The sequence below is a fragment of the Chryseobacterium sp. Bi04 genome, from assembly GCF_918698085.1.
In the GTDB taxonomy this organism is placed as follows: domain Bacteria; phylum Bacteroidota; class Bacteroidia; order Flavobacteriales; family Weeksellaceae; genus Chryseobacterium.
This window is the reverse complement of record NZ_CAKKLP010000015.1, coordinates 57,672-115,342: the sequence shown is the minus strand read 5'-3', so window position 1 is coordinate 115,342 and position 57,671 is coordinate 57,672. Positions and strand designations below refer to the sequence as shown.

The 57,671-nt window shown below is 35.2% G+C and carries 58 protein-coding genes and 1 other RNA gene (2 of these 59 cut by a window edge); 23 read left to right on the top strand and 36 right to left on the bottom strand.

Annotated features, from left to right (window positions below; translation table 11 throughout):
• Positions 1-524 carry the 3' end of a serine/threonine-protein kinase gene (locus tag LQV47_RS19435; protein ID WP_230040565.1) on the top strand. The gene continues 988 nt to the left of window position 1, outside the view, so the window shows 524 of its 1,512 coding nt (coding positions 989-1,512); its start codon lies beyond the left edge, outside the window; its stop codon occupies positions 522-524.
• Between the two features lie 103 nt (positions 525-627).
• On the opposite strand, the gene LQV47_RS19430 is transcribed toward LQV47_RS19435, so the two are convergent.
• The 7 genes from LQV47_RS19430 to LQV47_RS19400 all read right to left on the bottom strand — a co-directional run bounded on the left by LQV47_RS19430 (position 628) and on the right by LQV47_RS19400 (position 6,407).
• Positions 628-1,065 (bottom strand): GNAT family N-acetyltransferase, encoded by a 438-nt coding sequence (locus LQV47_RS19430; protein ID WP_230040563.1) that lies wholly within the window; start codon positions 1,063-1,065, stop codon positions 628-630.
• A gap of 130 nt (positions 1,066-1,195) precedes the next feature.
• Positions 1,196-1,960, bottom strand: a complete 765-nt coding sequence (locus LQV47_RS19425; protein WP_230040561.1) for a hypothetical protein — start codon at positions 1,958-1,960, stop codon at positions 1,196-1,198.
• A 317-nt stretch (positions 1,961-2,277) separates the two neighbouring features.
• A complete protein-coding gene (gene tyrS / locus LQV47_RS19420) occupies positions 2,278-3,480 on the bottom strand; it encodes a tyrosine--tRNA ligase (RefSeq protein WP_230040559.1) in 1,203 nt (400 codons plus the stop codon).
• Positions 3,481-3,816: 336 nt separating this feature from the next.
• Positions 3,817-4,407, bottom strand: coding sequence for an NAD(P)H-dependent oxidoreductase (locus LQV47_RS19415; RefSeq protein ID WP_230040557.1), 591 nt, complete (start codon positions 4,405-4,407; stop codon positions 3,817-3,819).
• Between the two features lie 78 nt (positions 4,408-4,485).
• Entirely contained in the window at positions 4,486-5,307 is an 822-nt protein-coding gene (locus LQV47_RS19410; RefSeq protein ID WP_230040555.1) for an AraC family transcriptional regulator, read from the bottom strand.
• A 6-nt stretch (positions 5,308-5,313) separates the two neighbouring features.
• The gene (locus LQV47_RS19405) at positions 5,314-5,781 is read right to left on the bottom strand and encodes a GNAT family N-acetyltransferase (RefSeq protein ID WP_230040554.1); all 468 of its coding nucleotides are present in this window, start codon (positions 5,779-5,781) and stop codon (positions 5,314-5,316) included.
• Complete coding sequence (locus LQV47_RS19400) at positions 5,778-6,407, bottom strand: TetR/AcrR family transcriptional regulator (RefSeq protein WP_230040552.1); 630 nt, start codon at positions 6,405-6,407, stop codon at positions 5,778-5,780. The genes LQV47_RS19405 and LQV47_RS19400 overlap by 4 nt, the downstream gene beginning before the upstream one ends.
• Before the next feature lie 103 nt (positions 6,408-6,510).
• Between LQV47_RS19400 and LQV47_RS22525 the strand changes: the two genes are divergently transcribed.
• From LQV47_RS22525 to LQV47_RS19385, 4 genes are all read left to right on the top strand, one after another.
• Positions 6,511-6,645 carry a hypothetical protein gene (locus tag LQV47_RS22525; protein ID WP_257190803.1) on the top strand — a complete coding sequence of 45 codons (135 nt, stop codon included), beginning with the start codon at positions 6,511-6,513 and terminating at the stop codon, positions 6,643-6,645.
• Positions 6,645-7,010: a hypothetical protein gene (locus LQV47_RS19395; protein ID WP_230040550.1), complete on the top strand. Its 366-nt coding sequence runs from the start codon at positions 6,645-6,647 to the stop codon at positions 7,008-7,010. Before LQV47_RS22525 ends, LQV47_RS19395 begins: the two co-directional genes overlap by 1 nt.
• Before the next feature lie 119 nt (positions 7,011-7,129).
• The gene (locus tag LQV47_RS19390; RefSeq protein ID WP_230040548.1) at positions 7,130-7,705 is read left to right on the top strand and encodes a Crp/Fnr family transcriptional regulator; all 576 of its coding nucleotides are present in this window, start codon (positions 7,130-7,132) and stop codon (positions 7,703-7,705) included.
• Between the two features lie 59 nt (positions 7,706-7,764).
• Complete coding sequence (locus LQV47_RS19385; RefSeq protein ID WP_230040546.1) at positions 7,765-8,784, top strand: NAD-dependent epimerase/dehydratase family protein; 1,020 nt, start codon at positions 7,765-7,767, stop codon at positions 8,782-8,784.
• A 22-nt stretch (positions 8,785-8,806) separates the two neighbouring features.
• Here LQV47_RS19385 and LQV47_RS19380 read toward each other — a convergent pair whose 3' ends face one another.
• Positions 8,807-9,415 carry a hypothetical protein gene (locus LQV47_RS19380; RefSeq protein WP_230040544.1) on the bottom strand — a complete coding sequence of 203 codons (609 nt, stop codon included), beginning with the start codon at positions 9,413-9,415 and terminating at the stop codon, positions 8,807-8,809.
• Between the two features lie 294 nt (positions 9,416-9,709).
• Here LQV47_RS19380 and LQV47_RS19375 point away from each other — a divergent pair, with 294 nt between their 5' ends.
• Both LQV47_RS19375 and LQV47_RS19370 read left to right on the top strand, forming a co-directional pair.
• Positions 9,710-10,261 carry a TetR/AcrR family transcriptional regulator gene (locus LQV47_RS19375; protein WP_230040542.1) on the top strand — a complete coding sequence of 184 codons (552 nt, stop codon included), beginning with the start codon at positions 9,710-9,712 and terminating at the stop codon, positions 10,259-10,261.
• 39 nt (positions 10,262-10,300) lie between these two features.
• Positions 10,301-11,713, top strand: a complete 1,413-nt coding sequence (locus LQV47_RS19370; RefSeq protein ID WP_230040540.1) for an MFS transporter — start codon at positions 10,301-10,303, stop codon at positions 11,711-11,713.
• Between the two features lie 3 nt (positions 11,714-11,716).
• Here the strand turns inward: LQV47_RS19370 and LQV47_RS19365 are convergent, their stop codons facing one another.
• The 7 genes from LQV47_RS19365 to LQV47_RS19335 all read right to left on the bottom strand — a co-directional run bounded on the left by LQV47_RS19365 (position 11,717) and on the right by LQV47_RS19335 (position 17,521).
• The gene (locus tag LQV47_RS19365) at positions 11,717-12,802 is read right to left on the bottom strand and encodes a serine hydrolase domain-containing protein (RefSeq protein ID WP_230040538.1); all 1,086 of its coding nucleotides are present in this window, start codon (positions 12,800-12,802) and stop codon (positions 11,717-11,719) included.
• A 125-nt stretch (positions 12,803-12,927) separates the two neighbouring features.
• On the bottom strand, positions 12,928-13,659 hold the full coding sequence (locus LQV47_RS19360; protein ID WP_230040536.1) for a class I SAM-dependent methyltransferase: 732 nt from the start codon (positions 13,657-13,659) through the stop codon (positions 12,928-12,930).
• Between the two features lie 81 nt (positions 13,660-13,740).
• Entirely contained in the window at positions 13,741-13,941 is a 201-nt protein-coding gene (locus LQV47_RS19355; protein ID WP_230040535.1) for a YqaE/Pmp3 family membrane protein, read from the bottom strand.
• A gap of 29 nt (positions 13,942-13,970) precedes the next feature.
• Positions 13,971-14,354, bottom strand: a complete 384-nt coding sequence (locus tag LQV47_RS19350; protein ID WP_230040533.1) for a tetratricopeptide repeat protein — start codon at positions 14,352-14,354, stop codon at positions 13,971-13,973.
• A 172-nt stretch (positions 14,355-14,526) separates the two neighbouring features.
• Positions 14,527-15,060 carry a hypothetical protein gene (locus LQV47_RS19345; protein WP_230040531.1) on the bottom strand — a complete coding sequence of 178 codons (534 nt, stop codon included), beginning with the start codon at positions 15,058-15,060 and terminating at the stop codon, positions 14,527-14,529.
• The gene (locus LQV47_RS19340) at positions 15,047-15,487 is read right to left on the bottom strand and encodes a hypothetical protein (protein WP_230040529.1); all 441 of its coding nucleotides are present in this window, start codon (positions 15,485-15,487) and stop codon (positions 15,047-15,049) included. The genes LQV47_RS19345 and LQV47_RS19340 overlap by 14 nt, the downstream gene beginning before the upstream one ends.
• Positions 15,488-15,502: 15 nt before the next feature.
• Positions 15,503-17,521, bottom strand: coding sequence for a M3 family metallopeptidase (locus LQV47_RS19335; RefSeq protein WP_230040527.1), 2,019 nt, complete (start codon positions 17,519-17,521; stop codon positions 15,503-15,505).
• Positions 17,522-17,704: 183 nt separating this feature from the next.
• Here LQV47_RS19335 and LQV47_RS19330 point away from each other — a divergent pair, with 183 nt between their 5' ends.
• The 7 genes from LQV47_RS19330 (at position 17,705) to rimM (ending at position 22,961) form a co-directional block, all read left to right on the top strand.
• Positions 17,705-19,159 (top strand): alpha-L-fucosidase, encoded by a 1,455-nt coding sequence (locus LQV47_RS19330; RefSeq protein WP_230040525.1) that lies wholly within the window; start codon positions 17,705-17,707, stop codon positions 19,157-19,159.
• 166 nt (positions 19,160-19,325) lie between these two features.
• Entirely contained in the window at positions 19,326-19,856 is a 531-nt protein-coding gene (locus tag LQV47_RS19325; RefSeq protein WP_230040523.1) for an SRPBCC family protein, read from the top strand.
• A 149-nt stretch (positions 19,857-20,005) separates the two neighbouring features.
• Positions 20,006-20,455: a GreA/GreB family elongation factor gene (locus LQV47_RS19320; protein WP_230040521.1), complete on the top strand. Its 450-nt coding sequence runs from the start codon at positions 20,006-20,008 to the stop codon at positions 20,453-20,455.
• Positions 20,456-20,497: 42 nt separating this feature from the next.
• Positions 20,498-21,133 (top strand): DoxX family protein, encoded by a 636-nt coding sequence (locus LQV47_RS19315; protein WP_230040519.1) that lies wholly within the window; start codon positions 20,498-20,500, stop codon positions 21,131-21,133.
• Positions 21,134-21,179: 46 nt separating this feature from the next.
• Entirely contained in the window at positions 21,180-21,692 is a 513-nt protein-coding gene (locus tag LQV47_RS19310) for a nitroreductase (protein ID WP_230040517.1), read from the top strand.
• Between the two features lie 144 nt (positions 21,693-21,836).
• Entirely contained in the window at positions 21,837-22,403 is a 567-nt protein-coding gene (locus tag LQV47_RS19305; protein ID WP_230040515.1) for a 30S ribosomal protein S16, read from the top strand.
• Between the two features lie 15 nt (positions 22,404-22,418).
• Positions 22,419-22,961: a ribosome maturation factor RimM gene (gene rimM / locus LQV47_RS19300; RefSeq protein ID WP_230040513.1), complete on the top strand. Its 543-nt coding sequence runs from the start codon at positions 22,419-22,421 to the stop codon at positions 22,959-22,961.
• A gap of 205 nt (positions 22,962-23,166) precedes the next feature.
• On the opposite strand, the gene LQV47_RS19295 is transcribed toward rimM, so the two are convergent.
• Positions 23,167-24,081: a response regulator transcription factor gene (locus tag LQV47_RS19295; RefSeq protein ID WP_230040511.1), complete on the bottom strand. Its 915-nt coding sequence runs from the start codon at positions 24,079-24,081 to the stop codon at positions 23,167-23,169.
• Between the two features lie 120 nt (positions 24,082-24,201).
• Entirely contained in the window at positions 24,202-25,041 is an 840-nt protein-coding gene (locus LQV47_RS19290) for an SDR family NAD(P)-dependent oxidoreductase (protein ID WP_230040509.1), read from the bottom strand.
• Positions 25,042-26,028: 987 nt separating this feature from the next.
• Between LQV47_RS19290 and asnS the strand changes: the two genes are divergently transcribed.
• Both asnS and rpoN read left to right on the top strand, forming a co-directional pair.
• A complete protein-coding gene (gene asnS / locus LQV47_RS19285; protein WP_230040506.1) occupies positions 26,029-27,477 on the top strand; it encodes an asparagine--tRNA ligase in 1,449 nt (482 codons plus the stop codon).
• Between the two features lie 159 nt (positions 27,478-27,636).
• Positions 27,637-29,100: an RNA polymerase factor sigma-54 gene (gene rpoN, locus LQV47_RS19280; RefSeq protein ID WP_230040504.1), complete on the top strand. Its 1,464-nt coding sequence runs from the start codon at positions 27,637-27,639 to the stop codon at positions 29,098-29,100.
• A 329-nt stretch (positions 29,101-29,429) separates the two neighbouring features.
• On the opposite strand, the gene LQV47_RS19275 is transcribed toward rpoN, so the two are convergent.
• The 10 genes from LQV47_RS19275 to LQV47_RS19235 all read right to left on the bottom strand — a co-directional run bounded on the left by LQV47_RS19275 (position 29,430) and on the right by LQV47_RS19235 (position 40,731).
• Positions 29,430-29,798, bottom strand: coding sequence for a cysteine peptidase family C39 domain-containing protein (locus LQV47_RS19275; RefSeq protein WP_230040502.1), 369 nt, complete (start codon positions 29,796-29,798; stop codon positions 29,430-29,432).
• Between the two features lie 15 nt (positions 29,799-29,813).
• Positions 29,814-31,049, bottom strand: a complete 1,236-nt coding sequence (locus tag LQV47_RS19270; protein WP_230040500.1) for a DUF6625 family protein — start codon at positions 31,047-31,049, stop codon at positions 29,814-29,816.
• A gap of 1 nt (position 31,050) precedes the next feature.
• On the bottom strand, positions 31,051-34,101 hold the full coding sequence (locus LQV47_RS19265; protein ID WP_230040498.1) for a lantibiotic dehydratase: 3,051 nt from the start codon (positions 34,099-34,101) through the stop codon (positions 31,051-31,053).
• Positions 34,098-35,252: a lanthionine synthetase LanC family protein gene (locus tag LQV47_RS19260; RefSeq protein WP_230040496.1), complete on the bottom strand. Its 1,155-nt coding sequence runs from the start codon at positions 35,250-35,252 to the stop codon at positions 34,098-34,100. Before LQV47_RS19260 ends, LQV47_RS19265 begins: the two co-directional genes overlap by 4 nt.
• Positions 35,245-36,162: an LLM class flavin-dependent oxidoreductase gene (locus tag LQV47_RS19255; RefSeq protein ID WP_230040494.1), complete on the bottom strand. Its 918-nt coding sequence runs from the start codon at positions 36,160-36,162 to the stop codon at positions 35,245-35,247. The genes LQV47_RS19260 and LQV47_RS19255 overlap by 8 nt, the downstream gene beginning before the upstream one ends.
• 59 nt (positions 36,163-36,221) lie before the next feature.
• A complete protein-coding gene (locus tag LQV47_RS22620) occupies positions 36,222-36,407 on the bottom strand; it encodes a class I lanthipeptide (protein ID WP_354961270.1) in 186 nt (61 codons plus the stop codon).
• A 202-nt stretch (positions 36,408-36,609) separates the two neighbouring features.
• Positions 36,610-37,500 (bottom strand): carboxypeptidase-like regulatory domain-containing protein, encoded by an 891-nt coding sequence (locus LQV47_RS19250; protein ID WP_230040492.1) that lies wholly within the window; start codon positions 37,498-37,500, stop codon positions 36,610-36,612.
• Between the two features lie 387 nt (positions 37,501-37,887).
• Positions 37,888-39,513, bottom strand: coding sequence for an AMP-binding protein (locus LQV47_RS19245; RefSeq protein ID WP_230040490.1), 1,626 nt, complete (start codon positions 39,511-39,513; stop codon positions 37,888-37,890).
• A gap of 59 nt (positions 39,514-39,572) precedes the next feature.
• Complete coding sequence (locus LQV47_RS19240; RefSeq protein WP_230040488.1) at positions 39,573-40,247, bottom strand: beta-carotene 15,15'-monooxygenase; 675 nt, start codon at positions 40,245-40,247, stop codon at positions 39,573-39,575.
• Positions 40,240-40,731 (bottom strand): sigma-70 family RNA polymerase sigma factor, encoded by a 492-nt coding sequence (locus LQV47_RS19235; protein ID WP_115970156.1) that lies wholly within the window; start codon positions 40,729-40,731, stop codon positions 40,240-40,242. Before LQV47_RS19235 ends, LQV47_RS19240 begins: the two co-directional genes overlap by 8 nt.
• A gap of 138 nt (positions 40,732-40,869) precedes the next feature.
• On the opposite strand from LQV47_RS19235, the gene rnpB reads away from it, so the two are divergent.
• An RNA gene (gene rnpB, locus LQV47_RS19230) (RNase P RNA component class A) lies at positions 40,870-41,193 on the top strand.
• Between the two features lie 302 nt (positions 41,194-41,495).
• On the opposite strand, the gene LQV47_RS19225 is transcribed toward rnpB, so the two are convergent.
• Positions 41,496-42,365, bottom strand: a complete 870-nt coding sequence (locus LQV47_RS19225; RefSeq protein ID WP_230040486.1) for a polyphosphate kinase 2 family protein — start codon at positions 42,363-42,365, stop codon at positions 41,496-41,498.
• A 298-nt stretch (positions 42,366-42,663) separates the two neighbouring features.
• Complete coding sequence (locus LQV47_RS19220; RefSeq protein ID WP_230040484.1) at positions 42,664-43,128, bottom strand: DUF1573 domain-containing protein; 465 nt, start codon at positions 43,126-43,128, stop codon at positions 42,664-42,666.
• 128 nt (positions 43,129-43,256) lie between these two features.
• Between LQV47_RS19220 and LQV47_RS19215 the strand changes: the two genes are divergently transcribed.
• From LQV47_RS19215 to LQV47_RS19190, 6 genes are all read left to right on the top strand, one after another.
• Positions 43,257-45,872 carry a valine--tRNA ligase gene (locus tag LQV47_RS19215; RefSeq protein WP_230040482.1) on the top strand — a complete coding sequence of 872 codons (2,616 nt, stop codon included), beginning with the start codon at positions 43,257-43,259 and terminating at the stop codon, positions 45,870-45,872.
• Positions 45,873-46,092: 220 nt separating this feature from the next.
• On the top strand, positions 46,093-46,728 hold the full coding sequence (locus tag LQV47_RS19210; protein WP_230040474.1) for a DUF4241 domain-containing protein: 636 nt from the start codon (positions 46,093-46,095) through the stop codon (positions 46,726-46,728).
• 67 nt (positions 46,729-46,795) lie between these two features.
• Positions 46,796-47,686, top strand: coding sequence for a ribokinase (locus LQV47_RS19205; protein ID WP_047488274.1), 891 nt, complete (start codon positions 46,796-46,798; stop codon positions 47,684-47,686).
• An 89-nt stretch (positions 47,687-47,775) separates the two neighbouring features.
• Positions 47,776-48,621 (top strand): alpha/beta hydrolase, encoded by an 846-nt coding sequence (locus tag LQV47_RS19200; RefSeq protein ID WP_230040472.1) that lies wholly within the window; start codon positions 47,776-47,778, stop codon positions 48,619-48,621.
• Positions 48,618-49,262: an HD domain-containing protein gene (locus LQV47_RS19195; RefSeq protein WP_230040470.1), complete on the top strand. Its 645-nt coding sequence runs from the start codon at positions 48,618-48,620 to the stop codon at positions 49,260-49,262. Before LQV47_RS19200 ends, LQV47_RS19195 begins: the two co-directional genes overlap by 4 nt.
• A 38-nt stretch (positions 49,263-49,300) precedes the next feature.
• Positions 49,301-49,900, top strand: a complete 600-nt coding sequence (locus LQV47_RS19190) for a hypothetical protein (RefSeq protein ID WP_230040468.1) — start codon at positions 49,301-49,303, stop codon at positions 49,898-49,900.
• 50 nt (positions 49,901-49,950) lie between these two features.
• On the opposite strand, the gene LQV47_RS19185 is transcribed toward LQV47_RS19190, so the two are convergent.
• From LQV47_RS19185 to LQV47_RS19155, 7 genes are all read right to left on the bottom strand, one after another.
• The gene (locus tag LQV47_RS19185) at positions 49,951-50,181 is read right to left on the bottom strand and encodes a hypothetical protein (RefSeq protein ID WP_230040466.1); all 231 of its coding nucleotides are present in this window, start codon (positions 50,179-50,181) and stop codon (positions 49,951-49,953) included.
• Between the two features lie 179 nt (positions 50,182-50,360).
• The gene (locus LQV47_RS19180) at positions 50,361-51,251 is read right to left on the bottom strand and encodes a DUF72 domain-containing protein (protein ID WP_230040464.1); all 891 of its coding nucleotides are present in this window, start codon (positions 51,249-51,251) and stop codon (positions 50,361-50,363) included.
• Between the two features lie 101 nt (positions 51,252-51,352).
• Complete coding sequence (locus tag LQV47_RS19175; RefSeq protein ID WP_230040462.1) at positions 51,353-53,512, bottom strand: T9SS type A sorting domain-containing protein; 2,160 nt, start codon at positions 53,510-53,512, stop codon at positions 51,353-51,355.
• 222 nt (positions 53,513-53,734) lie between these two features.
• Positions 53,735-54,451 carry a hypothetical protein gene (locus LQV47_RS19170; RefSeq protein ID WP_230040460.1) on the bottom strand — a complete coding sequence of 239 codons (717 nt, stop codon included), beginning with the start codon at positions 54,449-54,451 and terminating at the stop codon, positions 53,735-53,737.
• A 177-nt stretch (positions 54,452-54,628) separates the two neighbouring features.
• Positions 54,629-56,296, bottom strand: a complete 1,668-nt coding sequence (locus tag LQV47_RS19165; RefSeq protein ID WP_257190949.1) for a ribonucleoside-diphosphate reductase subunit alpha — start codon at positions 56,294-56,296, stop codon at positions 54,629-54,631.
• A gap of 47 nt (positions 56,297-56,343) precedes the next feature.
• The gene (locus tag LQV47_RS19160) at positions 56,344-56,634 is read right to left on the bottom strand and encodes a hypothetical protein (RefSeq protein WP_230040456.1); all 291 of its coding nucleotides are present in this window, start codon (positions 56,632-56,634) and stop codon (positions 56,344-56,346) included.
• 103 nt (positions 56,635-56,737) lie between these two features.
• A protein-coding gene (locus LQV47_RS19155; RefSeq protein ID WP_230040454.1) for a ribonucleotide-diphosphate reductase subunit beta crosses the window boundary here: on the bottom strand, positions 56,738-57,671 show its 3' portion. Its footprint extends 41 nt past the window's final position; only the last 934 of its 975 coding nucleotides appear in the window; its start codon lies beyond the right edge, outside the window; its stop codon occupies positions 56,738-56,740.

Genomic DNA, 57,671 nt, shown 5'->3' with positions numbered 1-57,671 from the left:
TGGATGGATTACACGATCCTATCAGACGTCCTACAGCTAATGAATGGGAAACAGCTTTACTGAAAACAGTAGATTTAATACAGCCTTGTCATAATCCTGTCTGTACAGAAAAATGGTATGTCTTTGATAATACGAGTGTTCCTAGGTGCCCATTCTGTGGAACCCCTCATCAGGGAAGCCTGCCTGTTTTAGATTTGTATTTTAAGTTTGATGATGAGGTTTGGAAGCCCGAAAACCACAGACTGATGGTTTATCACAACCAGTACTTATTCAAATGGCATGTTTCCAGAAAGGTCATCCGAAATGAAAACCTTACCATGCAGGATAAAATGCCTGCAGGATATTTTACTTTCCATCAGGGGAAATGGGTATTGGTAAATCAAAGTTTACCCGGTATGAAAGATATCTCAGAACAGAAAGAGATTCCGCCGGGTTCTATGGTGGAACTTACGGATGGAAAAAAAATACTGTTGTCTGCTGATGAAGGGGGACGGTTGATGTATGTAACGATGGCCAATCAGTAATGCAAACAAAATGAAGCAATCTTAATACATAGAATCATACACGATTTCCCATGCCTACGTTAAAGTTTTTTTGTTTTTGATTGCTTCCCGGTAATTTCATCTCTTAATTTCCAACTTCCATGAAATAGGAATGCTCATCTTCCCCTACTGTTTTAAAGCCTAAACTGGAATAAAGATGCTGAGCCTTATTGGTCTTTAAAACACTTAATGAGACCGTTTTTCCTGTTTCCGAAGCTTCATCAAGAATATTTTTTAAAATTCTTCTTCCCAATCCACGGCCTTGCAATTCGGGATCAATCTGAAGCTGGAGAACTTCTGTTTTCTCAGCTGCCCTGTTGATTTTTAAGAGCCCAACGGGATGTTGATCCAGAAAAATGATATAAGCTTTATCAAACTCATAAAGAATCCTTTTAAGAGCAGATTCCCGGTCTGTGGGAAGACCCGAATCTGCATAATGGGGAACCATTGTTTTTATTCTAAGGTCAAGCAGATAATCAAGATCGTTTTCCGTAGCTTTTTGATAAGTAAATGGAGTATTCATAGTTTGTGAATTCTAATGTTGAACCGGATTAATTTTATAGAGCCTAAAGTTTGGCTGTCTTATTTTATTTCAAACAAATGACTGAGAAGTGAACGGCCGGATAATGTTTCCAGGTCTTACTCTTCCAGTGTTAATAATAAGAATCTGAAATGATAATTCTTGGATTTTTTTGTATGTTGATTTTTGATCTCATTTCTATAGATTGTTTTAAGAAAGCATAAGCATGGTATACTGTCTGGGTATAAGGACTTCTGTCATTGGGATAAAATACTTTTGTAAGAAATTCCAGTTCCTGCCCGATGATCTCAGATAGGAGAGCATTGTCCTGGTTTTCAGTTTTAATTGTGTTGATGATTATTTCCTCTTCTTTGGTTATGTCCTCATTACACAGTCTACTTTCAATGATTCTTTTTGCTATCAGAATCAGATAATCATTAAAATGCAGAAAATCTTCGGACCGGATATTTGCACCCCAATTTCCATCTCCCACCTTATCGATTGGAAAAAAATCAGTATAGTTTTCATACTGATATACATAGGCTGTAGATGCTTTTGTACCAGGAAGCTGATAAAGCCGGGTAATTCCCAAATGATGATATAAAGTTTTAAAATATTCATCTCTTGCTTCCGAAGGATCATTGGAGAACATCGGATATATTTGATGATTTAGGAACAGGATGATTTCAAGCAGCTCATGGGGCATAATGCTGTTAATATCATTTCTTACGGTCTTCAGGATCCTGTCATAGCTGATCTTATCATCATTCAGTTCTTTTTTTCTGTCTTCAATATATTCTCCGAATGTTTGGGTATGGTATAACCTCTGAAGATCTTCATAAAGATTTGTGGCCGCTTTTGCCTTATTAAATAGGTAAATTGCAGTATGTCTTTCCATGTATCAGCTTATAATAGTAAAACTTATTTCAATCCCGTCTCTTTTTTTCATACATAATGAATCTTCCCCTTAGCTTACAGGATTATGAATGTATTCTGTTTTGTGGGGCAATTTCATTGGGCGAGGTTTGATGATTGCCTTTAATGGACTAAGATATTGAATAAACCTGAAGCTGAAACATAAAAAAATTATTTAACACTGAAGATGAGAAAGAAGAAGGCTGGAATAAGTAATGCTGTTATTTATTTATACAAAGGATTTGAGTTATTTTTAAATTTTTATAAAGTCTTTGCTCTCCCAGTCTCCGGCTTCCATTCTTATACAAGTTCAAAAAAGCTTCTCTTGCCTATTTTTATCTTAAATCCCTTTGAAAGTTCAATTTCCTGATCCGGTTCTATGATTTTGACAGAATTGATCTGAACACCTCCGCTTTGGATGAGCCTCCGCACAGCAGATTTACTCAGACTGTTTTTTAGATGATGACTGAGTTCAAGAATAGTCGTCTTATTTTGAAGATGGTTCAGCACAATAGCAATTGAAACAGGCTCAAAACTTTTCTCCTCAAAATTCTTATTCTGAAATTGCTGATTAAAGAACAGTTCTGCATTTTCGGCAGAAGCTTTATTGTGGTATTGACTGATGATGTTTCTGGCAATCAGCTTTTTTATATTCATTGGGTTTTCTCCGTTTTCTATCTTTGATGTTAATACAGCTTTTTCTTCCGGTGAGAAATCTGTGGTGAGTTCAATAAATTCATTAATCAAAGAATCTGGAATAGACATGGTTTTCCCAAACATTTCATTAGGTTCATCTGTAAGTCCAATCGTATTATTCAGAGATTTACTCATCTTTTCTTTTCCATCAAGACCTTTTAGCAGGGGCATACAGATGATAATTTGTGCAGGTAACTGATGAACTTCCTGGAGCTGCCTTCCCATAGTACAGTTGAAAAGCTGATCCGTTCCTCCCATTTCAATGTCACATTCAATTTTTACAGAATCAAAGCCCTGAAGAATGGGATATACCAGTTCATGCATAGCAATAGGGGTGTTTTCTGTGAATCTTTTACTGAAATCGTTTCTATGCATGAGCTGGGCAACCGTTACTTTTGACATCAGCTGAATAACTTCTGAAAAATCAAGGGCGTCCAGCCAGTCAGAATTGAAGACAATTTTTGTTTTTTCAACGTCAATAACTTTGGATAGCTGATTGATATAGGTTTGCGCGTTATGTTCTACTTCCTCAGAACTTAAAGGTTTTCTTGCCTTATTTTTCCCCGTAGGGTCACCAATTCTTGCTGTAAAACTTCCTACAACAATCACAATCTGATGCCCCAGGTCCTGGAACTGTTTCAGTTTTTTTAGCACCACCGCATGACCCAAATGCAAATCAGGGGCTGTTGGGTCAAAACCTAATTTTACAGTTAATTTTCTGTTTTCCTCTTTGGCGAGTTTCAATTTTTCCTCCAACCCGTTTTCAGGCAGGGTAATGGCCACATTTTCTTGTAATGTACTGATCATAATGAATAATTTTAAAATTAAAAAGCCCGGACAGATACTGTCCGGGCTCTATATAAGTGTAGATTATTTTACTGAATAATAGTTATAGAAAGTCTTCCCGAACAATAGATCGGGGAGTAATACTCACTGAAAAAAGGAAGACGCAATATGCTGTTTAAGTGTTTCATGAAATACAAATATAGAAACTTTTCAATTGAAGACCAGTATTTAAACCATTAAGAAATATAGTGATGTTAAAAATTAACTAATTACTAATCTTAATGGTTTAAAATAATGGTTCAAAACAATTTTACTTGTCAATTCTTAAGCGAATACCATGCCATAGTAAATTTTTTTTCAGTGATTAAAAACAGGTTGAGAATAAGCTGCTGTGATCTGCTTTTTCCATATTTCAAGATCTTCCGCAGATGTCCGGTCAGCTTTGTCAAAAAATAAATGTTGAATGATTTCAAAACCGCAATAGGCAAAAATTCCCTGATCAGAAGTAAGAGAAAGGGCCGTATTCATCCCTGTTTTTGCATATTCCTCATGAGACTTTCCATGAGTATTGATAATCAAGGCTTTTTTTCCTTTTAAAAGTCCTTTTTGTACTCCCTGGTCATACCGATAGGCAAAGCCATAACTGAAAACACGGTCTATATATCCCTTCATGATGGCAGGCAGTCCCGTCCACCAGATAGGATAAATAAAAGTAATTTGATCTGCCCATGAAATAAAGTCCTGCTCCAGTAATATATCCTCAGATACTTTTCCGGCACGCTGTTCCTGCATGTCTGTTAAAGATAAAACAGGGTCAAAATTCATCTGATAAAGATCCCTGATTCTAATTTCGTGATGCCCGGATTGAAGAGTTGCTATGACTTGCTGTAAAAGATTATGATTTAAACTGTTTTCGTTGGGGTGTGCATAAATTAGTAAGTGTTTCATTGTGCTGCTTTTAAAATTAATAAGACAAATGTAGAGCAGCAGCTGTGGTAAAAATTGTAAGAAAACGAAATCTGATGATCAGGATTTAGGATTGCAGATGTCCTGTTGAAATTTTAAATATTGGGCAGGCGAAATATTCAGGAAATGTTTGAAATCATGAATAAGCTGGCTTTGATCATAATAGCCGCATTCATCGATGATATGAAACCACTGAACTTTTTCCTGTTTTACAGTCTGTTTTTCGATGGTTTTTATGGCCTTTAAAAAGCGGGTGTAACGGTTAATTTCCTTGATAGAATATCCAAATTGTTCCTTCTGCTTGCGCTGAATATTTCTTTCGGTCTGATGAGTCTGTTCAGCAACGATTTTTATAGGATTTAAATAATCATTTTCAATACTACTCAAAAGCCTGCTGGTATGATCCTGATCCTGTAAATACGGAATACAGAATTCTAAAATATGGTTCACCTGTTCTATAGCAGACTGAAGATAGGAAAGCTCATACCATAAATTGGTGAAGCAATTTTCATCCAGAAGTTGATCAGGATGTTGGGCTGTCTTATGTACAAAAGAAAGTTTTCCAAAAAATCTGAAGAATGCATCATCTTTAAAATTGGCCACGAGAATGGAAGATCCTGCCGGAAGCGTATACTCTAAAGCTTGTCTTACAGGCCCGAAAACAATACATTTATCAACACCAATGATTGTTTTTTCACGCGTAGACATCGATGCCTGTCTCCCAAAGCAGAACAATAACAGGGTTTGATAAGTAGGGAGCAAAGTCTTAGCCACAGCGTCAGCAGAAGTATTTTCAGCAAAATAAAAATGAGTGAATACATTTTCAAATTCCTGGGGAACAGGAATTCTCAATTCATGATATTCAGGTTGCTGTTTCTGCATAATTTTTTATTTGATCAGACTTTTACTCATCTTATAGTTGATGAGGTCAATTCCTTTTACAGTAACGGTCTGTTCAGCATTCACCTTAAACCCCATTTTTTCAAAAAAAGGTTTTGCTGTTTTGCTGACATCAGCACTCAGTTTTGACTCCTCCTGTTGTATTGCTTCCTGCTCTATCTGAGTATACAATGCCTGTGCAATTCCCCGATGCTGATAATCCTTATGTACAAAGAGCAAATCAATATAATTTCCCTGATTCAGAGTACAGAAACCAACTGTTTTATCTCCATGTAGAGCAACTAAAATAAGCTGTTCTTCCATTACTTTTTGCCATCTTTCCTCATTTTCAACACCTGATTTCCAAACTTCCAGCTGCTCGTTAGTATAGTCATCTTTACACACATAAGTAATGGTTTCTGCAAAAAGCAGCTTCATATCAGTAAGATCACCTGTATTTCCTTTTCTGATGATCATACTTTAGGAATGATATATTGTTTTTCATATAATTTCTGCTGTTCTTTATTCAGAAAAGGATAAAAGAGATTCATTTGCAGCAAGGTATAATGGGATATAGCGGCCTCCCGGTCCAATTTTAAAATTAACCTGTTGTGGGTAAGCCAATTATCTGCAATAATGAAAATCTGCTGGATAAGACTGTCCATCATAAATAAAGGAACATCTTTTTTAAAAATATTATTCTTTTGCAAGCCTGAAAATATCATCTGAAATTCTTCCTTTCTACTGGTATGGATTTCTTCATACTGTGATCTTATTTCAGGAATTTCTTTTAGGATATCTACAAAATTCACGAAAATAAACCGGAAAGAATAAAAAATTTCACAGGTTGAAAAAGTAAACTGATAAAGATTTTCCAAAGTATTATCCTCCATCTTTTTCATCCTGTCCAAAAGTTCATCCATTTTCAAAACCAGTTCCTGAAAAAGCAGTTTAATGATATCTTCCGAATGTTTGAAGTGATAATGCAAATTTCCCGGACTGATATTGAGATCCGCTGCGATATGCCTTGTTGTAATAGTAGTATAACCTTTCTCATTAAAGAGTTCTAAGGCTTTCAATAAAATTTTTTCTTTGGTTTTCATCTTGTAACAAATATAAGAATATAAGATTTTCCTTAATACTGTTTTTAAAATTAGAACATTTGTTCTAATTTTGAGGTATATTTGTAAAGAAAATCCAATCAGTATGGAAGGGAAAAAAATATTTGATTACGAAGAAGCCGGAAAAAAAGAAAATAAAAACGGAATTGATATTCAGGATACTATGGCGAAAGTCCTGCAGATAATCATTGGTTTAATAATGGCCATACTCCATATGTGATGGGAAAAAGAATTTCGTATTGGTTTTTCGTGGGGTTGGCAGTCTGGATATTCATCATTGTATTGAGGAAAAAAGGAATGTATATTCCAGTGATCAATGACTATTTTACTGACTGTATTAGCGTTCCTATGTATTGTTACCTGATAGAATATATAATGAACGGCTTATTGGGCTTCCACTGGAAACCGGATTTAAAATTTGTTCTCACCTCAGTGCTGTATTTATCTTTTTTATTTGAAGTACTTTGTCCGGGAATATCACATCGGTTTACCGGAGATATTTTTGATGCATTGGCATATGCTGCCGGCGGAACGGCTTATTATTTTTTAAGCTTAAAATATAGATTATCCCCGGCATCAGAGTGACTGTTTTCTTCTATGAGAAAAGCTGTATCTGGGTTTGGGAAAAATCTTTTTTAACTGAAAGAGGGACTGAAGTTTTCTTTTGGCTATTTTTGTGGCAGATTCATCAATATTCACCCTCAATGCATGATAAACTTTTGCAATATATACGTTCAGGACATGAGATAACTCCCGAAGAAACGGAGGCTGTAAAAACCTGTTTTGAACCGGTGCTATTTTCCAGAAATACTGTGATAGAAGAGGAAGGTAAAATACCAGGCTATCTTTATTATATTATTTCAGGATACCTCAGGCTATTTTATATGGATCATAATGGAAATCAAGTAACCACTCATATCAATTGTCCACCCGGTTTTTTTACTTCTTATACTCATTTTATCAACCAAACAAAGTCTGATGATTGTGTAGAATGTATTACAGATTGTGAACTTTTAAGGATTTCCAAAGAAAATCTGGATCATCTGGTTGCTCATAGCCGGATGATGAAAGACTTCAGTATTTCTGTTTTCCAACAGTCTATTGCCTACAATGAAAACCGGTCCAGAGAATTATCTGCTTTGAGTGCAGAGCAGCGGTACCTTAAGCTTCTGAAGGAATTTCCGGATATCATCCGGCATGTTCCCATTCAACATATTGCTTCATTTTTAGGGATGAAACCGGAAAGTCTCAGCAGGATCAGGAGAAAAATAATTAACTAACAAATGTCAAGTGGTTCCGGAAGCAGGAAGGTGAACTTTGTAGCATTAAAATTAATGTAATGACAGAGAATACTTTAAGCCTGGTTTCAGGAGCAAACGGGCACTTGGGAAATAATTTGGTGCGTTTTTTATTGCAGCAGGGAATTCCGGTACGGGCGACAGTACGGAATATAAGAAATAAAAAGCCCTTTGAAGGACTGGATTGTGAGGTAGTTCATGCGGATATAACTGATAAAGCATCATTTGTAAAAGCATTACAGGGTGTAGAGACATTTTATGCTGTAGGCGCTTCATTTAAATTATGGGCCCAGGATCCCCAAAAAGAAATCTATGATGTCAATATCAACGGAACACGAAATACCATTGAAGCAGCTGCAGAAGCAGGGGTAAAAAGAATAATCTATGTAAGCTCTATTGCCGCATTGAATTATACAAAACTCCCAGCTAAAGAAAGCAACGGCTACAATCCGGACAGAAGGGATATGTACTATAATTCTAAAAATGATGGTGAAAAACTTGCTTTTGAACTGGCTGCCAAGCTGGGAATAGAGCTTGTTTCTGTGATGCCTGCCGCTATGATAGGGAGTGAGGCATTTTCACCGTTGAATGTTTCATATGGAGTTTTGAAACTTATTCTGAATAAAAAAATCCCTGTAGATACCAAAATAACCTTAAACTGGGTGGATGTAAAGGACGTTGCAGAAGGATGCTATCTTGCTGCCAAAAAGGGAAAACCCGGGGAACGTTATATTCTTGCTAATGAAAAATGCATGAGTATTACAGATACCACCATTCTAGCAAACAGACTTTATCCTGAACTTGAACTTAAAATACCGGGTTCAGTTCCAAAAGGAGTTTTGTTGGGCATCGCTGCCATCATGGAGTTTACAGCCTGGCTGGGTGGAAAGGCTCCGTTACTGACCAGAAAAGATATTGCCATGTTTTCAGGATTACAGCAGGATTTTGATATTTCCAAAGCAAGGAATGAATTAGGATTTAATCCCAAAAAACCAGAACAAGCCGTAAAAGATGCATTAATTTACCTGATGGAAAATCCCCAAATAGTAAAAGAGGCCTGAAACCTCTTTTATGACCATCATTTTAAAGCTGGATAACAGACCCTTTATAAAATTTTGTCATATCATACAGGTCATTGAAATAAAGCTGAAGATTAGTGCTGTTTTGGATGTCAGGTTCTTTTAAATATAATTGGTTTTCGGCCAAAACATATAAATCCTGATGGTCAGCTTTTAAATAATCAGAAAGAATATTTTCCTGATCTTTATGAAGTAATGCGGTAACAAATATTCCGTAAATCAAAAACTTATTAAAATTCTGAGAGTTAACAATATAACCCATAGGCTGCTGGGCATATTTTTCATAATCTGAAAGAATCTGCTGAAAACTTTGTACTTTATGGTTAGATGGTATTTCGTAAAAAAGATCTATACCATGGATAAAAAGCTGTGTTTTGGTTTCTTCAGGATCTGAAGGATATCTATGACTGAACCATGAAAAGATGTTCATCATTTCTTCCCGGGTAAGCTCATCTACGGATTCTTTTACCTTTTCTTTAATCGTTTCAAGCTGGGCAGTACCGGTTGTTTGCAGGAAATTCATAATGCTCTCTTCTTCCTGACAGAGCTTATTGTATAAATTAATTTTAGCAATATTAGGGTTGGTTTTTATAAAATGAAGTTGTTCTGCCATATTTTTTACCCAATATTTTTATGAATTTGGTAATTAAAGATACAAAATATGCAGATATTTCAATGAAAAAATAATATGTATTAAATTGTATTAATCAATCGTCTGATATAATGCTATTCTGTTTCCTTCGGAGTTTTCAAATTCTGCGGGAGTGAAGTCCTGTCTTAATCATCTCCAGTGAATACAGCAGGTTTGCCAGTACATTGACCAGACATTTTTACTGATTAAAAAAGAAAAGTTTAAAAAATAGATAGACCTATCTATTTTTTAATTAGCTTTGTAAAAATTTTCAGGATGAAAAAAGAAAAAGTTAGAGACAGGATCATCAGGGTAGCTTCGGATCTTTTCTATAAACAAGGTTATAATTCGACCGGGATTAATCAGATTATTGCAGATGCTGATATTGCAATTGGTTCTCTGTATAATCATTTTTCATCCAAGAATGAGCTCTTACATGCCTATCTTATTAAAGAAGAGCTGACCTGGTTTGAAGGTGTTGAAAAATGTGTTGAAGGAATTTCCCATCCTAAAGAAAAAATAGAGGCTTTAATAGATTACAGGATAAAGCTTCAAAAATCTTCCAGGTTTTCCGGATGTCATTTTATTAAAATTATCTCCGAAATAGGCGACACTAATCCCATTGTGTCTGATTTTGTAAAGAAACACAAAGAAAAACAAAAAGAGCTTATTAAAACATTGGTGGAACAAAGTGAGCTACCGGATACTGATCTTGTGGCAGAAACTATTTTTCTACTTATTGAGGGCGCTGTTGTTACCTCAACAATCCATAAAAATACGGACTCTTTCGATCATACTAAAAAAATTATTCAGGGAATTCTTGACTAATTTTTTTGGCATTTAAAAAATAGATATATCTATATAATTATGAATTCTAAATACTTGAAATTGTTGATTGTACTTTCGGGGCAATTACTAACCATTATGGATATTTTTATTATTAATGTATCCATTCCTTCTATCCAGCGGGATATTCATGCCTCCAATGGAGAAATGCAGCTGATGATCTCCTCTTATCTTATTGGGTTTGCTTCTTTTCTTATTACAGGAGGAAGAATGGGGGATCTATATGGCAGGAAAAAGGTCTTCATATTAGGGTTGATGTTTTTTATGCTGAGCTCTGTAGGCTGTGGGATTTCAGGCAGTTCCGGACAACTCATCACCGCCCGTTTTATACAGGGAGTAAGCGCTGCTTTGATGGCTCCTCAGGTTCTGTCTATGATACAGATCCTGTTCCCGGGTCATGAAGAAAGAACAGAAGCGATGGGATGGTACGGAATAACCATTGGTATCGGAACGATTGCAGGACAGTTTTTCGGAGGCTATTTTTCATCATTATCCTTTATGCAGGAGCCCTGGAGGCTGATCTTTTTGATGAATGTGCCCATCTGCATTTTATCTGTTTTTTTAAGCATAAAAATATTGGATGAATCTAAAACCCCGGTAAAAAATACCTTTGATATTTGGGGTGTTACAGCTCTTTCTGCCGGCCTTTTTTGTTCTACATACGCTTTAACGATGTCTGAACACGAGGGAGTTACTGTCAGAAGTATGGTCCTTCTTCTTATCTCAGGCTGTATTCTTACTTATTTTATTAAAAATCAGAAAGGAAAAATGAAAAAAGAACGTCCTTACCTGATTGATTTTCAACTGTTCAGGTATAAGAATTTCAACCTGGGAATCTGGGCGGTGGTCTTTTTTTTTATCATGCTTGATTCCTATTTTTATATTGTCTCCCTTTTTTTTCAGGATGGATTAGGAATCAGTCCGCTGAATGCCGGTGAGATTATTGTTTTTCAAGGGTTAGGTTTTATTTTGGCTTCTCTTTTTTCTGCAAAATTGGTTTTAAAATACGGAAAGAATATATTACTTGGGGGCTTGGGGCTGATCATCAGTATTCTTATTGTACAGACTTTTTTATTCAATACACAAACACCTTTTTATCTTTTTTATTTCCTGTTGTTTTTACATGGAGTAGGAGTAGGATCTGTTATTCCTTCCCTTGCCAATATGGCATTGTCAGGAATTTCTGAAACCCTTGTGGGAAATGCATCCGGGGTGTACAATACTTTTCAGCAGGTGGCAGCGATCATCGGAATTATTGCAGTGGGCGGTGTTTTTTATTATTTTCTGGGAGAGCAGCCGTCACAGCAGGATTATCATGATGCTTTTTTAATGGCTATTGTCATCAATATTGTATGTCTGGTTTTTGTGGCAGCCTCTATTTTTATGCTTCCTGAGCATATCCTCCCGAAAAATAAGATGATAAAGAATCATTAAGCACTATTTTGAATGGTCTGAAGCAATTTTAGCCATATTTCGGGTGATTTCAGTCGGTGAATGGCAGTCACAGTTGCTGAAACCGATCACATACATATCTTTACCCGGAATGTAAATACCCATACTTTTGAATCCAAAAATGCTTCCGCCGTGCTCCCGGTCCGGAATACCATTGATATCTTTCAGATGCCATCCATATCCATAAGTAAATTCTTCACCGGAATTGAGTTTGTACTTTTGAAATGCCTTTTGGGTTTCTTTACTGTTTAATAGAATATTCTGGTTTAAAGCCTGCTGCCATTTCAGCATATCATCCACAGTGGACATTAATGAGCCCGAAGAAAAAGGAACACTAAAGCTGATTATTGTTTTGTTGACAAATCCAGATTCTTTCTTATGATATCCATAAGCCCTTTTGGGAATAACTTTTCTATCAGAAGCATAATAGGAATTCGACATTCCTGTCTTGTCAAAAATATTTTTCTTGATGAAATTTTCATAAGTATCTCCTGAAATAAGTTCTATAATATATCCTAAAATCACATAACCGGAGTTATTGTATTCAAATTTTTCTCCCGGAGTAAAATCAACAGGTTCATTTTTGAAAAAATCTACCATTTCTGAAGGCTTCATTTCTTTCTGGGCAATGCCTGAAAGAGATTTCATTTTTGTAAAATCCTTAATTCCTGAAGTATGGGTCAGAAGATGATGGATATTTATTTTATCTCCCGAAGGATAATCTTTGATATATTTTGAAACAGGATCATTTACAGAAAGTTTCCCCTCTTGTTCCAACATCAGAATGGCTACTGCTGTAAACTGCTTGGTCATTGATCCGATTTGAAAAACCTGGTCCGGGGACATATTGACATTAAGCTCCAGATTGGCTTTTCCAAAAGCTTTCCGATAAAGGGAGTTTCCATGTTGGGTGATCATAAATACACCTCCCGGCTCATTTTTATTTCCAAATTCAGTTTGAATCAGGCTGTCAATTTTCTTTTCAACCTTTTTTTCAAGGGCTTGAGCACCCATCTGACTGCTAAAGAATACAAGTAGTATAAGAGCGGTTATAAGTTTTTTGATAATCATATTGATTTGTATTATGTTATACAAAGATATAAATTATTTTTATTACCATGTTATACAAAATAGTAATTTGTGTTTTTTAATGATTTAAAATAAGATAATGATTTTCAAAGGTATTGAAGAGAGGATTATTTTTCTACAGATATTAATAGCATCATTGGTCTGCGAAGTTCCTCTTTCATTTCTGGAATTTCCTTCAGCATGGTGTGACTAGGCTCAGGTTCAATGATTTCTCTGATCTTAAAACCGTGCTTTAGTAAAGTATTGAGATAAGAGGTTAAAGTCCTGTGGTATTTGATGACATTTTCTCCTAAAAAGGTGGTGTTTCTTTTCCCTTCGATAAAATACCGGTCAACGGGCCAGCAGACTTTTTCCCCATCTTTATCGTATACCCAATCCTGGCCTCCTTCAGCAGTAAAAACAGGATGTTCTACTGAAAACACAAAACGGCCTCCTGAAACCAGCCAATGATAAATATTTTGAGCAAGAGCCTCAAATGATTCCACATAATGAAGGGTCAGCGAACTTAAAATAAGGTCAAATTTTTCAGCAGGGTATTCCACATCTTCCAATGCTTTTCTTTCATAGTGAATACCTTCCAGGTTGTTGATCTCTTTAGCTTTAGCAAGCATTTTCTCCGAAAGGTCAATCCCAATAACAGATTTTGCCCCATTTTCCATAGCATAGCGGCAGTGCCATCCGAATCCACAACCCAGATCGAGGACCTTTTTTTCTTTACAATCTGGTAGCATATTTTTCAGAGCATGCCATTCTCCTGCTCCTTCTAAGCCTAATTGTGACCGTAGCATCTGTTCATACTGGTCAAAAAAAGCCGGGTTGTCGTATTTATTTTCTTTCATAAGGATAGAATTGGGTTTTATTGTGAGCAGATGCCTGAAGTCAAATTACAGTAATTATTTAAAAAATTATATGAAATGACTTTACTTTTGATTGCTGCGCATGGCTTTAATGAGCCTGTCTGTTCTCTTATCTGCTCTGGCATTATTTAAAGAAACAACCGCCCATATAGCAGCGGGAAGCCAGCCGATTAAGGTAATCTGTAAAATCAGGCAGATCACTCCGGTGATGATTTTTCCACGAACCATAAAGGATAAGAAGGGAAGTAAAATGGCTAGTAACATGGTGTAAGGTTTTAATTAATAATAAATTTCTAATGAGACTGAGGATCAAAATAGGCTTTAAAAGTAAGTGGGTCTTCAATCTTATCTTCCACTTCTTCAAGATATTCTAAATATTCTTCCTGATGTTTTTCCATATAAATAAGTACAACGGCAAGATTCACATATAAATTTTTGTCGTTTGAACCTAAATCTAATGCCTTCTTTAAATAGTGCAAAGCCGTTTCATTTTCTCCCATATCAGAATAAATAGCTCCAATATTGATTAAAGCGGATGTGTTTTCTGGCTCAATAAGTAAAATTTCATCCAGTTCTTTGATTAATAAATCATTTAAAGTATCCCAATGGTCTTCATTCTCCCATCTTTTAGCCTGGAGTTTTTTTACATTTTCTAATCTTGATGTTATATTGCTCATTATTTAAAATTACAGAATGAATACTTATGTTGTCATCTACAAATTTAGCTTTCTTAAAATAAATCTTTTAATTCTGATGACTGAAAGATTTGTTGATCCACATGCATCCTCCTAACCAACAACCTTTTTCTTCTTTCTAGCTCCCAAGTTTCTTATCCGAACTCAGTTTCATTTATGCAACTCTTACAAAGTCACTCTCTGTTGCGGTAATACAAAGTTTAAGTCCGCAATCTGAAAACTTTTGAGCCACATTATAAAAAGCAATGGTTGTTCTAAACATTAAAAGAATGCAAACCGCTGAACTTATTTTATTGGCGAAAAAAGCTGATTCTGCAGTATTTTTATAGATTTCTGAGAAGCCTCTTGTTTTTCCGAGATCAATCCAGCTTCTGCTTTCAGAGATCCAGGAAGTGTTTTCCGTGCTATAATCTTTACAGATATACATTGTACTGTCCCAACCATTGTCCATACTATAATACAAACAAAGTGCTTCAGCATTCTCTTCTTTTGCCTTTTTCAGGCAACCATTCATTTTCTCTTCAATTTTTTTTTCAAAACCCTTTAAAGAAACAGCCATGATTTTTTCCACTACTTCTTTAGAAAGTCCAAGCTTTAAAGTGATTTCCAGAGCGTAATTTGTTGCCTCTTCAATCTTTCCGCTCTCTATCAAATCAGCACAGGATCTCCAATATTTATAATTTCTCATCGTTGAAGTGATAGGAATTAATTAATTCTTTTATTGTTTGATCTGTTTTCATAAGCTCGCCGTGGGGAATCTGATGAGTAAGGTAAGTGTAAAGTAAATCGGTCACCCATTTATTCTCAATGTTATGAATGTAATAGGCGCAAATAAGGCCCACATCGTCGGAGATATAGGCTGATAGATCGGATGATCCTGTGCTTCTGAAAACGAATACAAAAATATCCTTTCGGAGGTCATTGATTTTGTCCTCTGTTTCCGTAGTTATCTCCTTTCCTTCTACTGGCTGATAGGCTTTCATCCATACATCCGAAAATTCAGGAAGGTCTCTTTTATCCAGAAGATCATCAATGTATTCAGTATCTACATGAATGAAAGCTGTTTTTAAGGCATCCTTAAAAACAGCTTCAAATATATTAAGTTCTTGTATCATATTCAAGAATAGAGATTATCCGAAAGCTCTTTTCAATAAGCTCTCTACTTTTGGTTCACTACCTCTGAAATCTTTATACAGTTCCATGGGATCTTTCGTTCCGCCGGAAGAAAGAAGGATTTTGTACTGAGCTGCAATCTCCGGATTGAAAATTCCGTTTTCTTTAAAATACTGGAAAGCATCAGCATCCAGTACTTCTGCCCATTTGTAAGAGTAATATCCCGCAGAATATCCACCCTGAAAAATATGGGAGAAACTTGGGCTCATTGCTGTTTCAGAATTCGTAGGGTAAAGTGTAGTTGCTTGGGTATATTTATCTTCAAACTCCTTTATCGTCTCATGTGCTAATTCTCCAACTTTAGTATGGTAATTCATATCCAGAAGTCCGAACCCAATCTGTCTCAGCGTTTGATATCCTTCCATAAAGTTTTTAGACTGTTCAATCTTTTCAATTTTTTCATCAGGAAGAACTTCACCCGTTTTGTAATGTTTTGCAAAAGTCTTCAAGAACTCAGGTTCATAGCAGAAGTTTTCCAGGAATTGGGATGGAAGCTCCACGAAGTCCCATTTTACAGAAGTCCCCGAAAGAGAAGGGTATTGCGTATTGGCCATCATTCCGTGAAGAGCATGTCCAAATTCATGGAATAAAGTAGTCACCTCCTGGAATGTTAATAGACTAGGAGTGTCCTTTGTTGGTTTACTGAAATTGCAGACAATAGAAATATGCGGACGTGAATTTTCCCCGTTCTGTTGATATTGATTTTTGTAGCTTGTCATCCATGCACCTGCTCTTTTACCCTTTCTTGGGAAATAGTCAACGTAAAGCAGAGATTTATAAGTGCCATTTTCTTTTACTTCATACACCTTTACTTCTTCATGGTATTTCGGAATATCATTTCTTTCCTCAAATGTTAATCCGAAAAGTTTTCCAGCCAATCCAAAAACAGCATCCTGTACCTGATTTAAAGGGAAATAAGGCTTCAGTTCTTCGTCATTCAGGTCAAATTTTTGTTTACGAAGTTTTTCAGCGTAAAAAGCATGGTCATAACCTTGCATATCCTCAATACCATCAGCTTTAGCCAATAGTTTTAATTCTTCGATTTCTTTATCAGCGTAAGGCTTTGCTTTGGTTAAAAGTTCATTTAAGAAATCAAAAACCTTCACCGGTGATTTGGCCATTCTTTCTTCAAGAACAAAATCAGCATAAGCCTTATACCCTAGAAGCTCAGCTTTTTGCTGTTTTAAAGTTAAAAGTTCTTTGATCATATTTTGGTTATCAAACTCACCACCATCAAAAGATTTTTTGCCATTGGCCAATGCCAGTTCCTTTCTCAGTTCACGGTTTTCCGCATAAGTCATGAACGGGATATAGCTTGGATATTGCAGCGTAACAACCCAGCCTTCCAGATTTCTCTCTTTGGCTTCCTCAGCATATTGATCAATAATAGCTTCAGGGATACCTGCCAAATCTTCTTTATGGGTAATGTGCTTGAAATAAGCATTGGTAGAAGCTAATACATTTTGTCCGAACTGCAGGGATTTTAGAGAAAGATCCATGCTGATCTTTTTTAATTTTTCCTTGTCCTCTTCATTTAATAAAGCACCACTTCTTACAAAACCTTTATAGGTTTCATTCAAAAGCATTTTTTGTTCTTCATTGAGGTTATATTTTTCCTTTTCGTCGTATACTTTTTTTATTTTACTGAAAAGAGCTTCGTTTTGAGAAATCTTTGAAGAATATTCCGTTAAAATAGGAGAAACTTCCTGAGCAATCTGCTGGATTTCATCACTTGTTTCTGCCGAATTTAAATTGAAAAATATATTGGAAACAACATCCAGCTGCTCGCCAGAATACGCTAAAGCTTCAATTACATTTTCAAAAGTAGGTGCCTCAGGATTATTAACAATCGCATTGATTTCCTCCTCAGATTTTTGGATTAATTCTTTAAAAGCAGGAAGATAATCTTCATTTTTTATAGAAGTAAACGGTGCAGAATGATATGGAGTGTTAAATTTCTCAGTTAAAATATTCATTTTTTGATTTTTAATTAAAGTTAAATGTAGTCATTCATCAGGAATCACAGCTGAAAAGCTCAAAAATAATGCCTGAATAAAAAGTTATGACAAAAATACTTATCTTTAAAATAATTTTGTCATAGGAAGAGTAGAGATGAAGATGAATGGCTAACCATAAGTTGTAATCTTAATTATTAATTGATGAAAAAAATATTCTTTTGTTGTCTGTTCTTATACAGTTTTATAAATGCACAAAAAGCAATTCAGCCGTATGGAGCTACACCCTCTGAAAGACAATTGGCCTGGCATGATATTGAAGTGTATGGGCTGATCCATTTTACACCTACCACCTTTGAAGATAAGGAATGGGGCTATGGGGATGCTAATCCAGGAATTTTCAATCCCACCGATTTCGATGCCGAACAAATTGTAAAAGCAGCTAAATCAGGAGGATTAAAAGGAGTAATACTGGTGGCTAAGCATCATGATGGATTTGCTTTATGGCCTACCAAAACAACGGCCTACAATGTTTCGAAAAGCCCTTTCAGAAACGGTAAAGGAGATCTGGTAAAAGAAGTGCAGCTTGCAGCTCAAAAATATGGGTTAAAGTTTGGAATATATTGCTCACCTTGGGATCGGAATAATCCTGAATATGGGACATCAAAATACCTTCCTATCTATCAGGCTCAGCTGAAAGAGTTATACAGCAATTATGGAAATCTGTTTATGAGCTGGCATGACGGTGCCAATGGTGGAGATGGCTATTATGGAGGAGCCAGAGAAACAAGGAGTATAGATAATACGGTTTACTATGATTGGAAAAATACCTGGGCTATTACCCGCAAAATGCAATCTATGGCGAATATATTTAGCGATGTTGGTTTGGATATAAGGTGGGTGGGAAATGAAGAAGGGCATGCTTCAGAAACTAGCTGGGCTACCTTTACCCCAACAGGACCAAAAGGTAAAAGTGAAGCTGTTCCTGGACAGGCTAACTACCCGCAAAGCCCAACTGGTATTAGAAACGGGAAATTTTGGATGCCGGCGGAATGTGATGTTCCGCTTAGGAAAGGATGGTTCTTTCATGTTCAGGAAAAACCCAAATCACCGGAAGTCTTATTTGATCTTTACCTGAAAAGTGTTGGCCACGGTGCTGCATTAGATTTAGGGTTGGCTCCGGATACCAGAGGCAGGTTGCATGAAGACGATGTTGCTGCCCTGCAAGCTTTCGGAACTATAATAAAGCAGACTTTTGCCAATAATCTGGCTAAGGGAGCTATGATCAAATCCAGTAATACCAGAGATAAAGTTCATATTCCACTTACCTTGCTGGATGGTGATAAGCAAAGCTTTTGGGCCACTGAAGATAAAGTAAAACAGGCAAGTCTTGAAATAAACCTTCCATCTTCTCAAACATTTGATATCATTAGCTTACAGGAATTCATTCCTTTAGGGCAAAGGATTGAAGCTTATAATATTGAAGTTTTTAAGGATAACGCCTGGGAAAAGATTTATGAAGGTACAAGCATTGGGGCTAAAAGATTGATTAAATTGAGACAGCCGCTTACTGCCAGTAAATTGAGACTAAACATTACACAATCTCCGGTTTGCATTACGTTAAGCGAATTTGGCCTTTATAAGAAAGCGATACTTTAATTATATTGAAGTTCCGGTAAAGCAAATTTGAAATAACTCTAGATTGTCTGGAATTTATTTCCTTAATAATCTTGTCATATGGAAAGTGGGGATGATATTGAAATATCTAATTTTGAGAACAGATGTAAACATTGTCATTGAAATAAACAACCTAAATATATAAACTATGAAAACACTCTTAAAAATTATCGGAATCATCATTCTGTTGATTGTTGTATATGCTGTTATTGCTATGCTGGCATTCAGCAAAGACTATCATTTTGAAAAATCTGTTGTCATTAAAGCTCCAAAAGAAAAAGTATGGTCACATGTAGGTTCTTTAAAAGAATATAATGTATGGGATCCTTTTTCCAAAGCAGATAAAAATATTAAAATTACGTATTCGGGAGAAGGGGATAAAATAGGAGATTCCTATCACTGGAAAGGAGATAAAAATGTGGGCGAGGGAGAACAGGCGATTACTGAAATGGTACCCAATGAAAAAATGGTCACCAAACTCCATTTTATCCAGCCTTTTGAAGGAAATGCCAAAAGTACCTTTGTACTGACACCCGAAGGAAATGGAACAAAAGTAACCTGGATGATTGATAATGAACTCAATACGATGATGAAGATTATGAAGCCTATGATGGATAATAATATGAATAAGATGTTTGGGCAGGGGCTTGATGGTCTGAAACAGATATCAGAAAAATAAAACTGAAGCCTTGTAAATTTTACAGGGCTTTTTTATGCTTTAGGGGTTGGTGCTACGGTATTAGGATTTGGGTCATTTGTTTTTTTATGAAGAAATGAAAATATAAATTATTATAAGAAAAATATTATCTTTATATAAAGATTCGATTTATGGAGAAGATTGTATTTGAAAAAAGTGATATCAGAGACTTCGTAAAAACTACCATTACAGAGAAAATTGAAAAACTTAAAAAATTTATTGAGTTTACTCTGGAAGCAAGCCGTGACATCAAAAAAACTCCGAAATATGACAGCATGAGAGAAGAAATGCAGGAGGAGATTTACCAGATGCAGCGACAATTGGGAGCTTTGAATGATCTTAAAAGAAATATGGCAAAAGTTCTTAACACAAGTACAGAAAGAGCACAGCTGGGATCATTGGTGATTACCAATAAAGCCCGTTTTTATATTTCAGTTTCATTAGGTGAATTCTTTTTTGAAGGAGACCGTTTCTACGCCATTTCCCCCGAAAGTCCAATGGCAAAAAAGATAATGGGGATGAGGGCCGGAGATGAATTTGTACTAAATAAAATTCATCAAAAAATAGTGGAAGTACTCTAAGAAGGGGCCTTAATGATGAAACCATAACTATCCACAATACCCATGAAATTCGGTAATTTAAGAACAAACAGAATCAATCAATGGATCATTATCCATTTGCGTTATCTGGTGGGCTTCGCTTTTTTGCCATCAGGATTAACCAAATTAATAGGGAATAGGTTCACCCGTATTTCAACAGAAAATCCAATAGGTTACTTTTTTGAAGCATTGTACCAATCCGGTTTCTACTGGAACTTTTTAGGATGGGCACAAGTGATCACAGGAGTTTTACTGATGACCCAGCGTTATGCGACTCTTGGGGTCTTAGTATTTTTCGCAATATTAACTAATATCTGGGTGATTACACTTAGTCTTTCATTCTCCGGAACCTGGATAATCATTTCTTTAATGATGCTTGCTGTTTCTATTTTATTGATATGGGACGGGCATAAATTGCTTCCAATTTTTAATTACAACAAATCGGGTATCGTTAAGGAATATCCTGATCCCGGCCCTATCTGGATTATTGCAGGAATGATATATACTTTCAGCTTTATTGTGCTGTATATGCTGGATCCGGTATACGGAGCTGTATATGAAAAATGGCTGGTTAAAGTGTTTGCCGCAGCGATTTTGCTGACCTTCATTATAAGCAATTACAAAGCATACAAAAATCATAGGTTGGTATTAAAAACCTGATCTTTTAAATGCCGGAGATTGGATCTCATATTGTAAATTTGCAGTTATGAACAAAGCAGAAATAGTAAAAGAAATCATAGAACAGAGGAGAAGTACTTTTCCAAAAGATTATACAGACGCAGAAATTTCCCAGGAGGTTATTGATGAAATTCTAAGTTCGGCAACATTTGCACCCAATCACAAACGTACAAAACCTTGGCGTTTCAAAATATTTAAAGGGGAAGAAAAGGCAAATCTGGCTTCAGAAATGCAGGCTATCTATAAAACTACGCAGCCCGAACAGCTTTTCTTAGAGAAAAAATATAATGATATCGGTTTTAAAATCAACAAAGCTGATGTGGTAGTTTCCATTGTTGTTAATTTCAGCGGAATGGTTCCGGAATGGGAAGAGATTGCAGCTACCTCAATGGCTGTTCAGAATATGTATCTTACCTGTACGGCCCATAATATAGGATGCTACTGGAGCTCTCCAACAATTGTTGACCTTCTGAAGGAATCTTTAACCATAGAGGAAAACCAAAAGTGTTTAGGGCTTTTCTATATGGGAAAAGTGGATTAATGAATCATTTTGAAGAGGTGATAATGAATGAGTGAAAAAAAATATCAAATTATCCCATTTTCAAATTACCAAATTGAAAAATTTGTTTTATCTTTGCACTCTTAAATATTTAACTGGGACGAGTTCCCGTAAAATTCAAACATTATGTCAGTAAAAATCAGATTACAAAGACACGGTAAAAAAGGTAAGCCTTTTTTCCACATCGTGGTTGCAGATTCTAGAGCAAGAAGAGATGGTAGATTCATCGAAAAACTAGGAACTTACAACCCAATTACTAACCCTGCAACTATTGAATTAAACGTTGATTCTGCTGTACAGTGGTTAAACAATGGTGCTCAGCCTACTGATACTGCCAGAGCTATCCTTTCTTACAAAGGTGCCCTTTACAAAAAACACTTACAAGGTGGTGTAGCTAAAGGTGCTTTTGACGAAGCTGAAGCTGAAAAAAGATTTGCTGCTTGGGTAGACGCTAAAGATGCTAAAGTACAAGGTAAAGTAGAAGGTTTATCTAAAACTCAGGCTGACGCTAAGAAAGCTGCTTTAGATGCTGAAGTTAAAGTAAACGAAGCTAGAATTGCTGCTGTTGCACAAGCTGATGCTGATGCTAAAGCTGCTGAGGAAGCTGCTAATGCACCTGCTGAAGAAGTTGTTACTGAAGCTACAGAAGGAGAAGCTCCTGCTGCTGAAACTGAAGAAAACACTGAAGCTTAATAAACAAATCCTGTTATGCGTAAAGAAGATTGCTATTTTTTAGGTAAAATCACACGCAGACATGGACTTGCGGGTAACGTTATCCTTAAATTGGATACCGATCAGCCCAAGCTTTACAATAAATTGGAATCAATATTCGTTGAAATCAACGGATTATTGGTTCCATTTTTTATTGAAAAGTCCTCCTGGAGCAAATTAGATGCTTTAAATCTTGCTTTTAAAGGCTCCTCAGAATCTCTGGTAGATCAGGTTTTAGGTAAAAGTGTTTACCTTCCGCTTGCTACCCTTCCTCCACTTTCAGGAAAACAATTCTATTATCACGAAATAATAGGGTACAATATCCTTGATGAAAATGATAACGACTGTGGAGTAATACGATCTGTAAACGATCAGACTGCCCAAAATTATTTCATTCTTGGATTTGAAGGCCGTGAAATTGTGATCCCTCTTATCAAAGACTGGATCCTGGAGGTAAACAGAGAAGAGAGATTTATTAAAATGCAATTGCCGGAAGGCCTGATGGACGTTTTCCTTGTTCCGTCAAAAAAAGATGAATAATCTGTTTTCAGAAATTATATCTGAAACTTATTCTCTTTCGCATTATTTACTAAGAAATATTTCCCATAACTTTTTGTATAGGATGAGAAACCATCGTTTTTGTATGGTCTTCTTTGGTCAATTTTTATGTATATGATCAATGCTGTGCTCCGATGCGGAACCATGACTTTAAAAGGTTAAGGTATCTACTGATTCCCTATAGAATCTAGTTAAATAACTTTCTGAATTCTCCCGGAGACTGATTCGTCTTCTGTTTGAAGAGTTTGCTGAAAGACTGTGGATGTTCAAATCCCAGTTCATAAGCAATTTCACTCACAGATAAACTTGTAGTACTCAAACGTTCTTTAGCAGAATCAATTAATTTATTCTGAATATGCTGCTGTGTGTTTTGCTGAGTATGAAGACGAAGCAATGTCCCAAGATAATTAGGGGAGATATTCATCTGTTCGGCAATACATTTCACAGAGGGAATGCCATTTTCGAGGAGATTTCCGCCTTCAAAATATTGAGAAAGAATATCTTCAAATTTAAATAACAATTCGTGACTTGACTTTTTTCTGGTAAAAAATTGCCGTTCATAAAAACGTTCAGAATAAATCAGTAATAATTCAATCTGAGCAATGATAAGCTCCTGCGTAAATCTATCGGTGTTTGACTGATATTCTCTTTCAATATTTTTAAGAATATTAACAAGGATTTCCTCTTCTTTATCAGAAAGGAAAAGAGCCTCCTTCACCTGATAGCTAAAGAAGTCATAAGTTTTTATTTTTTTGGTTAATGAAGTATTCCACAGAAAATCAGGATGAATAAGCAATAAAAATCCGGTAGGCTCCACTTCAACATCGGGATTGATTTCAAGGCTTAAAAACTGCTGTGGTGAAACAAAACACAGCACTCCGGAATCGAAATCATATTGCTGTTGTCCATAATTGAATTTTGGACTGACATTCTTTTTCAAACCAATTGAATAAAAATTCTGAATCCATTTCAGTTCTTCATGATCTACAGCATAACGCACTTTGCTGTAATCTATTAAACTGATCAGCGGATGTTCAGGATTCGACAGACTACAGAAAGCATGAAAATCTGAAATAGAGTTAAAGCGGACAGGCTGTTTCATAATAGCGAAGTTAATTGTTTTTTGTAAAAAGTATAATCAATGGTTTTAGAAAACCTTCAGCTCCAATCTGACCAACTTTTGTAGGACATCTGAACGGAGCTGAAGGTCATTATTACAAGGTTAAATCGCTGTTGAAACTGTCAGATGTTCCCATTTTTCAGCATCCTTCTTTAAAATATCTATTTTATTATTCAGAAACTCCACCGTTCCTACACCTAATAATAAATGTACCGGAGGATTTTTCTCTTTACTGATCTGGATCAGGACGTCAGCTGCTTTTTCAGGATCATTAGGCTGATTTCCATTGATTTCATTAAGATGAGCCTGTTCTGAATTTCTTGCCGCTTCATAAGCTTGAATAGGATTAGAAGGCGTTTTCACAGAGTCTTTAGTTAAAAAATCTGTACGGAAATATCCAGGATAAACAACGGTAGCATGAACTCCGAAGTCTTTCACTTCTTCAGCCAATGCCTCTGTAAATCCGGCAACAGCAAATTTTGTAGAACAATAGATTCCCCAGCCCGGAAAATTGGCGGAATATCCGCCAACCGAAGATATATTGAAGATATTTCCTGATCTTTGTTTACGAAGATACGGCATGGCATTTCTAATCACATTCAATGTTCCGAAAACATTCACGGCATAATTTTCTCTTGACTCTTCATCAGTAAGCTCTTCAAGGGTTCCGATTTGTCCGTAGCCGGCATTGTTGACAACCACATCGATTCGTCCAAAATGATCAACTGTTTTTTCAATGGCAGATTTTATGTCGTTGTTGTCTGTGATGTTGACGCTCAGTGGAAGGAAATTTTCTGAAGTTTCTCCAATGGTTGAGAAAAGGGATTCAACGGTTCGGCTGGTGGCAGCAACCTGAAATCCTTCGGATAGTAATTTTTTTACCAACTCAAATCCTAAACCTTTTGAAGCTCCTGTTACGAACCATACTTTTTTTGTTTCCATTTTTAAATAATTTCTTTGTTTAAATGATGATACAAAGATGGAAACTTGCGAAAAGGAAAATGTATCCAAATCGGGGAATGATGTATCTAAATCGTGGATGATGATTATATCTGCTTTAAATTTCTAAATTTATTCTGCGGTTAACAGATTATTAATACTTGAGAATTTTGAATATAAAATATCCCACATTATAGAATATTATAGAAAAACGAGGTGAAGAAAATTGATAAATGATAAGTTGAACTGTTAGAAAAAAGAATAGAACTGCTGTTTTTTATGAAGTGGAAATAAAATAGTGAGATAAATGTGAATTGATTTTAAAGCGTTGGTTTTTAGTTGTTTGTTGTTTTTTAATTCATGAATTTAGGTATATAAATTTATGAATCTATAGAGTGTTCACTTGGATCATCACATCGGTTTACGCATCTTTGCTTCAAGGTAAAAACACAGCATTTATATTTTTGTATGTGTACAGTACAAAAATGTAAATATTAAAATCCTACGTGAGTTAATGAATGAATTAAAAAGTTAGAGTAGTGATCACCAAAAGTAATTTATTATGTTGTAAGTAAACAAAGTTTGTTTGAAACCATTAGCGATGTCAGGGAATGAATTCTAAGTGAATAAGACAGAGCTAATGATGAACTTGAGGAATCAGAATTATCATTTAAAAACTAAAAACTAATAACTATTTTCCATACATAAGAGCCCTGTTCTTATGAAAAAACAAGAATAAGTCAGCTTATTCCTCTAAAAAGTGATATGATGTGAGTGTACCAGGTTCAAGTCAGGACAAATTTTATGAAGTTCAGGATATTAAAATTATACTTTAGAAACGAATGCAGAAGAGTGAAAAAGATAATTTTACTGAACAGAAAGTTTAATTACCTGATAAATGATTTTTAAAGACAGCGTAACCATTAAGTTGCGCTGTTTTTTTGTAACTTTGCAAACATTAATTTTTATACAAAAATTTATCATCAACAAATGAAAAAGCAGACGATCAAAGAAATCCTGAAGGATTACAAGAAAGTATTACATCATGACATTACAGTTTACGGATGGGTAAGAACCTTCCGTGCTAATCGCTTTATTGCACTTAATGATGGATCTACTATTAATAATTTGCAGATAGTTGTTGATTTCGAAAATTTTGATGAAGAGGTTATCAAGAAAATCAGTACTGCTTCTTCCCTTAAAGTGGTAGGTGAAGTAGTAGAGAGCCAGGGTGCTGGCCAAAGCGTTGAGATTATTGCTAAAAAGATCATCGTTTTAGGAGATAACTTTACTGAAGAGCTTCAAAGTACGATTCTTCAACCTAAAAAACACAGTTTAGAAAAGCTTCGTGAGCAGGCTCACTTAAGATTCAGGACCAATTTATTCGGGGCTGTTTTCAGAGTGCGTCATGCAGTGAGCTTTGCCGTTCACTCGTTTTTTAATCAGAATCAGTTCTTCTACATCAATACACCTGTAATTACCGGTGCAGATGCAGAAGGAGCCGGAGAAATGTTTGGAGTTACCAACTTTGATCTTGAAAATATGCCAAGAACAGAAGAAGGTGATATTGATTTCTCACAGGATTTCTTTGGTAAAAAAACGAATCTTACGGTTTCAGGACAGCTTGAAGGAGAAACTGCAGCCATGGGATTAGGAAGAATTTATACATTCGGACCTACTTTCCGTGCTGAAAACTCTAATACAACAAGACACCTTGCTGAATTCTGGATGATTGAGCCGGAAGTGGCCTTCAATAACCTGGAAGATAACATTGACCTTGCTGAAGATTTCTTAAAATATGTGATTCAGTATGTGCTGGATAACTGTAAAGATGATCTGGAGTTCCTGGATAAGCGTTTTGAAGAAGAACAGAAAACAAAACCTGAGAAGGAAAGAGCAAAAGAAGGTCTTATTGAAAAACTTCAGAATGTGATTGCTAAGCGTTTCAAGCGTGTAAGCTATACAGAAGCTATTGAGATTTTATTAAACTCAAAAGAAAATAAAAAAGGCAAATTCGCGTATCCCGTTGAAAAATGGGGAACAGATCTTCAATCTGAACACGAGAGATATCTTGTTGAAAAACATTTTGAAAGCCCGGTAGTATTATTTGATTATCCAAAGGAGATCAAAGCTTTCTATATGAAACTGAATGACGACAACAAAACTGTTGCGGCAATGGATGTTCTTTTCCCAGGAATCGGAGAAATCATCGGTGGTTCTGAAAGAGAAGCAAGATTAGATGTACTAAAACAGAAAATGACTGATATGCATGTAGATGAGCATGAGCTTTGGTGGTATCTGGATACCCGTAAGTTTGGTTCTGTTCCCCATGCAGGATTTGGTTTGGGATTAGAAAGATTGGTTCTTTTTGTGACTGGGATGACGAATATCAGAGATGTAATTCCTTTCCCTAGGACACCGAAAAGTGCTGAGTTCTAGAATAATAAAAAAAAGCCTTAATGAAATTTAAGGCTTTTTTTATTTTTTAGTAGTTTATTATGATATTAACTATCATGCAAAAATCGTGCTAAATGTGTTTATTATCAAATAAATTTATTAAATTCGTAGAATATGTTATGTTAAAACGCCAATATTACTATGCTTAAACAACACTTACAACTCAAATTAGGACAGAAGCTGGCCCCTCAGCAGATCCAGTTGATGAAGCTTATTCAGCTTCATACTCTTGAATTTGAAGAGGAGTTGGAGAGAGAGCTGGAAGAGAACCCTGCATTAGAAATTGCAAAGGAAGAGTCTAAGGAAGATGATTATGCTTCTTTGGAAGAAGCCTATCAGGATGAGGGTACCGATAGCATTGAAACAGATTTTGATGTCAATGAATATATTTATGACGACGAACCCAACTATAAAACTGCATCCAGCAACTATTCTCCGGACGACGAAGAATTTGATAATGAAAGTCTTTTAACTGAAGGGCAGTCATTATATGATTATCTGATGGAACAGATTCATTTGGCGAGTATCAATAATGAAGATTTAAAAGTTGCAGAATATCTTATTGGAAATCTGGATACAGATGGATATTTAAGAAGGGAAATCAAGTCTATCGTTGATGATCTGGCTTTTTCACAGGGAATCTATACTACTAAGGAAAAAGTGGAAGATATCCTGGAAAATTATGTTCAGAAGCTGGATCCATCAGGAGTAGGGGCAAGAGGACTTCAGGAATGTTTATTACTTCAGATCGAAAAGAAAGTAAGCTCGGATAAAGCAGTTTCTCTGGCCGCGAGCATTTTGAGGCATCAGTTTGATGCATTGACGAATAAGCACTATAACAAGATTATTCAGAAATATGATATTGAAGAGGAGGATCTGAAAGATGCTTTGGATGAAATATCAAAATTATCCCCTAAAGTGGGAGGGAACTTTGATACCCAGACCATCACTATCAATCAGGAAATTATCCCTGACTTTGTAATCCAGGTGAAAGATGGATTGGTAATTCCCATGCTTAACAGCAAAAATGCGCCTACGTTAAGGGTTTCAGAAGAATATAAAGATATTCTTACCACGTATTCTCATGATAAAAATTCATCTGAGCATAAACAGGCCGCTTTATTCATCAAACAAAAACTTGATGCTGCCAAATGGTATATTGATGCCATTAATCAGCGTCAGAATACCCTTTTACAGACCATTACGGCCATTGTAAAGTTCCAGAAGGATTACTTTATCACAGGCGATGAAAAGTCGCTGAAACCGATGATTCTAAAAGATATAGCAGATATTACAGGATTTGATATTTCTACCATTTCAAGGGTAGTAAAAAGTAAATATGCTGATACGCCTAATGGTATTGTATACCTTAAAGATCTGTTCTCGGATAGTTTAACTAATGATGACGGGGAGGAAGTTTCTACAAAAGAGATTAAAACCCATCTTCAGGAAGTAATCAGTAAGGAGAATAAGAGAAAACCGCTTACTGATGATGCTTTGGTAGTGATCTTAAAAGAACAGGGTTATAATATTGCCAGAAGAACGATTGCAAAATACCGTGAGCAGCTGAATATTCCTGTAGCAAGGTTAAGAAAAGAGCTATAGTTTTAGATACTGTACTTTACATATATAAAAAGGTGAACGTTGGCGTTCACCTTTTTTATTGAATTTGTTTACATTTTTTATTTTAGCCACAAATCGGAGATTTGACGTAGTCAAAGGTTACAAAGTTTCTTGGATACTTAAGTTTAATAAAGTTGTGAAAATAAGCTCACTAACGCTCACGTAAGTTTAAAAAACATCAAAGATTTTTTGCTTAAGTGTACTTTTTATTTACAATCCGTTTAAACTTAAAATAAACTAAAGTGTTTATAGTGTTTCACTCAGCTTTTGTGACTAAATTTTTATTTAGTTAAACAGGCTTATTGTATAAATTAAGAGATCAGAAATACAGTATCACTTATTCTTTTAAAAAGACTGAATGTATTGATCTGTTTTCCAAATTCTTTATTTTCCCAATATACTTTTCCATCTTTATAATCATTGATTAACGCAAAAGTACCGCTGTTGATCTTCAGAAATGCAATGGCAGGGAAGGGAAGGTCTTCAAGATCTTCAAGCTCCAGTCTTACCACCATGGTTTCAATATCAAAATCATCTTTTAATATAGTATGGAAGCTCAAAAAATTATAATCATCCACAGGGATATCATAATTTTTTATTGTTCCTGCCTTTATATTTTGTTGTATAAATTTTTTCAACAAAAAATTAAAAGAGGTTACGTGGCTGTCTTTTTCAATCATAGATGCTGGAAATTTTTAATAGATATAATAGGCATTTTCGTTAATGCGCTTCTTAATGTTGTGTATGTTTATTTTATAAGGAATATTTTCTTCACTTTTATAATGAAAGTCGATTGTACTGATCGTTTTTTTACTGAGTCCTATCCATTTGTTATCCTTAATTTTATAGAGAACAAACTGATTGTAGTGCAGCGTATAGTCTGCTTCATTGATAATGACCAGCTTATTTTTATCTTGTGGATAAAAGGTAATATGTGTTTTTCCTATTTTGTATGATTGTTCTTCCAGAAAATTCATATGCTCTTTTTGAGTATAGGAACGCAATTTTGATTTTAGCAGCAGAAACCTGTAATGGGTTTGTCTGATGTTTTCCTTTATCCTGCTTTTTATTTTTTTTACAGCATGCGAATACGGACTAAACTTGTAATGGATGCCCTTTGGAGAGATCGAAAATTTAGTTTTGCTTTCAAATGGATCTATAAAGAAAAATTGATTGTCCTTTACATTGATAAGATGAATCAATAAATACTGCTTCTCAGTAATGCTATTGAAAATATTGCCCTCTACCCAATGGTGAACAACATTGGTATAGGTAAATTCCTGTACAATGGGTTTATGGTAATACTTAATTTCCTTTTGGAGCTCCAGTCTCCTTAACACAAGAGTGAAACTTTCAATTTCCGTCTTAATCTGGGTAATATCTGTGGTATGGACCTTACTGAATTCAAAATTACATTCATCAAAACAGAAATGGCGGCTATTTTCTAAAATGCGGGCATAATCCTTACTCTGTTTGAAGAGGTTAATGCACTGCTCGTTATTTTTCAATAAAGTGAAAAAGCCTGCCGGATAGTTCTTATGAGGGGAAATAACATCGTATTTCTGCAATATTTTTTCAGTCATAAAATACCGGATATTACCGAAAACTATGTCGATATCACAATATCCCCAGAAGTCATAATTTTTCAGATATTCCTGGAAGATCAGCCCATAAGTAGGTTTAAAATCACATAGCTTATAGCCATCCAGAATATTGATATTCAGATTGAGTTTTTCACTGGCTAATGCACTGAATTCAGTAAGGTCCTTAATGTGCACAAAGTGTACATTGGGGATATGAAAAGGAGCTTCTAAATTAGTAAACAATATAAAATCAACATCCGGATTATATTTGCAGCTGAACAAAAAATGGCTGAAATAAGATGGCCAGCTTTTTCCGAAATAACAATTTATTAATGCGATTTTGGTCATCCTACGTCAGTTTTTTAATATTGAGCAATGAGTCATAACTTTTGTGTAAGAAATAATAAAGAATGGACTCATAAAGATTCGGTTTCGAAGCAAACATCCGGTTAATAAACATATGAATATAGCTTATCACTAATGATTTAACCATCTGTTTGGATTGCAGATCCTTAACTTCAGTGATATAATTTTTCGTTTTCCTGGTTCTGCTATTTAATATCATAGTAAAATCATCCCCTTCCGTCAGGAGATCCAAAATTTCACTTCTATGGTTTCTATATTTATCTTTTAAAGCTGCCTTAGAGTTTTCATCCAGCCTCATACCATATCCATTAGCCAAATGATTCATAATATCTCTTTTCTCAGCTTGTTCATAGCCAAAATCATTCAGGATTCTGTTTACTCCCACAATAGCAGCTTTCCAAATAGCGGTTTCTGTCAATTCAGCCTCTTTTAATAGTTGGCAAACACACTCACTGTCAAAATAAAATATACTTTCCATATGGTCTATGGTAGACTCTCCATATCGTTCAATCTCTCTATTGTAGGTGTCCAGAACAATTTTATGGATAATCATCTCTTGTGTCAGATATTTATCAAGCAATTGATAGATCTGATTGGAAATATTATGATCCGATGATGTTGTCAGAAATCTTATTCTGATATGATGGTCCGGATCGCTGTAACGGATGAAAAACCATTTTTTTATAATCCCTTTTTTAATGAGCCCACTGGCAAATTTATAGATGGAATCTTTGATGATCTGATCCGAAACTTTGGGGCTGCTATAGATTTTATAGAAAAGCCATTCGCTTCCCGGAATAAAATTTCTGGTAATTGTATTTTTAACAGAAAAAAGAGAAAGCTCTTTGTTTTTCTTACTGCTCAGGTTATGCCATGGAATGACAATCTCATTGCTATGGATGTTTCCTTCCATATCTTTGGCTACACTTTCATATTGATTGGCAAGGTTTTCGAAAACCCTTATTTTCTTCTCCTTCACAAGATGATCCAGTAAAATTTCCAGAGAAAGTGTATTGTTCATGAAAACAGGAAGTTCCATATCCCTCTCTGAGAAGGTGAAGATTTCTGGAATATTCCTTTCTTTCAGATGGTCTCGGAGCATATTCACTGAAGCCTGTTTTCCATTGAATATTTTCTCATATGACAGTTGCCATGATGTTCTTGACAAGATAACGTTATTAACCATTATTCGTGGTAAATAGTCATAATTGCTGAACATTCCCCAATTCCAGTTATAAGACGGGGTGATATTCTGATACTGAAGATCACATAAGAAATGATACAGCGGTACTTTATGTAAACTATAATTGTGGGCAGATGAAAGACTTGGAATGACCTCTTTATTGTACTTTTTGGAACGAAGGACAACCCTGTTGTTCTTGATAGAAATCATAAGGTCATTCAGATAGATAGGCTCACTGTCTGAATGCTGGAGATTAAGGATCGGAATTTCATAGTTTCTCAAATGAGGTCTGAGTAGAATATTACCTACCCTTGGTTGTGGATTATGCACAACTTCAGCAATAATCTGATTTTCAAAGAAGTTTTCCTCCTGTTGCAAAGCCTGTTTTACCGATTCTTCCAGCTCATTATCCAAATGACAGAAACGCCCCAGATAAGTAGAGGATGAAGGTCCGTCACTAAATTTATGGAAAATGACAGGCTGTCCTTCCTGGTCCTGATATACCTGTACAAGAGAAGACATTGAAAAAGGAATATTTTTATTCTCTTCTGAAAATGGTGCTACCTCATCTTGAGTGATTATAATTTTATCTTCGTTGTTCTTGATGGCATTAATTAATTTTTCACCCAAAAACTGATTCCATTTTACAGATCCCTGAATAATATTGGAGTTATTTTGAGACTTGAACTGGATTCCCCCAATCAAATCCGAAACATCATTATCCGAATGTACAGGATAATTGATCCCTGACAATGGATCAAGCGCTAACAATAAAGGAATTTCCTGCTGATCATATCTTTCAAGAAATACATTTTTAAAACTCTCCAGAGCATCAATCGTATCCGGTGCCCCAATTTTAAAAACTGTTGAAAGCACTTTTTTGAAATCTTTAAAAATAGTATTGTTCAGCGTGTTGGATGCCTTACCTTTTAGAAGGTCTGTCTGAATAATATTTTTTTTATAGCTTTTAATGCCTGTTTCGGTTAAAATTTGAGTGATTTTCTCAACAGCATCATCAATGTCATTGGTTATATTTATTTTTTGAACAATTTCAAATATGCTAATGATATGGTGAATAAAAGCTATATCAGCATTATTTTCTTCAGTTGCAGGAATTTTCAGTTCTTTTAAAAACTGATAGATAAAATCCTGGAAATTCTTGTCAGTAACTTTTGGTGAAAGTTCACTGACAAGAATTTTGGAATCTATTAGTTCATTGATATAATCAAAACTGTCTTCATAAGAAATATCCTGCTTTATCAGTATTTCTATGATCGATGATAACTCCAACCCGTTAGTACAGGCTTTTATAATAGAATTCAGGTACTTATTTTTCTCTGTGGAAATAACTTCATATTTCAATCCTCCGCTATTGGCGGAAGACTCAATATAGCGGTATTTGTTTTTGGTACTGTATATGGTATTATTGGTGTAGAACTTACAGATCTGTCTTACAAACATTTTTTGTTCCAGTTCTGTAATGATGTCATGCATCAGCTGCATATCCAATCGTGCATAAATCTTATCCTGACTTTTATCCAGTGTGATAAGAGTATCATTATCCCATTGTCCCATGCTTACTCCTGCATTGGTCCCAAAGGGAATGGTTCTGAAATGTATCCTAAGCCAGTATTTCAGCAAAGATTTTTTTATTTTATCTGCTTTTTCTTTCGAAAGTTTTTTTTCATCCCAATTGATAAGCTGCTCATAGAGATCCGGTGAAGATAAATAAATCGCCTTACGAAAGTTTTCACTATTGATGTCTTCTTCCCATGTATCAATACTTTTTTGTGGAAAAAGAGGAGTCCTCAATAGGTAAAAGTTCAGCTTTTCTATGTCGTTGTATTTCATTCTATGTTCATTAAATAAATTTTATCCCAATCCTTAGCTTTCTCAGGATACTGATAATCCAGTAATACCATTCCCACTCCTGAAATTCCTTCCAGTAACCCGGTATGCTCTACCCACTCATCATTTTTCAGATCATAAGGAAACTTGGTTCCTTTGCCCAGTTGCTGAAGAGTAATAGCCATCCAGTAGTCATATGCTTCTTTAAGCTCTTCCCGCTTACATATTCTGTAAAACTTATTGAAAATATGCGAAATTCCCGATGATCCGTGACAGATTCCCGTGTCTATACAATCATTTTTGTGACTGTAAAAAACCCCGGCGTTATCCAGTCTGATTTTTGATGAATTTAAAATAATAGAAAGACTCATTGCTCTCAGGTCTTCATCCTGTAAAACAGTATAAGCTTTCCATATACCTATCGCAATACCTAAATCACCATAGCACCACGCCAGCCTGTTTGACAGCTGTTTTTTGCGGGTAACGACATTAATTTTTGAAGGGAAAATATGCTGAGAATCTTTATTCTCCTCATACAGTTCAGTAAGAAAATTGACAGCTCCCTGAATCAGTCTTTTACAGGTTTCTTTTTCACAGCCTTTATGATAGCATTCCGCTAAAAAGGATATGATAGAAGGAAGACCATGGGCAAGGCCCAGATCGCAGATATTTTCTTCTTTTGTTATATTGTCAACCCAGAAAATGGATTTGTTGTGTTCATGTTTTAAGTGGTCAATATAAGACACTATTTTTGCAACTGTATCGAATTTCTGGATTTCCAGAAAGTAAAGACCCAATCCGATCAGTCCTGTAAATAAATCATACTCTTTTTTGCCTGCATAGATGGGAATCAATTCTAAAAAGAATTCTATAGAATCTTCTTCTATGGCATCAATATCCTCATCTGTAATGATATTGGAAGTATGCAGGAGCCTCATAAAATAGATCACCGCTAAACTCCCGCTGGCAAAAGAATAATAAGTATCTTCAGAAGCCAGATCTATCAGACTTTCAATTTTTTCAATTTCTATATCATTATTATAGAATAAGGAGTAGTAATTGCTCCCCAGACTGAACGTGATATTGTCTCCTTTATCTTCAATACATTTTTTTGAAATCTCGCTTAAAAAAAAATCAATTTTATCTTTATACATATTGGCTTAATATTTCGATAGCTGTTAGAGAATCTTTGTGTGTTCTGGAAACATTATTGAACATAAATTCATTGTATCCGTACAGTTCTTTAAATTCCAGCAATTTTTCCTGAAAAAAGCTTCCGTCACCAATAAGGCTTATATTGTCTATGGCACCATTAGTACTGCTTTTTGCTACTTTTAATGCTTTTTGTTTGGTTTTATGGCAGCATCCGGAAAACGTTAATACCATAGCCGGATCTTTGCCATGTTTTGCTTTGTATTCTGTTCTGAAGTTTTGCAGCTCTTCTTTAAGATAGTCCTTGTTGGATTCTCCATGAAATATAGATCTTGCAAAATTAAGGTCATGTTGCAGTGCTACTTTCAACCCCGAATGTGAAGATCCCATATACCATACGTCAGGAATATTTCCCTTGTAAGGCGGGATAATTAAATTTTCTTTCAACAGTTCATTTTCTTCTCTCAGAAACCGTAATGTAGATTCCAGCTTCGGAAGAAATGAGGAAAAATAACTGTCTTTATCAACGTCTACGTTAAAGTATTGAAGATCATATTCTCCTACCAGCCCTTTTACAAAACCAAGATCTAGCCTCTTAGGATATAGGCTGGATAATAGTTTATAATTATGAGCTACTCTGAATGGACTTTGTAATGGCATAATAACCCCAGCAATCCCTATCTTTATCTTATCCGTTAATCCCAATAGTATGGGTAGAAGCATTTCAGGAGTAGACCAGGCCATGTCATGTGCTTTTGAAAAATAATTTTCAGTAACCCAGAACCTCGAAAAACCAAGCTCGTCTGCTCGGGTTGCATATTCAATGATATCGTACAATGATTTTTTAGAATTATTAAGAGAATTCTCTCGTATACCAAATTCCAAAAGCCCTATTTTTAATTTATTTGCCATAACTAGTTATTAAAAAGTAGCTACTCCCGGAGGAGTAGCTTTAGTACTTTTGTGAAGTATTAGATTTCAGTACAAACGCAAAGGTTTGTAGATCTGCTGCTTCCAGCTGTACACGTCCAGTGTGTACAATCGAAAATAGATAATACTGCCTCTTTTCCAGCTTTTACTGATTTCATTTCGTCAGAGTTTAATTGAGATAACTTCTCTTTTTTAAGAGTTAACTTTTTTGTAAGCTTTTTGCTCATGGTTAAAAAAATTTAAATAATTTACCTACTCGTTAGCTTTTCGGTTTCCGCTTTTTTATATGTATTTATTATATAATACCTTGTTTATCAATGTTTAACTGAAAGATCAGCTCATTGGTTTAAAAATATAACGATATACTGCTCCAAAAGAACATCGTGCATTACATTACAGTAATTATCCGTATAAAGTTAGAAGAGTTCTTTATTCAGTATTTTTAGAGACTGCTTCATTCTGATTCTTCGCCGTACTGATCTTCTCGCGTTGATCTTTATTATAATTAATATTGATATTTGAAATAAAACTTCCTTTACTGGCCTCCCATTTTCCCTGGCTCTGATAACGATAAAGCAGATTATTGGATAAGGTTTTTTTAGCAGAGATTCCAAAGACGAAATCAATAGTATCATCCTGTATATAATCTACAAGCTGCAGGGTAATAGCCAATTTATCTGAATCTGTATAAATCAGTCTGTATTGTTGCAGATCGATATTCTGCCAACCTGTTGTGCCGGTCTTATATATAATATTTTCATTAAGGAGACTTTGATAAGGCAATCCATCTTTAACACTATATATGTTGAGCTTTAAAGTTATTTCTTTGAACCTGGAGCTTGGAATAATATAAAAGTTATAGCTGTTAAGCTTTGTCCAGTTATAGATATCAAATATCTGCCCCTGTTCAACGGTAGGTTTGTTTTTATCAAACATTTTAGAGAAGGTAAGCATAGGTCTTTTTTCTGCACCTATGGTTTCTCTTTTGGTCTTTTTTCCGCTTACATTAATTTCCTGGATAGCATATACTCTCTTGTTTAATATAATATTGGAGTTTTGAGTTATTTCGTTTATGCTCAGGTTTTTGCTTTCATAGCCATTGGATTCAAAAATGATCTCGTCATTTTTATTGGCACTTTGAGGAATTTCTAAAGAATAGTTACCATTATTATCAGTAATAGTACTTATATTTTCATTCCCAAAGCTTATTGAACAGTAAGAAATAACTTCCTTGTTTTCATTTTTGACAGTTCCTGAAATTTTTTGTGCACATATACTTATAGTAAGCAGTAAAGCACAAATTGCCAGTCCGATCTTCATTATTAGTTTTTTTGTCTGGTCTAAATATAGGATTTTATTCTACACTACTCACTTTGAAAGGAGAAAAAAACAAATTTTGTTTATCATATGTATGTATTTTCCTTAAAATAGATAATATATTCACATTAAATATCAAAAACAGACATTGAATATTTAATAAGTTTTATAGTGGCTGTAAATCCCTTGTTTAAGAGCTTTTCACTAAAAAGTGTCTTAAATAATTCTAACTTTTTATATAAAAACCTGATGAATGAAAAATTTTTTCAAAAAAAATAAAGTTCACCAATTAAATGATGAACCCATTCCGCTTTTTTATAAATTTTTTCATAAAAAAAAGGAACGCTTTTTTTTTCTTTTTTTCCTTTACAGTGGGTGATTCCAGATTTTTTACGAATTTCTTGAATTTTCCATACCTAATTCCTTCATAGAAATCTCTCTCATTTCCACTTTTCTTACCTTTCCGGAAATGGTCATTGGGAATTCATCTACAAATTTCCAGTACTTCGGGACTTTATAATGAGCAATTTTTCCTTTACAATAATCCAATAGCTCTTCTTCTGTGATTGTAAAACCTTTTCTCACCTTGACCCATGCCATTATTTCTTCCCCAAATTTTTCACTGGGTACTCCAATGATTTGAACATCAAGAATATGAGTGTAGGTATATAGGAAATCTTCAATTTCCTTTGGTGAAATATTTTCTCCACCCCTGATAATAAGATCTTTGATTCTTCCTGAAATGGTAATATATCCGTCCTTATCCATTACGGCCATATCTCCGGTGTGCATCCATCGGGCATTATCCAGTACCTTTTTGGTATTTTCAGGATCATTCCAGTATTTCAACATGACAGAATAACCTCTGGTACATAGCTCACCATGCTCTCCTCGTTTTAGTATTCTTCCATTTTCGTCAACGATTTTTATTTCCAAATGATCCTGCACTGTTCCTACTGTGCTGACTTGCTTTTCCAAAGGAGTTCCTATCAGCGTCTGAGTGGAAACAGGAGAAGTTTCCGTCATTCCGTAGCAGATGCTCATTTCTTTGATGTTCATAAGGTTTTCAACTTTTTTCATGATTTCCGGCGGACAGACAGATCCTGCCATAACACCCGTTCTTAAACTTGAAAAATCATAAGTATCAAAATCTTTAACAGCCAGTTCTGCAATAAACATAGTAGGGACACCATATAATGAGGTACATTTTTCATCAGAAACCGTTTTTAAGGTCTTATCGGGATCAAAACTGTCATTAGGAATAACCATACAGGCTCCGTGGACAGTACAGCATATGTTTCCGATAACCATTCCAAAACAGTGATAGAAAGGAACGGGAATACAGACCCGGTCTTTTTCTGTGTATCTCAACCTTATTCCAATAAAGTATCCATTATTTAAAATATTATGGTGGGATAACGTCACTCCTTTCGGAAATCCCGTAGTACCTGAGGTATACTGAATATTAACAGGATCGTCAAACTGTACATGTTCCTCAAAACTATGAAGGACCTCATCTGAAATATCCTGTCCGTTATTCACAAAATCATCCCAGTTTTCGTCAAAGAAAATTTCATGTTCAAGGCTGGGGCATACTTCTTTTGCATACTCTACCATTTCCTTATAATTACTGGACTTAAAGCTTAATGAAGAAAAAATAAAGCGAACCTCAGACTGGTTGAGAACATAGGTAAGTTCATGGGTTCTATAGGCAGGGTTGATGTTGACTAAAATGGTTCCTATCCTAGCAGTAGCATATTGTAAAAGTACCCATTCATATCTATTAGCAGACCATATCCCGATCCGGTCTCCGGATTTTGCTCCTAAAAATAATAGGGCTTTTGCAATGGCGGTTGTCTGATTATAAAATTCCTGATAAGTGGCTCTGTAATTCTGATGAACACAGACTAATGCTTCCTGGTTGGGGTATTTTTCAACTGTATTTTTAAGATTTCCTCCGATAGTTTGTCCTAATAACGGAATTTCAGAAGCTCCGTAGACATAAGATAATGGCATAGTATAAGATTTGGTTAAATAAATTTAACAAATATATCTTTAACTATGGGCTGGCCGTATTAATTTTCCTCGGAATCTATTCTTTTCAGCTGGTCCAGATTTTTGTCTAGCTTTTTAATGATACTTCCATACACCAATTTGTAATAAAACCAGATCATTGATACGGCAAGAAGTGTACTCACTACAATTCCAACGATAATGATGGTGAGATTAGAATTGGTAGGCTGTATATTCTGAGAGTTTAAAGTATAAAATATAAAAGCAATTAATACAAAGGTAAAAGCTACCAGAAGAACAATACTGATAAGAATAAATGCATTCACAGTTTTCTTGAATTTAATAATTTTCGTAATAAGTCCTTTAAGATTTTCTTCAATCTTTATTTTACGGTAGTTCTGATAGAATTTCAATACAAAATATGCAGTGATGAGCAGGCTTAAAATCTTTATAGCTAAATAAACGTGGCCGAAATTATCTTCTACTTCAGGTGCTCCCTGTGCGCCCAGTCTTTCCAATACATTACGGAAGCTGTCTGATTCTTCTTCCTGAAAGAAATAAAACAGACCTAAGACAGAAAAAAACAGGAATTCTACAACACTGATCCAGAAAATATACTTTATATAATTGCGTGATTTTCTATTCAGCATCTGAAGGATTTCAGTGTTGTCATATTTTGGCTGCACAGGCTGTTCCTGCCATGTTTTCTTAAAGCTATCTAAATCAAATTCAGGCATATTTTTCCATCTGTTCTTTAAGGGTTTTCTTTAATCTGTTCATTTTCACACGTGCATTGACTTCGGTAATTCCGAGGTTTTCTGCAATATCCTTGTAAGGCAGATCGTCAAGATACATCATGACAATGGCTCTTTCTATATTAGGAAGAGTCTTGATTACAGTATACAAAAGCGAAATCTGTTGTTGTTTTTCATCATCATCTTCCACAAAGTCTCTGTGGTTGATGTCCAGTTCATTCGTAGGAAGGCTTTTGCTTTTTTTTCTGAAAAGAGTAATGGCTGTATTAAGCGCTACACGATACATCCACGTCGAAATTTTGGAATTTCCTTTAAAAGAATCATAACTTCTCCAAAGCTGTAAAACGATTTCCTGGAAAAGATCTTCTTCATCTTCAAGAGAATTAGTATATAAGCGAGATACCTTAATAATCAGACCCTGATTATCTTTAATAAGCTGCGCAAATTCTTTTTCCCTGGAATTCATAGATGTATAATGCCACGAAGATAATAATAATGTGTTAATAGATGAAGAATTATATTGGGCAAATACTTAAAAAGGCGATTAACTTATTTATCTACTCAGTTTTTCAGCCTTCCTTAAATTTATGTATCTTTGCATCCGCGAGAAAATCGGCTTGTTGATTCTTGTTTCGGCAAGGGTAGGAAAGTCCGGACACCATAGAGCAGCAAAGCGGATAACATCCGTCACCCGTGAGGGTAGGACAAGTGCAACAGAAAGCAGGTACAGTTCGGCTGTAGTGAAACCAGGTAAACTCTTTGCGGTGCAATGGTAAGTATATCGGTTCTTTTCAGTAATGGAAATAGGGGCGGCTCGTCCTGAAAGCCGAGGGGTAATCAGCTCAAGTCTTGCAGTAATGTAAGACGTAGATAAATAACAGGCACTTCTTCGGAAGCACAAAATCCGGCTTATAGATTTTCTCGTATTTTTCTTATATTGAAGATACTTATAGTATAAAAAAATAAGCGGAGATTTTTCTCCGCTTATTTTTTTAGTTTTGTCCCTTCCTAAAATAAGTTGACAGAAAACCGACTTATTTTAGGAAGGGACACCTAAGAGAATAAAGGCTGATGGCAAGAACTGTTTTTTCATAGTTAAAGTTTTTAATGATAAAGGTGTAAAATTGTAATGATAAATATATAAAAAAAATAATGTGAATAGAAAATTATTCACATTATTATGTATTTATGTTAAAAATATTTAATAAAATAATTGATTTTATTAAATAATTATTCGTTCTCAAGAATGTTTTTAGAATCTATAAGACTCTGCTTGTTTTTTTCAGAAAGTTCCGGATATTTCAAATTCATCTTTTCAAGAGTATCAATGATGATCTGTATAGCGGCCACTCTGGCAAACCATTTATTGTCGGCAGGAAGTACATACCATGGAGCGTGATCCTTAGAAGTTTCATTGATGGCTGTCTCGTAAGCTTCCATATACTGATCAAATAGCACTCTTTCCGGAAGGTCTCCGGCAGAAAATTTCCAGTTTTTTTCCTGTTCATTAATTCTGTCCAGTAACCTTTTCTTCTGCTCATCTTTAGACACATTCAGAAAGATCTTAATAATGGTTGTTCCGTTTTGCGAAAGATGCTTTTCGAAATTTCTGATGCTTTCATATCGGTTTTCCCAGAACTTAGTATCAAAATCTTTTACCGAAGACCAGGTTTTCTCACTTAGGTTATATTCAGGATGTACTTTACATACCAGGACACTTTCATAATGTGAACGGTTGAAAATTCCAATCATTCCTTTCTGAGGTAGAGCCAGATAATGCCTCCATAAAAAATCATGGGAATATTCCCGGGAACTTGGCGTTTTAAAACTGGTTACATTACAGCCTTGCGGGTTTACACCTCCAAAGACATGTTCTATCATACTGTCTTTCCCAGCAGCATCCATTGCCTGCAATACAACAAGCAGAGACTGGCTGCCATCTGCATATAGCTTTTCCTGCAGTTCGCGAAGCTTTTCTTTTTCTTTAATTAACAATTGCGCCCCTTCTTCTTTGGTAAGTTTTCCCTTATAAGATGTTGGCGTTTTTTTTATTGAGAATGTGCCCTTTACCTGAAAGTCATCTGAGAAATTGGTGTCCATATATTTATAAAGATTAAAGATTAAAAGATTAAAAGATTAAAAGATTAAAAGATTAAAAGATCTTTGCTAGCCATCAGCCATCAGCCATCAGCCATCAGCCATCAGCCATCAGCCATCAGCTTATATAAATGACTAGTCCTGAAATAACGATACAAATTAAAGGATAAAAGTAAATAATTAAACCAGAGTAAATTTATTTTTGCTTTGGTTTTTTTATGTATCGCTATTTCAGGACGGGACAAAATGTAATAAAAAAACCGCCTCCAGGGAGACGGTTCTTTTATTTTTTAAGTAGAATTTACTTCACTGCAGCTTTCTTAGCTAGTTTTGCAGCTTTTTTCTCAGCTTTTGCAGCTTCTTTCTGCTCAGCAGGAGTTAATACTTTTGCTTCAGGGGCGTTAGCATCTATATTACCTTTAATGTAAATTACACTTCTGCTGTTGGCAGGGTCATTAGAGAAAACCTCAATCATTTTGTTGAATCCTCCGTTAAGAGCTGTGTTGTATCCAACTTTGATCTTAGCAGATTTTCCTGGCATGATAGGATCCTGGCTGAATTCCGGAGTTGTACACCCGCAAGAAGGTTTTACATTTGAAATGATCAAAGGCTTATCCCCAGTGTTTGTTACTGTAAAAAACCTTGTCCCATCAGCATTAGGCTTAATAGTACCGTAGTCGAAAGTAGTTTTATCAAATGTAATAGTTTGTGCAGATGCCAGAGCAAATGTTCCGAATAAAGCAATTCCTGCAATTAATTTCTTCATATTCTTGAATGTTAATATGTTTGTTAGATAAATTTTGTGAAACAAAGTTAAAAATTATTTTAATTCATGCTTAAAAATTTTTTTCTTTAGACTATTTTTGCAAATTGCAAGCCAAAGAAATAGAATTTATGCAGATTTCAGAAAAGTACAATCCACAGGAAACAGAACAAAAATGGTACAATTACTGGTTGGAAAATAAGTATTTCCACTCAGAACCTAATGAGAAACCTCCATATACTGTGGTAATACCTCCGCCAAACGTTACGGGGATATTACACATGGGACATATGCTGAACAATACCATTCAAGATGTTCTGGTCCGTCGTGCAAGAATGCGTGGATTTAATGCTTGTTGGATTCCGGGAACAGACCACGCTTCCATTGCTACCGAAGCTAAAGTTGTTGCTAAACTGAAGTCTGAAGGAATCAGTAAGTCAGATATTACCCGTGAACAATTCCTGGAGCATGCCTGGGAATGGACGAATAAATATGGAGGAACCATCCTTGAGCAGCTAAAAAAATTAGGATGTTCATGCGATTGGGACAGAACCCGTTTTACCCTGGAAGACAAACTTTCACAACAGGTGATTAAAAGCTTTGTAGATCTTTATAATAAAGGATTAATCTACAGAGGCTACAGAATGGTAAACTGGGATCCGGAAGCAAAAACCAATATTTCAGATGAAGAGGTCATATTTAAAGAACAGAACGGGAAGCTTTATTTCCTTAAATATAAAATCGAAGGCTCTGAAGAATTTCTTTCAGTAGCTACCACCCGTCCTGAAACTATTTTCGGAGATACTGCTGTATGTATTAACCCTAATGATGAGAGATACGCTCATCTGAAAGGTAAAAATGTAATTGTTCCGATTGTAAATCGCGTCGTTCCGATTATTGAAGATGAATATGTAGATATTGAATTCGGTACGGGAGCATTAAAAATTACGCCTGCACACGATACCAATGACTATGAGATCGGTCAGAAACATCAGCTGAAAATGATTGATGCTCTGGATGATGACGGAAATCTTAATGAGCACGGTCTTCATTATGCGGGGAAAAACAGATTTGAAGTAAGAAAGCAGATCGCCAAGGAATTAGAAGAAAAGGATCTTTTGTTAAAAGCAGAAGATTATGTGAATAAAGTAGGAACATCAGAAAGAACAGGGGCTGTTATAGAGCCTAAAATTTCAGTACAGTGGTTCCTTAAAATGTCCGACATTGCTAAACCTGCTTTGGATGTGGTAATGGATGATGAGGTAAAATTTTATCCTGAAAAGTTTAAAAACACCTATAAACACTGGATGGAAAACATCCGTGACTGGAACATCTCCCGTCAGCTTTGGTGGGGACAGCAGATCCCTGCTTATTATTATGGTACAGGAGATGAAGATTTTGTAGTCGCTGAAACTAAAGAAGAAGCCTTAGAACTGGCAAAACAAAAAACAGGAAATCAGGAGCTGACCGTAGAAAGCCTTAAGCAGGATGATGATGCATTAGATACCTGGTTCTCATCATGGCTGTGGCCGATATCTGTATTCGATGGATTGATTGATCCTGACAATAAAGATATTAATTATTATTACCCGACATCTGATCTGGTTACCGGCCCGGATATTATTTTCTTCTGGGTGGCAAGAATGATCATGGCTGGGTTGGAGTACAGAAAAGAAGTTCCTTTTAAAAATGTTTATTTCACAGGAATTGTAAGAGATAAGCAGAGAAGAAAGATGTCAAAATCTTTAGGAAACTCTCCGGATCCACTTGAACTCATGGATAAATATGGTGCTGATGGTGTTCGTGTAGGAATCCTATTGAGCTCAGCAGCAGGAAATGACCTTCTTTTCGACGAAGATTTAATGCTTCAGGGAAGAAATTTCATGACAAAAATATGGAGTGCCTTCCGTTTGATTCAGGGATGGAAGCATGAAGATAAGCCAGCAATAGCTACAGATCACCAGGCTATTGAATGGTTTGAAAACAAATTAAACAAAACAATTGTTGAAATTAATGATCAGTTTGATAAATTCAGGATCTCTGATGCCCTGCATTTGATCTATAAATTAATTTGGGATGATTTTTGCGGATGGTATCTTGAAGCTATTAAGCCTAATTATGGAGAAGGGATTTCTAAAGAAGTATATGACAGAACAATTATTTTCTTTGAAGAATTAATGAAGTTGCTTCATCCGTTCATGCCTTTCCAGTCAGAAGAAATCTGGCAGTTGATTTCGGAAAGAAGTATGGAAGAAGCTCTTGTTATTGCTCAGCAGAAAAATGCAGATGTCTTTAATGAAGAAATAATCAGAAACTTTGAAATTGCAAAAGAACTGATTTCAGGAGTTAGAAATTATCGTCAGACTAAAGGGATTTCTCCAAGAGAAGAAGTTGAAATATTTACAAATGCTTCTGAATTTGCCAATGATAATGTGGTGAAAAAATTAGCTAATATTTCGGAGATCCATTTTGGATTGAAAACTGATAAGCCAAGTTTTACCTTTCTGGTAGGAGCAACAGAAGTGTCTATTCCTTTAAGTGAAAACTTAGATCTGGGAGAAGAAAAAGCTAAAACTGAAGAAGAAGTAAAATATTTAAAAGGGTTTTTAATTTCAGTTGAAAAGAAACTTTCCAATGAAAAGTTTGTGGCTAATGCCAAACCGGAAGTGGTAGAAGTTGAGCGTAAAAAACAAAAAGACGCTCAGGATAAAATTGCCATTTTGGAAGAGAAACTGAAAAGTTTGTAAGTAATCAAGGAAATTCCCTGAAAACTATATCTATAAAAGAAGACCAGTTAATCTCGTCTTCTTTTATGTATTAATGATAGAAATCAGGCAGTTGTACCTTAAAAGAAAGTGGAAGGCTAGAGTAGAAAGAAAAAGAAACATTACAAATGGTCATTGGATCAGTTGAATGAATTATTTTCGGTTTCACTCAGCTACACATTGAAAACAAGTAATAAATAACATGAAACATATAGAAAACATACAGAAACTATTCTCAAAAGACTTTGTAGAAAGTCCTTTGTTGGAAAGTTTTGAAGTTGGAAAAATTTACCTTTCCAGTGGAAAACTGATAGCTTGTGATCCCCTAATCACAAATGATATGCTTCCTTTTACCACAGAATTTCCCAAAGGAAATTTCTCAGTGATGTTGCACAAAGAAAGAGAGAGTAATTGTGTAGCGTATGCTGAAATCATATTCAGTAATTCTGCTATTGCAGATTGGAAACTGGCTACTACAGCAGGACAGAATATCAAGGATCTTGCAGAAGGAGAGGTTTTTGGATATCCTGTAGAAAGTGGAATGGGTTGTCTGATGGATGTGGATACCCAGGCCAGTCTTAATGATTTGGAACAAAAGCTATATCAGAAGAAAGGTGGAGACTTTATGGGAATCTATGAAGAATTTTTCCATGATTATTTCTTTGATGAGAACGGCGCGATAGACCAGTATGCTTTCTTAAAGCCGTCCGATGAACATCCTGGAACTATATTTGCCTTTGAAACCGGATATGGTGAAGGTTTTTATGCCAGTTATATTGCTTATGATAAAGATCAGCAGCCCGTAAAGATAATTACTGAATTTATTGAAATAAGTTAATAAAAATAGTTACTTTTGGATCACTGATTTTCACCAGATATAAATGTTAAAACTAATATAAAGCACAATGAAATTCTCCTCAGAACAACCCAGAATTATTGTTGTAGGCAGCTCATCAATAGATTTGGTTTTAGAAACCGAAAAGCTTCCTTTACCTAATGAAACCGTTTTAGCCGTTAATTCAGACAGCTATTTTGGAGGGAAAGGAGCCAACCAGGCAGTAGGAACAGCGAGGCTTGGAGCAAGTGTTTATTTTATAGGTTGTGTAGGAATGGATCCACTGGGTCAGCAAATCATGAGAAACCTTGTGAGTGAAAATGTGAATGTAGGTTTTGTTCATGAGACAGACAAAGAATCCACAGGGACAGCTTATGTAACAACCTGTAACGGAAATGCTGCTATTGTAGTGGTTCCGGCAGCCAATAAATATCTTAATAAAGCTCATATAGATGAAGCAGACCGGTATTTCCACAGTGCTGATCTTGTACTTGTACAGCTTGAGGTTTCTATAGAAGTTGTAGAATACACGGTAAAAAAAGCGAAAAAATATGGCAAAAAAGTAGGGCTTTATGCTTCTCCTGCAATGCCTGTAAATGAAGCGATTATTGAAAATGTTGACTTTATTGTAGCAAAAAGCAATGAACTTTATATTATTTTTGGCGAAGAGAAAAGGGAAGAAGTCCTTAAAAAATACTTCAATAAAGTATTTGTAAGAGATGATACGAATTCTACTATTTATTTCGACGGTACGGAGATGAAATATTTCAGGAATGATAAAGATAAGACTGTTTATAAGATGGGAATGGGAGATGCATTTACTTCAGGGTTTGCTATAGCATTGTGCCACGGGAATACTATTGAAGACTGCGTGAAATTTGGAAATGAGGTTTCAGCAAGAGTCTCAGGGGGTAAAGGTTCACAGACAGGATTACCTAAGATGTCGGAATTCTTTTCTTAAAATTATTTAAGGCATATCAAAACTTAAAAACTTAACATAAAAATATAATGAAAATGTCCACTTTTATAGTGGATTTTTTCTTTTATACTATGGAAAAACTAATACTTACCACAGAGGATCATGTTTCTTTAACGGCACACCTTTTTAAACCTGAAAAAAGCAATGGGAAACTACTGCTTATTAATTCTGCAACAGGAGTAAAACAACAGGTGTACTTTTCATTTGCCCAATATTTTTCTGAACAGGGATTCACAGTGATCACTTATGATTATAGGGGAATAGGGCTTTCCAAACCGGAGAATATGAGAGGCTTTCATGGCTCTATGAGGCTTTGGGGCTCAAAAGACTACCAAGAGCTCACCCGGTATATCAAGGTGAAATTCTCTGAATACAAAAAATACTGTCTGGGACATTCTGTGGGAGCATTAATTCTGGGGATGAATAAAGATTCTGAGATTTTTGAAGAATTTATTTTTGTGGGAACTCAAAATGCTTTTGTGGGAAACCTTAAGAAAAGAACAAAAATTGAAGCTTATCTTGGCTTTGGAATTGTTCAGCCCTTAACCACCTCAGTGTTAGGGTATTTTCCGGCACATTGGTTTGGGCTTGGAGAAAGTCTGCCAAAAGATTGTGCATATGACTGGAGAACCTTAATTTTAAACAAGAAATCAACCAACAAACTGTTGGAAAAAATTGATGATTATTCTAAAAATTTAAAACAGAAAGTATTCGTAGTCAGGGCGGAAGATGATGTATGGTTAACCGAGAAAGGAGTATTAAGTTTATTAAATGATACTTATCCTAACCTTACACCCACCTACAGGCTTGTAAAAACTTCCGAATCTGATAAAAAAGAAATAGGACATGTTAATTTTTTTAGAAATTATAATAAAAAACTTTGGGATATTATTTTAAATGAACTGATAGATAAATGAAAAGTACAATTGACAAGACCGTAGAATTTGTAAAAGAAAAATTAATCGGGGCAGAAGCCGGACACGACTGGTTCCATATTGAAAGAGTTTGGAAGCTGTCCAGAAAGATTGCAGAAACAGAAACCTGTGATCAGGAAGTAGTAGAGCTTTCGGCACTTCTTCATGATATTGCAGATCCCAAATTTCATAATGGAGATGAGACGATAGCTCCTAAAATATCCAGAGAATTCCTTACAGGGCAAAATGTTTCTGAGGAGACGATAGAAAAGATTCTTTTTGTTATTGAGCATATATCATTTAAAAACAGGGGTAACGCTCCTGTAGATCCTTCCATAGAGCTTAAAATAGTTCAGGATGCAGACCGTATTGATGCTATTGGAGCCATTGGGATTGCGAGAACATTTAACTTCGGCGGGTTCAAAAATAATCTGATGTATGATCCTGAAATTAAGCCCAGTCTACATATGTCCAAAGAAGAGTATAAAAAATCAAATGGTACAACCATTAATCATTTTTATGAAAAATTATTGCTTCTGAAAGAGTTGATGAATACAGAGACGGGGAAAAAACTGGCTGAAGAAAGGCACAATTATATGCTGAACTTCCTTGACCAGTTCTATAAAGAATGGAATGTAGACTAAGATTCTCCTGAAAATTCTGAAATAAGTATCTTTGCAGTATGGAATTTATCATTTTTGTTATCTTTTGGGCTTGTGTGCTTTCTTTGGTTTTTTATAAAGTAAAATCAGGAAAGGTGGCAAAATGGGCAAAGCTGTTCCGTATTCTCACCGTTGTTTTTTCAATTTCTTTTTTTGCCTATTGGTTTATCAAAAAAAGTGCTGTGGCATTTGTAGACAATTCAGTGGGACTTCAGGTTGTTAATAAGCTTCCCCAGGCCCTGGATTTTTACCTTATCAATGTCAGCAAGGAACAGTCAAACATACTGCTGGAGCCCAAGCACATTGGAAAAATACGCCCGGAATACTACAGGATAGAATATCTTAAAATGGATAAATCTGATGAATATTGGATTGTGGGATATTTGGGAAGAAAGAACCTGGTTTACTTTTCTCAGCATTCTGTTCCCAATAAGAATATTGATCAGATTGTAGAGGTACAAAATTATATCAATCAAAGTGTAAAGCTTTCCGAAGCTGCAAAAAAGCAGGTGGATGCCTACAACTATGAAAATACCAAACTGGGAATCTGGATCTCATTAGATTTTCTGCTTTTATTCCTTAACCTGGTATTGCTTCTGAGAAAAAATAAATCACACTAAATAAAAAAAATGAGTAATAAACGTTTATTACTCATTTTTTATACTTTATATTAAGGATAATCCAGAATATGCATCACCTGCTCTTTGAGTTCTTCGGGGCAGCTTTTGACTAATCTATCTTTACTCAGCTTGCTTATTTGTCCGGGCTCCAGCCATTCAGTAACATTGGAGCTCATGCTATGGTTATCATATATTCTTTTTATGGTACCATTTTCATAAAAAATATATTCATCACCCAACCAGTTGGTAGTGATGTTGATTCTACAGATTTCCTTTTCCATTATCTCGTTTTTTTAAGTTTACACTATTGTGTGAAATATATTAGTTCACTAAAGTATAAAAATTTATGATACGAAAAGACTTTTATCACCAGGAATTGAATTTTAAGTGATAAATTGGAATTGTTCTGTATAAGCTTTTGTGAATGAGTATATTATTATTTGACAGTAATCTGTCCGGATTAAAATAATGTTCCCGTATTTTCAGTGGCCATCTGAGGAATATGAATATCAGTTTTCCATTCTTCATTGATTTTTTTAATGAAGTAAGCAGACAGCAGGGGAGAAGCTTTTTCTATATTTTGATGTACAAAGAAATAAAGATTTTGTAAGCCTTCTTTTTTCCATTTTGTCAGATGCTGTAACCAATCGTCCAATCTTTCATAATCACTCTCTGCGTTGGCTCCTACATAACGGATAAATGCATTGGGAGTAGTAAGGCGCATATGGAGCATATCTCTTCTTCCCGCAGTATCTACAATGATGTTGGTGATGTTGTGGGCTTCAAAGAGCTCACAGGTAGTATTGAGAATCTCTTCGTCAGTAAACCATTCCGTATTTCTAAGTTCTATAGCCAGAGGAACTTCTTTTGGCCATTCTTTTACAAATTTTTCCAGCCTGTCATAATCTTTAGGTTTAAAATTATCATGAAGCTGAAGAAAAGCCATTCCTAATTTTTCATCAAAATTCATGACGGCAGAAGCGAAATGAGTTACAGGATCCGTCACGTCGATAAGTCTTCGGAAGTGGGAAACTGTATTGGTGATTTTAGGAAAGAACTTAAAATTTTCAGGTGTTTTTTCTTTCCATGTTTTCACCTGATCCGGAGTAGGCATTCCGTAAAATGTAGCATTCAGTTCAATAGAATTAAATTGAGTGGCATAATAGGTCAGCTCATCCTTTGTTCCTTTAGGATAAAACCCTTTAAGGTCGGTCTTATTCCATTTGGCGCATCCAATAGATAGGTTTTCAAACCCTTTTTTATTAAGATTTAAAATTTCTTTAGTTTTAGAATGATCTTTGGGAAGGGTAAAATCTATTTTTGAAGGGTCTTCTACTTGTCCGAATTTCATATATCTCGTTTTATGGTATTAAACAATATACACAAATATAAATCAAAAAAATCATAGAACGTTCTATGATTTTTGGTAAAGAATATGTGTTTTGAAGAAGATTATCTTTTTATAATCTTCTCCGTTACTTGCCCTTTATCAGTAGTTATTTTCATGATATAAACAGAGCTAGGATAGCTTGAAAGATCAATTTTTATAAGTTCCTGATTAAAATCCTGGTTGAAGATAATCCTTGACTGAGTATCAATTATTTTTATATTTTTTATAACAGAGTCAGAATTAACCTGCAGGATATCTTTTACAGGATTTGGGAAAACTTTGAAAGATTTTATATTAGCTTTTACATTTCTGTTTTGAAGAAAGCTCCCACAGTTTGCTGTAAATGTAATATCAGGATACATTGATTGTAGATCGCTTAATTGGGCATCGTCGACACACATCTGGAGATTAATGTTATAGCCATTGTAATCATGAAATTCCTCTATAGATCCATTTCTTATATTAACATAAGTGAGGTTTGGCATATTCCAAAGTGAAAGTCCTTCGAAATTTGTTGCAGTAGAAAAATTCAGTTGTGTTATTTGAGGGCTATTGCTGATAAATGCAGTTTTTAGCTTAATATTATTTAAAGTATTCACTTGTGAAATTAAAGGTAGTGACTGTAAAGTAATGGATTCCAAGTTAAAATTGTTAGAAATATCAATAGAAGATAGTAAGTTGTCTTCTTTAAGCTCTAATGTTTTTAAAGCAGAGCATTGTGATGTATTGAAGGTGTTTATTTGTGTATTGTGAATAGTAATTTCTTTAATACCAGTACACTGTAATAAATTAATTGAATTTAATTCAGGAAAAACACCATCTCTTTCTAGTACATAATAACCGATCGCTATTTTTTGTATAGCAGTACAGTTCTGTATATCCAATTCTTTTAAATGACTGTTACCACTAAAAATGAAATTGGCTAATGAGGTACAGTTTTTAGCAGTAATTTTTTGAAGATCATCGTTACCTTGAGTATTTACTGTCTCGGTTCTGCCGGTTTTTAAAGTGGTAAGATTCGCAAGATTACTAACATTCACGGTATTCATATAGCCACATGAGTTGGTGATGTCAATATTTTCCAAAGCTTGTGCAGCACTGAAGTTGACATTATTGGATATTTTCTGATTAAAAGCCTTTAGTATTTTAAGTTTTGGAAGACTCGCAAGGTTCAATGCATTTACATTCCCAAAATAAATACCAGATGTAGTATTGTATCCGTATCTGTTGTAGAAAGAGCAATCTAATTCTTCCAGATTAACAAGCCCTGCCGTACTAAAATTAATAGTGGGAGCATTCAGTCCTTTTATTTTCTTTAATGAAGTACAGCCATTCAGGTTTACTGCAGAAAAATAGGCTCCTGTTGAAGAATAATGATCGGTGTCTGCTATGATTTCCTGCAAATTAGTACAGTTGTTGGCAATCAGTTCGATATCCTGACTGTTACCGGAGGAAGATATTCCGTTATTACCCAATACAGATATCTTTGTTAGAGTATTTAGATCAGGAACAGAAATTTTTGATAAAAACTTACACGAATTAAAAGTTAAACTGGTAATACTTGAGTTCTGAATATGAAGTTCCATAAGCTCGGCTGAATCAATTACCGCATTGCTGCTGATCTGTTGACAGTTTTTTAGGGTTAAACTGTTTTCAGGAGAATACCACGGATTACCTGTAGCCTGGTAGGCGATGATATCTGTAATATTGTTGATGCCCGGGCAGCTGTCGAATGAAAGATTAATGGGAGCAGCTGTATATTGTCCGGATTGGGAGAGGTCATAGTAGAAAGGTCTTCCTTGTACTTTTTTTATTTTGGTATTATTGATAAAGCTGATATTGGCGGTTCTGGTATTCCAAAAGTAAAGTTCTTCAAGATTGGAGAAAAGTAAGGCATCTGAAATACCGTCAGGAAGATGGCTGTTGTAATAGGCAGAGTTTATATTGTTAGGATCATACCGGTCTCCGGCAGGATCAATATACATCTGTTCAATATCTACTTTTATATCCAGGATTTTTACCCGCTGGGCTTCCGAAAGCTGAATTTCCCCATCTCCATTTTGGTCTACTGCGATAGCGTTTCCATTGAAATTTTTTGCTATCTGATTGGTAGAATTAGCACTTAGAAGAAGGGCTTTGAATTTTACATCAGAAAAGTTGAGGGTCTGAGTGTAAGCCACAGAAAAACAGCTTACTAATAAAGTAAATAATATTTTTTTCATAATTGAGTTTTTAATGGTATTAGATTTTATGACTATCCATTCATGTGGCTGCTAAAATAGCCCTTTTTCAATAGATTGATTATTAGTATTTTTTAATGTGTTTTTATTATTTATATGCTAAATTTGATTTTTTAGATGTGCTTTTATTAACAATTTTAATAAATTTAAAAAATAAATATGATATTATTCTTTTGTATAGAAAAATATCTATGCCTGTCGGATCTATTTAAAATTCATCCAGTTTCCGGAATGAAGATTCCCTAAAAGCTTTTTCTCATAAGTTGAATTGCAGATAAAAAGTGTAGATTCTGTAAGTCTGCTCTTTTCTATTTCTTCAATTTCTTTTTTGTCAGCTTCACTTACGATATGGTGAGGATTAGAAAAATCTAAACGGCTATTGGTTGATAATTTAATAATTCTGTCTTTATCTCTCCAGGTAAAAACCTGACTATGGGTATATCCGGATGAGTCTTCTGTTAGTTCGGGATCCTGATATTCTTTTTTCAGGGCAGCAATGAATTTAAGGATGTTATCTTTGGAAGCCGGCGTAACGGCATTGATGAGCATGAGATTTCCTTTATCATCAACAAGTGATTCAACTCTTGAAAAATGGATATTGTCAAATTGGGCAACAACATCTTCAGGAGAATACCCCACTACGCGATATTGTATCGCAAAAATCTTATTCCGGTCCCCATTCCATGTGTTGTCATATTCGGTAATGGTATCTTTTTCAACATATTGTTTTCCGCTTAAAAGCTTAATATTTTCTCTCTTCATGGAGTTCTTATAAAAACGCTCAGCATTTAATCCCAAGTCAACCTTTTTTAAGTTCAGAATATCCTTATCATATTCCTGGCCTTGGCAGGAAATACAATATATACACAAAAGGATTAAAACATAATTTTTTATAGCATTGAGGTATACATTATTTTTCATGGTTTTTTTATAGCAATATCCAATATTTTTTTAGAATCCCTACGCTTTTTTTCTGTTGAAATTAATCATCGTGACTTATGCAATATAAAAATCACTTATAAATACTGTGATGCCAGAAAATATAAAAGCACGCCAAAGGGCGTGCTTTCGTTGATATGACGTATTTATTATTTGAATTTATGCTTCACAAGCAGAGCACGTTACGAAATTAACCATCATTTCTTTTGAAACAGAAGAACTTCTTTGGTAGTAAAGTGTTTTCACTCCTTTCTTCCATGCTTCTATATACAGATAGTTAACGTCTTTTACAGGCATTGTGGAAGGAATCTGAAGATTCAATGATTGTGCCTGGTCGATATATTGTTGTCTCTGTGCAGCCTGAGAAATAATTTCCATAGGAGAAATTTCTTTGAATGTTTTGAATACTGCTTTTTCTTCGTCAGTTAATTCAGATAAATGCTGTACAGAACCATGGTTCAGCATGATTGTTCTCCAGGTTTCTTCATTGTCTAATCCTTTTTCTTCCAATAATTTAGCAAGATATTTGTTCTTACGCATAAAGTTTCCTTTAGCCAGACCTGCTTTATAATAGTTAGAAGCAAAAGGTTCAATTCCCGGAGATGTTTGTCCTAAGATGGCCGAACTTGAAGTGGTAGGAGCAATGGCCATTGTAGTGGTATTTCTCAGTCCGTATCCTTTCAATAATTCCGGTTCACCATAAATATTGGCCAGTTCTCTTGAAGCCTGCTCAGCCTGTTCTTTGATATGTTTGAAAGCTCTTGCATTGAATTGAGTGGCCTCAAAACTTTCAAACGGAATCATGTTTTTCTGTAAATAAGAGTGGTATCCTAATACCCCTAATCCAAGTGCTCTATGACGCAATGCGAAGTTTCTTGCTCCCTGCAGGTAATAATTTCCTTCAGTTTTTTCGATGAATTCTGATAAAACAGCATCAAGGAAATAGACAGCCAGCTTTACAGCATCAGTATCTTTCCATTCATCATACAGTTCCAGGTTCATTGATGATAAACAGCAGATGAATGATTCTTCTCTTGTAGATGGAAGCATAATTTCTGAGCACAGATTACTTGCGTTAACAGTCATTCCCTGATCTTTGTAAACCTGGGGCTTGTTTCTGTTTACGTTATCTGTAAAGAAAATATAAGGAAGACCTTTCTGCTGGCGGCTTTCTAATACTCTTGCCCAAACTTTACGTTTTTCCATATCACCGTCAATCATATCCTGCATCCAGTAGTCAGGTACACAAACTCCGGTAAATAAATTCTGAATAGGGCTTCCGATATCTTTAATGGATAAAAATTCTTCAATATCTCCATGGTCGATGTCCAGATAAGCTGCAAAAGCACCTCTTCTTACGCCTCCCTGAGAAACAACATCCATTGCGGTATCAAACAATTTCATGAAAGAAACGGCTCCTGAAGATTTTCCATTATCTGTTACTGCAGTACCTCTGTTACGAAGTTCTCCAAAATATCCGGAAGTTCCACCTCCAATTTTTGTCTGCATAATGACCTCACCCATTTTGTGAGTAATCCCTTCAATACTATCCGGGATATGAACATTGAAACATGAGATAGGAAGACCTCTCTGTGTTCCCATATTAGCCCATACCGGGGAAGAGAAGCTGATCCATCCTTTGGTGATCATTTCCTTAAAAGCAGGCTGTAGTTCCGGCTTATATAATTTTTTTGCAGCAGCAGTGGTGATTCTGTCGATGGCTCCATCTACTGTTTCTCCTTTCAACAGATATCCTCTGTTCAGCATTTGCTCAGACTCTTCATTGAGCCACCATATATTTGAATTTTGTTCTTCCATAGATGTTATATTTTCGAATTCCGAAGTGTGGTAATCACTCCGGAATTTTGTTGTATTTATATTATTGATTGTAAAATTTCTACTTTGTGGGAACCATTCAGCCCGCTCTCATCTCTTAATTTCTGAAACTCTTTAAAAGAAGGTATATTCAAAACTTCATGCTGTACTTCCTCATTGATGTAGTTTGAATAATGTAAAAAAGTAACACCGTCTTCTTTTACAAAGACCTTATATTCAAAGGTTGATTGATCCAGATTTTTAAAATCATTCAAAAACTTTTGAATATTAGCTTTATTTGTAGGAACAAATTCAGATTTTACCGTGTAACTTACTATTACGTTAATCATCTTTTATATTTGTGCTTGTTGAATTAATTGGCTGTAATTGAAATAAATAATTTATTCTAATAGGATCTGCTTTGGCGCTCGCTTCGCTCGCGCTTTATATCATTTAAAACAAATCGTTTGCTGTAATACTCTTATCGTGTTTTGTATAATCTACAGGCCTCTTGGCAAAGAAATCATCCATAGAGTTAGCAAAAACCTCTTCTTCAAACCATTTCATAGGGCGGTATTGCTCTGGAGAAATATTATAACGGGTTTCCATATTGATTTTCTTTAAGCTGTCATCAACACGATATTTCATAAAGTTCAGAAGGTCTTCTCTTGAGAAAACTGTAAGCTCTCCTAATTCAAAGATCCAATCCAGGATTTCACCTTCCAGTTCTATGGATTGGTCTACCAGGGTGTAGATGTCTTCAATGTCAGAATCAGTCAATAGATCAGGTTGTTCCTCACGGATCTTATTGATCAGATAAATTCCTGCATTGGCATGAATCTGCTCATCTACTGAAGTCCAGGCAATGATATTAGATACATTTTTCATGTACCCTTTGAACCTTGTGAAAGAAAGGATGATGGCAAACTGAGAAAACAGGGATACATTTTCAATTAAAATACTGAATAATAAAAGAGAAGAAACATATTCTTTTGGTGTCGTAGAATTGGCATGCTTAAGAACATTTGATAAGAAATCAATTCTCTTTTTCACGGCAGGAATTTCTATTACCGTTGAAAATTCTTCATTATATCCTAACACCTCCAATAAACGGGAATATGCTTCGGAATGGCGAAATTCGCATTCTGCAAAAGTAGCTCCCAAACCATTCAGTTCCGGTTTTGGCATGTGGTTGTATAGGTTTCCCCAGAATGTCTTTACAGACACCTCGATCTGTGCAATGGCTAAAAGCGCATTTTTTACAGCATGCTTTTCATTGGGTTCCAACTGCGAATGAAAATCCTGAACATCTGCAGTAAAATCCACTTCCGAATGTACCCAGAACGATTTGTTGATAGCTTCTACAAATTGAAGAACCTCAGGGTAT

What these genes read in the sequence shown, in the direction of transcription:
- LQV47_RS19360 (WP_230040536.1), bottom strand. Translation starts at nt 13,659, where the DNA reads ATGAAAGAAAATAAATACGACAACCCGGCTTTTTTTGACCAGTATGAA.
- rimM (WP_230040513.1), top strand. Translation starts at nt 22,419, where the DNA reads ATGCGTAAAGAAGATTGCTATTTTTTAGGTAAAATCACACGCAGACAT.
- LQV47_RS19365 (WP_230040538.1), bottom strand. Translation starts at nt 12,802, where the DNA reads ATGATTATCAAAAAACTTATAACCGCTCTTATACTACTTGTATTCTTT.
- LQV47_RS19205 (WP_047488274.1), top strand. Translation starts at nt 46,796, where the DNA reads ATGAAATTCTCCTCAGAACAACCCAGAATTATTGTTGTAGGCAGCTCA.
- LQV47_RS19175 (WP_230040462.1), bottom strand. Translation starts at nt 53,512, where the DNA reads ATGAAAAAAATATTATTTACTTTATTAGTAAGCTGTTTTTCTGTGGCT.
- LQV47_RS19215 (WP_230040482.1), top strand. Translation starts at nt 43,257, where the DNA reads ATGCAGATTTCAGAAAAGTACAATCCACAGGAAACAGAACAAAAATGG.
- LQV47_RS19290 (WP_230040509.1), bottom strand. Translation starts at nt 25,041, where the DNA reads ATGGAAACAAAAAAAGTATGGTTCGTAACAGGAGCTTCAAAAGGTTTA.
- LQV47_RS19410 (WP_230040555.1), bottom strand. Translation starts at nt 5,307, where the DNA reads ATGCAGAAACAGCAACCTGAATATCATGAATTGAGAATTCCTGTTCCC.
- LQV47_RS22525 (WP_257190803.1), top strand. Translation starts at nt 6,511, where the DNA reads ATGGAAGGGAAAAAAATATTTGATTACGAAGAAGCCGGAAAAAAAGAA.
- LQV47_RS19375 (WP_230040542.1), top strand. Translation starts at nt 9,710, where the DNA reads ATGAAAAAAGAAAAAGTTAGAGACAGGATCATCAGGGTAGCTTCGGAT.
- LQV47_RS19395 (WP_230040550.1), top strand. Translation starts at nt 6,645, where the DNA reads ATGGGAAAAAGAATTTCGTATTGGTTTTTCGTGGGGTTGGCAGTCTGG.
- LQV47_RS19390 (WP_230040548.1), top strand. Translation starts at nt 7,130, where the DNA reads ATGCATGATAAACTTTTGCAATATATACGTTCAGGACATGAGATAACT.
- LQV47_RS19180 (WP_230040464.1), bottom strand. Translation starts at nt 51,251, where the DNA reads ATGAAATTCGGACAAGTAGAAGACCCTTCAAAAATAGATTTTACCCTT.
- LQV47_RS19255 (WP_230040494.1), bottom strand. Translation starts at nt 36,162, where the DNA reads ATGGCAAATAAATTAAAAATAGGGCTTTTGGAATTTGGTATACGAGAG.
- LQV47_RS19405 (WP_230040554.1), bottom strand. Translation starts at nt 5,781, where the DNA reads ATGATCATCAGAAAAGGAAATACAGGTGATCTTACTGATATGAAGCTG.
- LQV47_RS19350 (WP_230040533.1), bottom strand. Translation starts at nt 14,354, where the DNA reads ATGAGCAATATAACATCAAGATTAGAAAATGTAAAAAAACTCCAGGCT.
- LQV47_RS19340 (WP_230040529.1), bottom strand. Translation starts at nt 15,487, where the DNA reads ATGATACAAGAACTTAATATATTTGAAGCTGTTTTTAAGGATGCCTTA.
- LQV47_RS19190 (WP_230040468.1), top strand. Translation starts at nt 49,301, where the DNA reads ATGGAATTTATCATTTTTGTTATCTTTTGGGCTTGTGTGCTTTCTTTG.
- LQV47_RS19225 (WP_230040486.1), bottom strand. Translation starts at nt 42,365, where the DNA reads ATGGACACCAATTTCTCAGATGACTTTCAGGTAAAGGGCACATTCTCA.
- LQV47_RS19160 (WP_230040456.1), bottom strand. Translation starts at nt 56,634, where the DNA reads ATGATTAACGTAATAGTAAGTTACACGGTAAAATCTGAATTTGTTCCT.
- LQV47_RS19270 (WP_230040500.1), bottom strand. Translation starts at nt 31,049, where the DNA reads ATGACCAAAATCGCATTAATAAATTGTTATTTCGGAAAAAGCTGGCCA.
- LQV47_RS19335 (WP_230040527.1), bottom strand. Translation starts at nt 17,521, where the DNA reads ATGAATATTTTAACTGAGAAATTTAACACTCCATATCATTCTGCACCG.
- LQV47_RS19200 (WP_230040472.1), top strand. Translation starts at nt 47,776, where the DNA reads ATGGAAAAACTAATACTTACCACAGAGGATCATGTTTCTTTAACGGCA.
- LQV47_RS19185 (WP_230040466.1), bottom strand. Translation starts at nt 50,181, where the DNA reads ATGGAAAAGGAAATCTGTAGAATCAACATCACTACCAACTGGTTGGGT.
- LQV47_RS19305 (WP_230040515.1), top strand. Translation starts at nt 21,837, where the DNA reads ATGTCAGTAAAAATCAGATTACAAAGACACGGTAAAAAAGGTAAGCCT.
- LQV47_RS19320 (WP_230040521.1), top strand. Translation starts at nt 20,006, where the DNA reads ATGGAGAAGATTGTATTTGAAAAAAGTGATATCAGAGACTTCGTAAAA.
- LQV47_RS19370 (WP_230040540.1), top strand. Translation starts at nt 10,301, where the DNA reads ATGAATTCTAAATACTTGAAATTGTTGATTGTACTTTCGGGGCAATTA.
- LQV47_RS19265 (WP_230040498.1), bottom strand. Translation starts at nt 34,101, where the DNA reads ATGAAATACAACGACATAGAAAAGCTGAACTTTTACCTATTGAGGACT.
- LQV47_RS19250 (WP_230040492.1), bottom strand. Translation starts at nt 37,500, where the DNA reads ATGAAGATCGGACTGGCAATTTGTGCTTTACTGCTTACTATAAGTATA.
- LQV47_RS19355 (WP_230040535.1), bottom strand. Translation starts at nt 13,941, where the DNA reads ATGTTACTAGCCATTTTACTTCCCTTCTTATCCTTTATGGTTCGTGGA.
- LQV47_RS19220 (WP_230040484.1), bottom strand. Translation starts at nt 43,128, where the DNA reads ATGAAGAAATTAATTGCAGGAATTGCTTTATTCGGAACATTTGCTCTG.
- LQV47_RS19325 (WP_230040523.1), top strand. Translation starts at nt 19,326, where the DNA reads ATGAAAACACTCTTAAAAATTATCGGAATCATCATTCTGTTGATTGTT.
- LQV47_RS19275 (WP_230040502.1), bottom strand. Translation starts at nt 29,798, where the DNA reads ATGATTGAAAAAGACAGCCACGTAACCTCTTTTAATTTTTTGTTGAAA.
- LQV47_RS19430 (WP_230040563.1), bottom strand. Translation starts at nt 1,065, where the DNA reads ATGAATACTCCATTTACTTATCAAAAAGCTACGGAAAACGATCTTGAT.
- asnS (WP_230040506.1), top strand. Translation starts at nt 26,029, where the DNA reads ATGAAAAAGCAGACGATCAAAGAAATCCTGAAGGATTACAAGAAAGTA.
- LQV47_RS19295 (WP_230040511.1), bottom strand. Translation starts at nt 24,081, where the DNA reads ATGAAACAGCCTGTCCGCTTTAACTCTATTTCAGATTTTCATGCTTTC.
- LQV47_RS19330 (WP_230040525.1), top strand. Translation starts at nt 17,705, where the DNA reads ATGAAAAAAATATTCTTTTGTTGTCTGTTCTTATACAGTTTTATAAAT.
- LQV47_RS19315 (WP_230040519.1), top strand. Translation starts at nt 20,498, where the DNA reads ATGAAATTCGGTAATTTAAGAACAAACAGAATCAATCAATGGATCATT.
- LQV47_RS19310 (WP_230040517.1), top strand. Translation starts at nt 21,180, where the DNA reads ATGAACAAAGCAGAAATAGTAAAAGAAATCATAGAACAGAGGAGAAGT.
- LQV47_RS19245 (WP_230040490.1), bottom strand. Translation starts at nt 39,513, where the DNA reads ATGCCATTATCTTATGTCTACGGAGCTTCTGAAATTCCGTTATTAGGA.
- rpoN (WP_230040504.1), top strand. Translation starts at nt 27,637, where the DNA reads ATGCTTAAACAACACTTACAACTCAAATTAGGACAGAAGCTGGCCCCT.
- LQV47_RS19380 (WP_230040544.1), bottom strand. Translation starts at nt 9,415, where the DNA reads ATGGCAGAACAACTTCATTTTATAAAAACCAACCCTAATATTGCTAAA.
- LQV47_RS19170 (WP_230040460.1), bottom strand. Translation starts at nt 54,451, where the DNA reads ATGAAAAATAATGTATACCTCAATGCTATAAAAAATTATGTTTTAATC.
- LQV47_RS19345 (WP_230040531.1), bottom strand. Translation starts at nt 15,060, where the DNA reads ATGAGAAATTATAAATATTGGAGATCCTGTGCTGATTTGATAGAGAGC.
- LQV47_RS19415 (WP_230040557.1), bottom strand. Translation starts at nt 4,407, where the DNA reads ATGAAACACTTACTAATTTATGCACACCCCAACGAAAACAGTTTAAAT.
- LQV47_RS19260 (WP_230040496.1), bottom strand. Translation starts at nt 35,252, where the DNA reads ATGTATAAAGATAAAATTGATTTTTTTTTAAGCGAGATTTCAAAAAAA.
- LQV47_RS19210 (WP_230040474.1), top strand. Translation starts at nt 46,093, where the DNA reads ATGAAACATATAGAAAACATACAGAAACTATTCTCAAAAGACTTTGTA.
- LQV47_RS22620 (WP_354961270.1), bottom strand. Translation starts at nt 36,407, where the DNA reads ATGAGCAAAAAGCTTACAAAAAAGTTAACTCTTAAAAAAGAGAAGTTA.
- LQV47_RS19425 (WP_230040561.1), bottom strand. Translation starts at nt 1,960, where the DNA reads ATGGAAAGACATACTGCAATTTACCTATTTAATAAGGCAAAAGCGGCC.
- LQV47_RS19235 (WP_115970156.1), bottom strand. Translation starts at nt 40,731, where the DNA reads ATGAATTCCAGGGAAAAAGAATTTGCGCAGCTTATTAAAGATAATCAG.
- tyrS (WP_230040559.1), bottom strand. Translation starts at nt 3,480, where the DNA reads ATGATCAGTACATTACAAGAAAATGTGGCCATTACCCTGCCTGAAAAC.
- LQV47_RS19195 (WP_230040470.1), top strand. Translation starts at nt 48,618, where the DNA reads ATGAAAAGTACAATTGACAAGACCGTAGAATTTGTAAAAGAAAAATTA.
- LQV47_RS19240 (WP_230040488.1), bottom strand. Translation starts at nt 40,247, where the DNA reads ATGCCTGAATTTGATTTAGATAGCTTTAAGAAAACATGGCAGGAACAG.
- LQV47_RS19400 (WP_230040552.1), bottom strand. Translation starts at nt 6,407, where the DNA reads ATGAAAACCAAAGAAAAAATTTTATTGAAAGCCTTAGAACTCTTTAAT.
- LQV47_RS19385 (WP_230040546.1), top strand. Translation starts at nt 7,765, where the DNA reads ATGACAGAGAATACTTTAAGCCTGGTTTCAGGAGCAAACGGGCACTTG.